Annotated in this window: 39 protein-coding genes, 2 tRNA genes and 1 pseudogene (2 of these 42 cut by a window edge); 16 read left to right on the top strand and 26 right to left on the bottom strand. The window is 61.3% G+C overall.

Annotation, left to right across the window (positions count from 1 at the left end; all coding sequences use genetic code 11):
* From LPC22_RS07975 to LPC22_RS07950, 6 genes are all read right to left on the bottom strand, one after another.
* Nucleotides 1-1,674, bottom strand: partial view of an ABC transporter ATP-binding protein/permease gene (locus tag LPC22_RS07975; RefSeq protein ID WP_229133426.1) — the 5' portion only. 1,152 nt of this gene lie to the left of the window's left edge; 1,674 of the gene's 2,826 nt are visible here — the first part of the coding sequence; the start codon lies at nucleotides 1,672-1,674; its stop codon lies beyond the left edge, outside the window.
* Nucleotides 1,675-1,778: 104 nt separating this feature from the next.
* Nucleotides 1,779-5,237, bottom strand: a complete 3,459-nt coding sequence (locus LPC22_RS07970) for an FtsX-like permease family protein (RefSeq protein WP_229133433.1) — start codon at nucleotides 5,235-5,237, stop codon at nucleotides 1,779-1,781.
* Nucleotides 5,238-5,239: 2 nt separating this feature from the next.
* The gene (locus LPC22_RS07965; RefSeq protein ID WP_229133425.1) at nucleotides 5,240-5,941 is read right to left on the bottom strand and encodes an ABC transporter ATP-binding protein; all 702 of its coding nucleotides are present in this window, start codon (nucleotides 5,939-5,941) and stop codon (nucleotides 5,240-5,242) included.
* A 163-nt stretch (nucleotides 5,942-6,104) separates the two neighbouring features.
* Nucleotides 6,105-7,556: an ABC transporter ATP-binding protein gene (locus LPC22_RS07960; protein ID WP_229133424.1), complete on the bottom strand. Its 1,452-nt coding sequence runs from the start codon at nucleotides 7,554-7,556 to the stop codon at nucleotides 6,105-6,107.
* Entirely contained in the window at nucleotides 7,534-8,232 is a 699-nt protein-coding gene (locus LPC22_RS07955) for an energy-coupling factor transporter transmembrane component T (RefSeq protein WP_229133423.1), read from the bottom strand. The genes LPC22_RS07960 and LPC22_RS07955 overlap by 23 nt, the downstream gene beginning before the upstream one ends.
* The gene (locus LPC22_RS07950) at nucleotides 8,229-8,837 is read right to left on the bottom strand and encodes an MptD family putative ECF transporter S component (protein WP_101431750.1); all 609 of its coding nucleotides are present in this window, start codon (nucleotides 8,835-8,837) and stop codon (nucleotides 8,229-8,231) included. The genes LPC22_RS07955 and LPC22_RS07950 overlap by 4 nt, the downstream gene beginning before the upstream one ends.
* 229 nt (nucleotides 8,838-9,066) lie before the next feature.
* Here LPC22_RS07950 and LPC22_RS07945 point away from each other — a divergent pair, with 229 nt between their 5' ends.
* Both LPC22_RS07945 and LPC22_RS07940 read left to right on the top strand, forming a co-directional pair.
* Nucleotides 9,067-11,082 carry an ATP-binding cassette domain-containing protein gene (locus LPC22_RS07945; RefSeq protein ID WP_229133422.1) on the top strand — a complete coding sequence of 672 codons (2,016 nt, stop codon included), beginning with the start codon at nucleotides 9,067-9,069 and terminating at the stop codon, nucleotides 11,080-11,082.
* Entirely contained in the window at nucleotides 11,066-12,829 is a 1,764-nt protein-coding gene (locus tag LPC22_RS07940) for an amino acid ABC transporter ATP-binding/permease protein (protein WP_229133421.1), read from the top strand. The genes LPC22_RS07945 and LPC22_RS07940 overlap by 17 nt, the downstream gene beginning before the upstream one ends.
* Before the next feature lie 888 nt (nucleotides 12,830-13,717).
* Here the strand turns inward: LPC22_RS07940 and LPC22_RS07930 are convergent.
* From LPC22_RS07930 to LPC22_RS07900, 7 genes are all read right to left on the bottom strand, one after another.
* Complete coding sequence (locus LPC22_RS07930; protein WP_229133419.1) at nucleotides 13,718-14,896, bottom strand: restriction endonuclease subunit S; 1,179 nt, start codon at nucleotides 14,894-14,896, stop codon at nucleotides 13,718-13,720.
* Between the two features lie 6 nt (nucleotides 14,897-14,902).
* Nucleotides 14,903-15,094, bottom strand: a complete 192-nt coding sequence (locus tag LPC22_RS07925) for a hypothetical protein (RefSeq protein ID WP_229133418.1) — start codon at nucleotides 15,092-15,094, stop codon at nucleotides 14,903-14,905.
* Nucleotides 15,095-15,573: 479 nt separating this feature from the next.
* Nucleotides 15,574-17,148, bottom strand: coding sequence for a type I restriction-modification system subunit M (locus LPC22_RS07920; RefSeq protein WP_229133417.1), 1,575 nt, complete (start codon nucleotides 17,146-17,148; stop codon nucleotides 15,574-15,576).
* Between the two features lie 5 nt (nucleotides 17,149-17,153).
* Complete coding sequence (locus LPC22_RS07915; protein WP_229133416.1) at nucleotides 17,154-20,066, bottom strand: type I restriction endonuclease subunit R; 2,913 nt, start codon at nucleotides 20,064-20,066, stop codon at nucleotides 17,154-17,156.
* A gap of 20 nt (nucleotides 20,067-20,086) precedes the next feature.
* A complete protein-coding gene (locus LPC22_RS07910) occupies nucleotides 20,087-20,335 on the bottom strand; it encodes a hypothetical protein (protein ID WP_229133415.1) in 249 nt (82 codons plus the stop codon).
* A gap of 404 nt (nucleotides 20,336-20,739) precedes the next feature.
* Nucleotides 20,740-20,812 (bottom strand) — tRNA-Ala (locus tag LPC22_RS07905).
* A 38-nt stretch (nucleotides 20,813-20,850) separates the two neighbouring features.
* Nucleotides 20,851-20,924 (bottom strand) — tRNA-Ile (locus LPC22_RS07900).
* A gap of 104 nt (nucleotides 20,925-21,028) precedes the next feature.
* Here LPC22_RS07900 and LPC22_RS07895 point away from each other — a divergent pair.
* Nucleotides 21,029-21,637, top strand: coding sequence for a M48 family metallopeptidase (locus LPC22_RS07895; protein WP_229133414.1), 609 nt, complete (start codon nucleotides 21,029-21,031; stop codon nucleotides 21,635-21,637).
* Between the two features lie 479 nt (nucleotides 21,638-22,116).
* Nucleotides 22,117-22,884, top strand: a complete 768-nt coding sequence (locus tag LPC22_RS07890; protein ID WP_229133413.1) for an SDR family oxidoreductase — start codon at nucleotides 22,117-22,119, stop codon at nucleotides 22,882-22,884.
* 2 nt (nucleotides 22,885-22,886) lie between these two features.
* Here LPC22_RS07890 and LPC22_RS07885 read toward each other — a convergent pair whose 3' ends face one another.
* From LPC22_RS07885 to LPC22_RS07875, 3 genes are all read right to left on the bottom strand, one after another.
* Complete coding sequence (locus LPC22_RS07885; RefSeq protein WP_229133412.1) at nucleotides 22,887-24,146, bottom strand: Na+/H+ antiporter NhaA; 1,260 nt, start codon at nucleotides 24,144-24,146, stop codon at nucleotides 22,887-22,889.
* A 423-nt stretch (nucleotides 24,147-24,569) separates the two neighbouring features.
* Nucleotides 24,570-25,049, bottom strand: coding sequence for a Dps family protein (locus tag LPC22_RS07880; protein WP_229133411.1), 480 nt, complete (start codon nucleotides 25,047-25,049; stop codon nucleotides 24,570-24,572).
* Between the two features lie 214 nt (nucleotides 25,050-25,263).
* Nucleotides 25,264-26,640 carry a hemolysin family protein gene (locus LPC22_RS07875; protein ID WP_229133410.1) on the bottom strand — a complete coding sequence of 459 codons (1,377 nt, stop codon included), beginning with the start codon at nucleotides 26,638-26,640 and terminating at the stop codon, nucleotides 25,264-25,266.
* Between the two features lie 156 nt (nucleotides 26,641-26,796).
* Here LPC22_RS07875 and LPC22_RS07870 point away from each other — a divergent pair, with 156 nt between their 5' ends.
* Both LPC22_RS07870 and LPC22_RS07865 read left to right on the top strand, forming a co-directional pair.
* Nucleotides 26,797-27,360 carry a redoxin domain-containing protein gene (locus tag LPC22_RS07870; protein ID WP_024627523.1) on the top strand — a complete coding sequence of 188 codons (564 nt, stop codon included), beginning with the start codon at nucleotides 26,797-26,799 and terminating at the stop codon, nucleotides 27,358-27,360.
* Between the two features lie 121 nt (nucleotides 27,361-27,481).
* Entirely contained in the window at nucleotides 27,482-29,233 is a 1,752-nt protein-coding gene (locus LPC22_RS07865; protein WP_229133409.1) for an FAD-dependent oxidoreductase, read from the top strand.
* A 156-nt stretch (nucleotides 29,234-29,389) separates the two neighbouring features.
* Here LPC22_RS07865 and LPC22_RS07860 read toward each other — a convergent pair whose 3' ends face one another.
* The gene (locus tag LPC22_RS07860) at nucleotides 29,390-30,403 is read right to left on the bottom strand and encodes a LacI family DNA-binding transcriptional regulator (RefSeq protein WP_229133408.1); all 1,014 of its coding nucleotides are present in this window, start codon (nucleotides 30,401-30,403) and stop codon (nucleotides 29,390-29,392) included.
* A gap of 326 nt (nucleotides 30,404-30,729) precedes the next feature.
* On the opposite strand from LPC22_RS07860, the gene LPC22_RS07855 reads away from it, so the two are divergent.
* The 5 genes from LPC22_RS07855 to LPC22_RS07835 all read left to right on the top strand — a co-directional run bounded on the left by LPC22_RS07855 (nucleotide 30,730) and on the right by LPC22_RS07835 (nucleotide 37,775).
* Entirely contained in the window at nucleotides 30,730-31,992 is a 1,263-nt protein-coding gene (locus LPC22_RS07855; protein WP_229133407.1) for an ABC transporter substrate-binding protein, read from the top strand.
* 25 nt (nucleotides 31,993-32,017) lie between these two features.
* The gene (locus LPC22_RS07850) at nucleotides 32,018-33,004 is read left to right on the top strand and encodes a carbohydrate ABC transporter permease (protein WP_229133406.1); all 987 of its coding nucleotides are present in this window, start codon (nucleotides 32,018-32,020) and stop codon (nucleotides 33,002-33,004) included.
* Between the two features lies 1 nt (nucleotide 33,005).
* Nucleotides 33,006-33,866: a carbohydrate ABC transporter permease gene (locus LPC22_RS07845; protein WP_229133405.1), complete on the top strand. Its 861-nt coding sequence runs from the start codon at nucleotides 33,006-33,008 to the stop codon at nucleotides 33,864-33,866.
* A 105-nt stretch (nucleotides 33,867-33,971) separates the two neighbouring features.
* The gene (locus tag LPC22_RS07840; RefSeq protein WP_229133404.1) at nucleotides 33,972-36,092 is read left to right on the top strand and encodes an alpha-galactosidase; all 2,121 of its coding nucleotides are present in this window, start codon (nucleotides 33,972-33,974) and stop codon (nucleotides 36,090-36,092) included.
* 45 nt (nucleotides 36,093-36,137) lie between these two features.
* Nucleotides 36,138-37,775, top strand: a complete 1,638-nt coding sequence (locus LPC22_RS07835; RefSeq protein ID WP_229133403.1) for a glycoside hydrolase family 36 protein — start codon at nucleotides 36,138-36,140, stop codon at nucleotides 37,773-37,775.
* A 515-nt stretch (nucleotides 37,776-38,290) separates the two neighbouring features.
* On the opposite strand, the pseudogene LPC22_RS07830 reads toward LPC22_RS07835, so the two are convergent.
* Both LPC22_RS07830 and LPC22_RS07820 read right to left on the bottom strand, forming a co-directional pair.
* A pseudogene (locus tag LPC22_RS07830) lies at nucleotides 38,291-41,906 on the bottom strand (RCC1 domain-containing protein).
* A gap of 262 nt (nucleotides 41,907-42,168) precedes the next feature.
* Nucleotides 42,169-44,928 carry a phosphoenolpyruvate carboxylase gene (locus LPC22_RS07820; protein ID WP_229133400.1) on the bottom strand — a complete coding sequence of 920 codons (2,760 nt, stop codon included), beginning with the start codon at nucleotides 44,926-44,928 and terminating at the stop codon, nucleotides 42,169-42,171.
* A 306-nt stretch (nucleotides 44,929-45,234) separates the two neighbouring features.
* Here LPC22_RS07820 and LPC22_RS07815 point away from each other — a divergent pair, with 306 nt between their 5' ends.
* On the top strand, nucleotides 45,235-46,971 hold the full coding sequence (locus tag LPC22_RS07815) for a threonine/serine exporter family protein (RefSeq protein ID WP_229133432.1): 1,737 nt from the start codon (nucleotides 45,235-45,237) through the stop codon (nucleotides 46,969-46,971).
* Here LPC22_RS07815 and trpS read toward each other — a convergent pair.
* Complete coding sequence (trpS, locus tag LPC22_RS07810; RefSeq protein ID WP_229133399.1) at nucleotides 46,968-48,053, bottom strand: tryptophan--tRNA ligase; 1,086 nt, start codon at nucleotides 48,051-48,053, stop codon at nucleotides 46,968-46,970. The two genes, LPC22_RS07815 and trpS, sit on opposite strands and share 4 nt — an antisense overlap.
* 153 nt (nucleotides 48,054-48,206) lie before the next feature.
* Here trpS and LPC22_RS07805 point away from each other — a divergent pair, with 153 nt between their 5' ends.
* Nucleotides 48,207-48,590 (top strand): DUF3073 domain-containing protein, encoded by a 384-nt coding sequence (locus tag LPC22_RS07805; RefSeq protein ID WP_229133398.1) that lies wholly within the window; start codon nucleotides 48,207-48,209, stop codon nucleotides 48,588-48,590.
* Between the two features lie 22 nt (nucleotides 48,591-48,612).
* Here LPC22_RS07805 and LPC22_RS07800 read toward each other — a convergent pair whose 3' ends face one another.
* Both LPC22_RS07800 and LPC22_RS07795 read right to left on the bottom strand, forming a co-directional pair.
* Nucleotides 48,613-49,032, bottom strand: a complete 420-nt coding sequence (locus tag LPC22_RS07800; RefSeq protein ID WP_229133397.1) for a sterol carrier family protein — start codon at nucleotides 49,030-49,032, stop codon at nucleotides 48,613-48,615.
* A 133-nt stretch (nucleotides 49,033-49,165) separates the two neighbouring features.
* Nucleotides 49,166-49,396: a hypothetical protein gene (locus LPC22_RS07795; RefSeq protein ID WP_015021110.1), complete on the bottom strand. Its 231-nt coding sequence runs from the start codon at nucleotides 49,394-49,396 to the stop codon at nucleotides 49,166-49,168.
* Nucleotides 49,397-49,549: 153 nt separating this feature from the next.
* Between LPC22_RS07795 and LPC22_RS07790 the strand changes: the two genes are divergently transcribed.
* Nucleotides 49,550-50,311 carry a rhomboid family intramembrane serine protease gene (locus LPC22_RS07790; RefSeq protein WP_229133396.1) on the top strand — a complete coding sequence of 254 codons (762 nt, stop codon included), beginning with the start codon at nucleotides 49,550-49,552 and terminating at the stop codon, nucleotides 50,309-50,311.
* A 420-nt stretch (nucleotides 50,312-50,731) separates the two neighbouring features.
* Here LPC22_RS07790 and crgA read toward each other — a convergent pair whose 3' ends face one another.
* A complete protein-coding gene (crgA, locus tag LPC22_RS07785) occupies nucleotides 50,732-51,151 on the bottom strand; it encodes a cell division protein CrgA (protein ID WP_229133395.1) in 420 nt (139 codons plus the stop codon).
* 90 nt (nucleotides 51,152-51,241) lie between these two features.
* On the opposite strand from crgA, the gene LPC22_RS07780 reads away from it, so the two are divergent.
* Both LPC22_RS07780 and LPC22_RS07775 read left to right on the top strand, forming a co-directional pair.
* Nucleotides 51,242-51,994, top strand: coding sequence for a DUF881 domain-containing protein (locus LPC22_RS07780; RefSeq protein WP_229133394.1), 753 nt, complete (start codon nucleotides 51,242-51,244; stop codon nucleotides 51,992-51,994).
* Nucleotides 51,995-53,122, top strand: coding sequence for a class E sortase (locus LPC22_RS07775; RefSeq protein ID WP_229133393.1), 1,128 nt, complete (start codon nucleotides 51,995-51,997; stop codon nucleotides 53,120-53,122).
* A gap of 217 nt (nucleotides 53,123-53,339) precedes the next feature.
* Here LPC22_RS07775 and pknB read toward each other — a convergent pair whose 3' ends face one another.
* The 3 genes in view from pknB to LPC22_RS07760 are tightly spaced (each overlapping or abutting the next) and all read right to left on the bottom strand, a layout consistent with a single transcriptional unit that may run on beyond the window.
* Complete coding sequence (pknB, locus tag LPC22_RS07770) at nucleotides 53,340-55,499, bottom strand: Stk1 family PASTA domain-containing Ser/Thr kinase (protein ID WP_229133392.1); 2,160 nt, start codon at nucleotides 55,497-55,499, stop codon at nucleotides 53,340-53,342.
* Nucleotides 55,496-56,488 carry a serine/threonine-protein kinase gene (locus tag LPC22_RS07765; protein WP_024627542.1) on the bottom strand — a complete coding sequence of 331 codons (993 nt, stop codon included), beginning with the start codon at nucleotides 56,486-56,488 and terminating at the stop codon, nucleotides 55,496-55,498. The genes pknB and LPC22_RS07765 overlap by 4 nt, the downstream gene beginning before the upstream one ends.
* Nucleotides 56,485-57,671 carry the 3' portion of a peptidoglycan D,D-transpeptidase FtsI family protein gene (locus LPC22_RS07760; RefSeq protein WP_229133391.1) on the bottom strand. The gene runs 277 nt beyond the window's last position, so the window shows 1,187 of its 1,464 coding nt (coding positions 278-1,464); the start codon falls outside the window, past its right edge — the gene reads right to left on this strand; the stop codon is at nucleotides 56,485-56,487. Before LPC22_RS07760 ends, LPC22_RS07765 begins: the two co-directional genes overlap by 4 nt.

Genomic DNA, 57,671 nt, shown 5'->3' with positions numbered 1-57,671 from the left:
CTTGGCATATTGGCTCGCGGCGGGCACCAGGGAGAGCTTCTGGTCCATGGCCTTGGCGTATTCGATGGGCTTGGTGTCGACCTTGACCTCCTGGCCGCTGTTGAGCTTGTTCATCATGTCGGTGTACTGGCTGGAGGGGAGGATGCCCAGCTTGTAGAGGCTGGTGACGGGCATCTGGTTGTTCTTGTCCAGCACCAGGACCACCTGATCCTTGGCCTTGGGCCAGGTGCCGTTCACCACCTGGTAGTTGTCGGTCACCACCTTACTGATGGTGGTCTTGGCATCGGCCCCGGGCATGATCTCGCCGAAGATTTCCGGGGCCTTGTTCTTCTCGGTCTTGCCGGTCAGGTAGGACATCTGCATGGATTGGATGTCGCCCATGTCGCTGTCGGTGTTGGCCGTAGCCATCTGGCTGGCGGTGGAGCTGGCGTCGTCCTGCCCATTCATGGTCACCTTGTCTGCAGAGACCAGCTTGCCGTCCGGATCGTGCCCAAAAACCGCGAACTTGGTGGCGTAGGAGTACTGGATGCCCACGGATCCCACATACTGATGAATTTCGCTCTTGGGATTGTCCAAGTATTTTTTGAAGTCTGTTAGGTTGTTCTGGGTAATGCTACTGGTCAGGCTGGAGGCCCCCTTGACGCTGGAGTCGTCCGGCTGGATGGCCTTGAGGTCCTTGTGGGCCTTGGCCTCCTTCTGGGTTTCCTGGGCGGAGTCCACTATCTTGTTTAGGTCGAAGGACTGCTCCTGAATGGTGATGGGGTAGGAGGTCATGGTCTCCCGCTGTATCCTGTCGATGTAGCGGTTGACCCCGGTGGACACCGACAGGATCAGGGCGATACCGATGATGCCGATGGATCCGGCGAATGCTGTGAGTGCAGTTCGCGCCTTCTTGGTTCGAAGATTGTTGAAGCTCAGTGACAGGGAGGTCAGCAGCCCCATGGAGGCCTTGCCGAAGGTGCGGTGGCGTGCCCGGCGGATGGGCACCTGGTCGTCGGGCAGGGGGTCGGAGTCGCTGATCACCGATCCGTCGTGTAGCTCCACAATCCTGGTGGCGTACTGGTGGGCCAGCTCGGGATTGTGGGTGACCATGACCACCAACCGGTCCTGGGCCACCTCCTTGAGCAGGTCCATGATTTGGATGGAGGTCTCGGAGTCCAGTGCTCCGGTGGGTTCGTCGGCCAGGAGGATGCGGGGGTTGTTGACCAAGGCCCTGGCGATGGCCACCCGCTGCATCTGCCCGCCCGAGAGCTGGTTGGGTCGCTTGTTCACATGCTGGCCCAACCCCACCTGCTCCAGGGCCTTCCTGGCCCGCTCCCGCCGCTCCTGCCGGTGCACGCCCGAGATGGTCAGGGCCAGCTCCACGTTGGACAGGATGCTCTGGTGGGGGATCAGGTTGTAGCTCTGGAAGACGAAGCCCACGGTGTGGTTGCGGTAGGAGTCCCAGTCCCTGTCCTTGTATTTCTTGGTGGAGGTGCCGTTGATGATCAGGTCGCCCTGGTCATAGCGGTCCAGCCCGCCGATGATGTTGAGCAGGGTGGTCTTGCCGGAGCCGGAGGGGCCTAGGATGGCCACGAACTCGTTGTCGCGCAGGTTGACGCTGACATCGTTCAAGGCCTGCTGGACGAAGTCCCCCGTTTTGTACTGTTTGGAGATATGTTCGATCTGCAGCACCGTCGCCCTCCGCTTTCTGGATTCTCAATGGCTTTAATGGCATGGACTTATGGACTCTTGGAGTGCCAGCTTACGCCATCAGTATGGGTAAATGTCGATATGGGCTAGTCCACCGACTTGAGGGCCTCCAGCATGTCCACATGCTTGAGCTTGTTGTTGACCATCCAGCCCAGCCCAGCGGTGATGACCGTAATCATGACCAGGGGCACAACGAAGGCCACCCAGCTGATGGAGGGGTCAAAGAGGACGTTGTCCGGCGGGACGGTGGTGATGATGTAGTGGTGCAGCCAGGCCCCGAACCCGTACCCGGCCAGGACGCCGATGGCCGAAAGGAGGATGGTCTCCCGGTAGATGTACATGGTCACCTCTCGGTCGTAGAAGCCCAGCACCTTGATGGTGCTCAGCTCGCGGATCCGCTCCTCCACATTCAGATTGGTCAGGTTGTAGAGAATGACCAGGGCCAGCAGGGTGGCCACGATAATCAGCACCTGCATGATCATGTTCAGGGACCTGACCACGGTGTCGATCTGGCTCATCAGGGTCGTATTCTGCACCACCCCCTGGATCCCGTCGATCCGCATGAAGGAGGCGGCCTGCCTTCTGGTGTTCTCCGCGCTGGAGTCCTTGAAGGTGACCAGATGGGCGTTGGGCGAGAAGTCCTGATGGAAGACGGTCCTGTAGGCCGTTGGGCTCATGAAGACGAAGTGCCCCAGGTACATCTCGCAGATGCCATCCACCCGCATGGTCCTGTCCCTGCCGCCTGAATCCTGCAGGGTGATCCTGTCGCCGGCCTTGGTCCCTGTCAGCTGGGCGATCCGTTCGGAGAGGATCACGCCGTCGCCCTTGAGGCTCAGGGGCTTGTGCCCGGACCGGGTGTCCATGCGGATGAAGTCGTCCAGGTGCTCGGCGCTGGCCGGCGCGATCATGGTGATGGACTGCTTGTCGGCGTTGTGGCCGGCTGTCTTGCTCATTTCCTCGTAGCGCACGTTCAGGGAACGGCTCACATCGGGCTTCTCCAGCCGTTTTTTGATGGATTGGCGCTGGTCGGATGTGGCCTGGCTGTTCTCGGCAGCGATCAGGTCGTAGCGGATCACTTGGCCGAACTGGTGCTCGTTGATGGCCGAGATGGAACCCTGCACGCCGAATCCTGCCATCAGGAGAGCCACCGATCCGCAGACTCCGAAGATGGTCATCAGCATTCGCTGCTTGTAGCGGAAGATGTTGCGGGCGGTGACCTTGTGGGTGAAGTTGAGCCGGTTCCAGATCAGGGGGATGCGCTCCAGGAAGATCTTCGAACCGGCGCTGGGCGGCTTGGGCAGGAGGAGGGCCGACGGCTTCTCGCGCAGCTCCCGCCAGGCGCTCAGGAAGGCTGGAACCACGGCGCTCAGGAAGGCCAGCAGACAGGCCAGAAGGGTGATGGGCAGGTGGAAGCCGTAGTGGATGGGCGGCATGTCGAAAGCATGGGCATAGGCCTGGTAGACGATCCAGGGCAGGAGGGTGTGGCCGGCGATGATGCCCAGGAGGGCGCCCAGGGCTGAGGCCGCCCCGCCGTAAACCAGGAACTTGGCCATGACATCCCGGTCCCTGTAGCCCAGGGCCTTGAGCGTTCCGGCGTTGATCCGCTCCTCGTCCACGAAGCGCGTCATGGTGGTGAAGGTGACCAGGGCGGCCACCAAGTACATGAAGTAGGGGAAGACCTTGGCCAGCGAGTCCACAATGAAGGAAACGGAGGCGTAGACCTTGTAGCCTTCTGAGCCGGGCGCTTCCCGGCGTGAGTCCAAGGCATAGACCGGCTTTTCCAGTCGGCTCAGCTGGTCCGCCGCCTTGTTCAGCTTTTTCTGGGAGTCGTCGATCTTCTTCTGGGCGTCCGGGCTTTCCTTATTGAACTTGTCCAGTTTGGTCTGGTATTCCGCGGTTTTCTGATCCAAGGTGGCCTGGGCCTGGTCGATCTGCCCCTGGGCAGAGGCACGACTGTTGGCCAGCTGCTGCCGAGCCTGGGCCAGCTTGGCCCTGCCCTGGGCCAGCTGTGCTGAGCCCTGATCAAGTTGGGCCTTGCCCTGGGCCAGTTGGCGCTCGCCTTCTTCCACCTTGGCTCTTGCCTGGGTCAGTTCCCGCCGCTTTGCGTCCAGGGTCTGCTGGTTGGCCGCAATCTGGGCCATGCCGGGGGTGAACTGGTTGGTCATGAAGGCATCGCGGCCGGCCTTGGCCTTGGTTGCAAGGGCATCGATTTGCGGTGACTGCCGGTTGAGCTCGGTCAGCTGTGCCTGCAGCCCGGCCTTCTTGCGGTTGAGCTCCTCCTGCTGCTGGGGGGTCAGCCCGGGTGTGGCCAGTTGGGCATCGATAGCCTGAATGAGGCCGGTGACCTGTGCAATGCCTTGTCTGCATTGCTTCTGCGCTTCCTGGGCCTGGGCTACAGCTTGGTCGGCCTGGGCCTTGCCGCCCTCCAGCTGCTGGCGGGAACCATCAAGCTTGGCCTGTCCCTGATCGATGGCCTGTTGCCCCTGGTCGGCCTGTTGCCTGCCCTGGGCCACCTGGTTGACGGAAGACTGGTACTGCTTCTGCTTTCGAGCCAGTACGGCCGAGCTCAGATCCACCTCCTGTTGCCCCTGGTCGATGGCTGCCTGGGCCTGCACCGTCTTGGCGGCTAGTTGGTTCTTGGCGGACTGGATGCTCTGGGCACCCTGGTCCAGATCCTTCCTGGCCTGTTCCAGCTGCTGCCGGTTCCCTTCGAGTTTTTCTTTAGACTGGTCTACCTGGTCTTGCCCCTGGTCCAGTTGCTTCTTCAGGGGGGCCTTGATGGCGTTCAGCCTGGCGGTGGGGCGTCCTGACAGAATCCTGTTCAGGTCGTCCTTGTGGGTCTGCAGGGCTTGGATGTACTGGTCGGAATAGTGATCCCGGATCCGGTCCAGATCCTTGAAGGTCAGGCGGGCGATCATGTACTCGTCCGAGTCGAAGGCCCCGGGCGTGGTCACAGCGTAGGAGTCCAGCGACCCGGATCCGGCTGTGGAGGGCCCCATGTTGACTTTGCTGAGGATCTCGGTTGACTTGACCGTACCCACCACGCGCAGCTTGTGGTGCCTCAAGACCCTCCTGCCCAGCTGGTCGGCCTTCTCATCTACCTGGATGCTGCTGCCGATGGGGTGGCTCCCGGCCAGGGCCGTGTCGACTGCTATCTGGTCCGGTCTGGTCGGCATGGATCCGTCGACCAGACCGTAGGTGGAGATTCGGTTGGGGGCAGAGTAGATGCGCAGGCTCTTGTCGGTCCCCTTGAGCACCACATCCTTCAAATACCCGTATTCGATGCCTGAATTACCAGGGGCGGTGTCGATAGCATCCCGATCCTCCTGGTCCAGCCCGTAGCTGCTGATGACCATCAGATCGGCCAGATGGTGGTTGGACAGGTAGGCGTTGCCGGCCTGCCGCATGTCCGGCCCCGTAACGCTCAGCCCGACCAGGGCGAAGGAACCCAGTGCCACCAGGCAAACGATGGAGATGAATCGTCCCAGGGACTTGCGCAGGGAGACCCGGATGTCGTGCCAGAGCACCCTCCTGACAGGCTGCATCCTCACCACTCCACGTTTTCGATGTCTTCGGGGCTGTCGTTGGTCTGCACGGCCTGGACCCGGGCGTCGTGCATGCGGATGACCCTGTCGGCGATGGGGGCGATGGCCGCGTTGTGGGTGACGATGACCACGGTGGCGCCCTTCTTGCGGCACTGATCCTGGAGGATGCGTAGCACTTGCTTGCCGGTCCGGTAGTCCAGGGCCCCGGTGGGCTCGTCACAGAGCAGGATCTTGGGGTTCTTGGCCACGGCCCGGGCGATGGCCACACGCTGCTGCTCCCCGCCGGAAAGCTGGGCGGGGAAGTTGTCGATCCGGTCGCCCAGGCCCACGTCGACTAGGGTCTGGACCGGGTCGGCAGCGTCGTCCACGATCTCCGAGGCCAGCTCCACGTTCTCCCTGGCGGTCAGATTGGCCACCAGGTTGTAGAACTGGAAGACGAATCCCACGTCGTAGCGGCGGTAGGTGGTCAGCTGCCGGGCGTCGTAGCCGGCGATGTCCTTCCCGTCCACGATCACCTGGCCCTCATTGCAGGTGTCCATGCCGCCCAGGATGTTCAGCACGGTCGACTTGCCGGCCCCTGAGGCACCCAAGATGACCACCAGTTCGCCCTTTTCGATGGAGAAGGTGACCTTATTGTTGGCCACGATGGTCGTTTCGCCGGTCACATACCGTTTCGTCTCTCCGATGACGTCGATATAGCCCATCATGCCCTCTCGTAACCCTGGCTGTGCGGCGGGGCCGTCCGACGCGAGGGACGCCCCCTGATGCTCTTTTCCCCACTACTGTATACGTTCGCGGGGCCCGGGGCACAGGAGAACCGCCTGCCGGGTGGCGACATGTTCACCGACCCTGCAAGGGTTCAGAGGCTCAGAGGGCTTGCAGGAGGTTGCCTAGTTTGCGGCTGTCCCTGACCGGTCTGCCCTGACGGAAGGTGATGAACCGCTGGCAGGTCTGAGCCAGGAATTCCTGGTCGTGCGAGATGACGATCACCATGACCCCTAGGGAGCGCATGTAGCGGATCATCCCGGTCACCTGGTTCATGTGGAGCAGGTCCAGGCCGCTGGTGGGCTCGTCCAGAACTACCAGGCGTTTACCTGACAGTATGGCGGCCGCGATGGCCACCCGCTGCTTCTCTCCGCCGGAGAGGGTGTTGGGATGTCGGCCCAGGAGCCTCTCCAGGTCCAGCTTTCGCGCCACCTCATCGAAGAGGTCGGTTCGCTTGGCCCCAAGGAGCATTTCGCCTTCGACGGTCTCGCTGAAGAGTTGGTAGTTGACATCCTGGAAGACCATGTAGGAATCCTCGACGCGTTCCCTGGCTGTCTGCTTGGCTCCGTTCAGGCTGATCTCCGACCTGTCACCAGGCTTAAGCAGTCCGGTCAGGACCGAGGCGAAGGTGCTTTTGCCGGCTCCGTTACGGCCGATGATGCCGGTGACGTCCTCGCTGGACAGGGTCAGATCGTCCACATTTAGGGCAGGAGCCTGGTCGTGGTGGTAGGCATAGGTCAGATTCCTGACCCGGAGCAGGTCGGGAGTCTTCTCGGTGGTTACCCTGGCAGGCGCACTCGCCTCCTCGTCCGCATCCAGGTTCAGGGCCCGCAGTCCCCTGGCCTGACGACTTGGGCCATCCAGTCCCCTCATGGCGGCCGGAGACAGATGCTCTGCCAGCCTGCCGTCCTTCATGATAAGGAAGTCGTCGGCCAGCCCGTCCAGGTAGTAGAGGCGGTGCTCGATCAGCACCATGGTCAAGCCTCGGTCCTTCAAGCGGCCCAAGATCTGCGCCAGGCTGGCCACCGCTTCAACATCCAGATTGCCGGAGGGCTCGTCCAGGACCAGGATCTGCGGGTCCATCATGCAGGAGGAGGCGATGGCGATCATCTGCTTTTCGCCCCCGGACAGGGAAAAGATGTCCCGATCCAAGAGCTGGGTGATGCCAAAGAGGTCGGCCACCTGGTCTATACGCTCCCGGATGGCCTCCGGCTGAACCCCTGTGTTCTCTAGGGGGAAGGCCAGTTCGCTGCGGACGTCGGTGGTGAAGAACTGGGTTTTGGGGTTCTGGAAGACCGATCCCACCTGCTCCGAAAGCCGGTAGATAGGCCGGGCCGTGGTGGGTTCGCCCCCGATCAGGCACTCTCCCTCAAGCTTGCCCTCGTAGAGTTCGGGAATCAGGCCGTTGATGACCCTGGACAGGGTGGTCTTGCCGCATCCGCTCGGTCCGGTGACCACGGTCAGCCTACCCTGTCCCATCCGGCAGGAGACCTCCTTGAGGGATGGCTGGCTGGCGTCCTCGTAGGTGAAGCTAAGCCTGGAACATTGCAACATAGGCTCCACATCCCATAAGGACCAGGCCCAGGGCGCACATGAGCGCATCCAGTCTGGTGAAGGCAATCCGTTGGATGGAGGTCTTGGGACCGGGGTCGCCAATCCCCCTGGTCAGGGCTGCTGAGGTCAGGTCGGAGGCCACGTTGGTGGCGTTGTTGAGCAGGGGAACGTAGATGTACTCCATGGTTCGCATCGGGTGCCGGACCATGTCGCCGGTGGTGACCGCGATCCCTCTGAATTTCATGGCCCGTCTGATTTGGGCATAGTCGTGCCTGACGGTCGGGAAGAATCGGAAGAGGACGCTGACGGGGATGACCAGCCACTGGGGTGCGTGGATCTTGCGCAGCAGATAGACCAGCTCCGAGACCTTGGTGGTGCCCATCATGAAGGCCGCCACCAGTACCAAGGGGAGGACCCTGCCCACGCCGACGAAGAGGAAGAGCAGGTAATGCCCCGGCAGATTCTCGGGAAAGACCATGGCCAGGGAGGCGCCCGCGGCGAAGACCAGACAGACCAGAAGCCAGGCCTGGCCCTTCCTGACCCTGCCCACGATGACCTGGAAGCTGCAGAAGTAGATGTTGATGGCCAGGACCAGGGGGGTGGGGAGGGTGACGAAAATCAGGGCGTTGGCGAAAATGACCAGCAGGAATCTGGTGTAGATGGAGATGGGCCTCATTGCTTGGCGGGTATCCGGTTGAAATGCCTGTCGACGATCCTAGCGCCTATCCATGCCCCGAGCAGGGCGCCGACCAGGGTGGCCAGAATGCAGACCAGGAAGGTGGCTCCGGTGATGGGCGCGAAGACCCCGTTGATGTACTCCTGGCTCTTGCCGCGGCGGACCAGGCTGGCCACGTAGGCATCCTTCATGAACCAGAGTGGAAGCACGGGGCCGGTGCAGCCGAAGGTGAGGATGACGTAGCTCAGGTAGCGGGCCAGGTTGGGACGGCTCTCCCTGAGCGAGGACTGGACGAGATCAGCCAGCAGGCCGCAGAAGGCGTATGGGATGAAGGAGAGGGCGAAGTGGCCGAAGACCAGCAGGAAGAGGCCCATGATGACGCCGACGATGGTGATGGCCCCGAACCTTGGCACGCGGCGGATCATCAGCATGTAGACCGGACCGGAGACCAGCCCTACCACAGCAGGGATGAAGAGGGAGGACAGGCCGGGCATGACCAGTCCCGCCAGGAAGACGGTGATGAAGTTGCCGACCGCCATGCTGACGAAGTAGAGGGCCGTGAAAATGCCGACGTTGACCAGGTCTTTTGTCTTCAGTGCTTTCATAAAGGATCGCTCCCATCCGGGTGGCGGTCGCTCGGCCCTAGGCCATATCCGCCGATTTCAGGTTGTGCCGTCAAGTTTAGGAGGGCCAGGAGGGAAAGTAAATGATATTTTTTTATATCTCTTGCCAGCTCTTGCCAGGGCTTCACAATAAGGGTATTGCCTGGCGAGAGAGGATTTTGTTAGTGTCCACTGAGAGGGGCGTATCAGAAAGGCGGCACGGAGGACAGGCATGATCAGCAAGCGACTACTTCATCTACCGGGAGCCAGGATGGGCGCCAGCCTCCTGCTGGCCCTCCTGCAGACGATCGGCGTGCTGGCGGAGGTGCTCCTCCTGCCGGTAGCCATCGCGGCCGTGGGCCGTTCCCTTGGTCTGGCTGTTCCTCATGCCCTTGCCTGGGTGCCGGGTCGGCCCGGACCCCTAGCGGTCTCGATAGGCGGGCTGATCCTGGTTCGGTTCCTGACCCAGGCGGTCGCCAGGTTCGTCAGCGCCCGGCTGGCTGATGGGATGGGCAAGGCGCTCTCCCAGGCCCTCTACCTATCCGTGTTCGACCCCAACAGGCAGGAGGACGACCTGGGCGTTCCGGCGCAGACCCTGGCCAGGCTTTCTACCGAGGGGGTCAAGTCGGTCGTCTCCTACTTCACGGCCTACATTCCGGCCCTGGTCCAGACCGCCCTGATGCTGGTCGTGACCCTGGCCGTCCTCCTGCCGTTCAGCCCGCTGGCTGCGGTGATCGTTGTGATCGGCATGGTGGCCCTACCCCTGGCTTCCAAGCCCACTATGGGCGAGAACATCAAGGTACAGCTGGGTCAACTACGCAAGTACGACAAGGTCGGCGTCCACTTCGAACATGCCCTGAGGGGGCTCAACACCTTGAGGATCTTCGGGGCAGACCAGCGGCAGGCCGACGATCTGGCCGAGGAGTCCGAGGGGTTCCGCCGGATAACCATGGGAGTCCTGGCCGGGCAGCTGCGCTCGCTGATTAAGGCCGACGTGGTCATTTACACCAGCCTCATCCTGGCGGTCGTTGCCACCGTCCTGATCGGGCAGGGCAGGCCCTCACGAGTACTGTCCTGCCTGGTCGTTGCTTTGGCTGGGGTCCGGCTCTTCGCCCCTGAGCGGCAGTTGGTCTACATGATGCATTCCGGCATGGTCGCCATCAAGCAGGGCAAGGCCATCGACGATATTTTCCAAGCGCGGCAGGAGAGCGACGGGGAGTCGTCGGCTGCAGGTGCGACTCCTGAATCAAGCAAGAAAGTGGCCTCGGAAAGTGCTCCGGCAACGATTCCGGAAGCCTCTGAGGAAGCGGCTCCGGAAGCGAGTCTTGAAGCATCTGAGAAAGCAGCTCGGGAGTCTGACCCGGAATCCGCATCTGAACCTGCTCTGAAACCTGCTTCGGATGTTGTCCGAATTCCTGCATCTGGTTCTGCCGATGCGATAAGACAGAATACTGCTTCGGCACAATCAGGCTCGGAGCAGGCAGATCAGGCGGATATGTCTAACGACGATTCGCCGGGCATCCGCGCTCGCAATCTGACCTACACCTATCCTGGCGGCTTCCAGGCCCTGACTGACCTGAACTTTGACCTGCCAGCCAAGGGGCATGTGGGCTTAGTCGGTGCCTCCGGCTCCGGCAAGAGCACCCTGGCGGGTCTGCTGTCCGGGCGCCTTCAGGGGTATACCGGAGAGCTGACCATTGGCGGGCGCCAGATCAGCGACCTGTCACGTAAGGACCTGGTCGGCCTGCAGACCGTGGTTCGGGGAACCGATCACCTCTTTACCGGGACCGTCAGGTCGAATCTCGATCCGGCTGGGCTGGGCTACTCGGATTGGGAGCTGCAGGATGCACTAGATCAGGTCGGCCTAACTGGTCTTGTCCAAAGCAAGGGCGGGCTGGACGCTCCTATCGACCCCGAGGGTGGCAACCTTTCCGGAGGACAGCGGCAGCGTCTGTCCATTGCCCGCGGGCTCCTGCGGCGTTCTCCTCTCTACATCTTCGACGAGGCAACCAGCGCCGTGGATCGCGAGCATGATGCTACCTTGGCTGCTCTGATGGATGCGCTGGGCAAGGAGTCCCTGGTCCTGACCATCACCCACCGCCTGGCCGGGGTCCGCAATGCCGATTTCATTCTCTTCCTGCAGGGAGGTCGTCTGGCGGAGAGCGGCGGCTTCCGCGAACTGATGGATGCCGGAGGCGGATTCGCGGCCCAGTGGAAGGAGCAGGCACAGTATGAGGACGGGGAGTGACGACATGCAGCAGCAGACGACGAGCAACCTGGCGATGATGCGCCGCATGGCCCGGCTGATGAAGCCTCTGGCTGGTACGGAAGGCAAGGCCATCCTCTGCGGCAGCCTAGGCCATCTTTTTGCTGTCTGGAGCATGATGGCTGCCGCTGCGGCCCTGATCGGTCTGGTCATGGACTGGCCGCCGCTGAATGGCCAGTGGGTCGTCTGGGCTCTGGTAGCGGTTCTGACCGCTCTCAGCCGGGGTGTTATGGCCTATGGGGAGCAGTATTACAACCACGAGATGGCCTTCAGCATGCTTCGTGACATCCGCACGACGGTCTTCGATAAGATGCGGTCCCTGGCCCCGGCTGGCCTGCGGGACCAGGCGCGCGGAGACATGGTGACGGTGATCACCAACGACATCGAGTTGCTGGAGATTTTCTACGCCCACACCCTTTCACCCATCGCCATCGCTCTAGTGACCTCCTTGGCCAACCTGGCCCTGCTCACCTGGCTCTCGCCCTGGATGGGCCTGGCCGCCGTGATCTCCTACCTGATCGTCGGTCTGCTCATCCCCATCCTGAGCGCAAGACCCACCTTCAAGGTAGCCATGCAGGAGCGGACGGCCCAAGCCAACCTGCATTCCCTTCTTCTGGAGACCCTGCAGGGCCGCACCGAACTGGCGGGGTTGGGCGCTTTGGGGAACACTCGCCGTCGGGTGGGAGCCGCTACGGACCAGATGCTGGATGCCCGTGGGCGTACTTCTGGGCGGACTATCGCCAACGATATGGTCACCAACGTGGTCACTCTGATCTGCGCTGGAGTCTTCACGTTGATGGCTTGCTACCTAGGCTCGACGGGGTTGGTGGATCCTGCCCGGGGAATGATCGGACTGGTCGGCTTCCTCTCTTCCTTCGCTCCCTTGATACCTGTGGCTCGGCTAGGCGCTGGCCTGCAGCCCACTCTGGCTGCTGCCCGACGGGTTTTCTCGCTTTTGGACAAGAAGCCGCCTGTACGTGAGGTGGAATCAGGTCATGGGAATCCCCTGACGGAGTTCACTGGAGAGGAGGCCAAGGCGGTTTCCTTCTCCTACGCCGGCAAGACTGACCCGGATAAGGACGACCCAGGTGAACATGGCGGCCGGACTTCGGTTTTGGACGGTCTGGATCTCTCCATCAAGTCTGGCGAGCTGGTCGGCATCCAAGGGGCCAACGGGGTTGGCAAGTCCACCTTGATCGACCTGCTGATGAGGTTCCAGGAGCGCAGTGGTGGGGATCTGACCGTTTCCGGCCTGCCGATCGAGACCATTCGCACTGCAGACCTGCGTGCCCAGCAGACTCTGGTGAGTCAAGATACCTATATATTTAGCCTTACTTTGGCGGACAATATCGCCTTGGCTCGGCCTGATGCCAGCAGAGAGGATATTGAGCAGGCAGCTCATGATGCCTGCCTGGATGATCTGATCGACCAGCTACCCGACGGCTTGGATCATCTGCTTGCTGACAACGGCTCGGACCTGTCCGAGGGGCAGCGGCAACGAGTGGCCCTGGCTCGCGCCTTTTTGAGCTCGGCGCCATTCATGCTTTTGGATGAGCCGACAAGCAACATGGATGCCCTCCTCGAAGGCCGGGTTCTGACTAGGCTGATCGAGCGGAAGGGCGACCGTACCTGTCTGATCGTCTCCCATCGTCCCTCGGTCCTTGCCAGGGTTGACCGTCTGCTGACGCTGCAGGATGGAAGGCTTGTTTCTGCCCGAGCTTCCGCATAAAGAATGAGATGCAATTTATTATGTCGGTTCGAATAGCTGCTCGCAGCTATGATGCTATCAACACAATTCAAACCGGCATTGGCACATTTAATGAAAGATTCTGGGCGTGGATTCTTTCTGCCGACTCCGCAAATGTAGATGCGGCTCTTGAGCAACTTATTCAGCGTTTTGACATCCCTCGTCGCACGCGGCCCTTCGGCGTTCAGCTCGTCAGCTATCGCGTGCATCGACCTTCTTGCTGCGTGTTTGTCGAACATCTGCCTTACGAAGAGTGACGTGTCAGTGTCCACGACGTACTTCTTTGTCGCCCTGTTTAACCCCGTGCCTGAGCAGCTTGTGCCTATTGTACAGTGCGTGCTTGGCGTTGTAGTTCATGTCCCTCTGGAAGTTCTACAACAGCTGCCAGCTGTAGTATCTCGCCATTGGTGTCTATCAGGTCCTCGATGAGCATGCTCTCGGGAAAACCTGTCGAGATGTTCTTCGCAGCAGGTGTATTTCGCTGTCCGCCTCGCATACGGTTTTCTTGGCCATCGCCAACACGTACTTGTCATAGCCCAGACCGTCTGCCTTCCACATGATTAGCATATGAGGCCGGATTTCGCAATCACCGACAGCGTCAGCTGAGACACTGGACAGGCGTCCGTGTTGCCAGATATGGCCGCATTCTCATACATTCCTCACGATGTTAACCCGCTGGTATCTGCCTACGCGTGGGCAGGCTACTTCTGTTGCTCGATGCCTACCTCGTTCTATGAGAGCGACGAGAACGGGTAGTGGGCGACGGCGAGACTGTTGTCTTTCAGCTCGGTTTTCTCCTAGCGTGCCATAATTATTCAATCTCCCCCTTGATAGAGCCCGCCGTTACGATGACGACGGGCTTGACTGAATCTATACAAACATCTGCTGAAGCAGGCCCTTTTTCAGCTCCTGCCACTTTGCCAGCTCGGCTTTCGCCTTAACGATAACGTCGTTAATTGACGACAGACAGTCGGCAATCTTGCGCTGTTCGGGCAGAGAAGGCAGGATCAGCGGCATGTGCATTATATGAGCCTTATCCCCACGTGGCATCTTTGAACCTTTGGCAGCACTCATGACATAAGCGACAAATGAATCAGAAGCAATCACGCAATGTAAGTAGTCGCTTTCAACATTCGTTGGATGAAAAACGAGCACGTCTGTACTGCAAACACCATTGCAGTTAGCCTTCCATGCTTTCTTGAGATACGGGCGAATATTCGACATCAACGTGTCGCCTTCAAAATACAACGAACCTGAAGCCTCTGCTTCGGGGTTGTCAATAGCAATTCCCTCAAAATCTTTAAGCATGTTCTCTGTACCAACGTAGTGAGCGCCGATACCTCGCTGCCGCCCGTATTCGCAAATTTCCCCTAGCTTCTTCTTCTCCCAATCAGGGAAATCAGACCCGTCATCAGCCTTGAACCTGACCTCCTGACTGAACAGCTTCTGCATAACGCCCTTCTTGCGCTGTTCCCATGCATTCACCTCGGCCTGCTGGGCAGCGATAACTCTGTCGACGGTCGAGAGCAAATCGGCAATCTTGTGCTGCTCGGGGAGAGAGGGAACAGCAAACGAATAGGATGCATATTCGGTTGCGTTAATTCCCGGTTGACCAGATCTCATCGAAGTCGTCTTAACCCATTTCCAATACTTATCAGTAAGCGTTTGGGAATACACAAAGTAGTCGTCCGAACTTGAAAGCACATGCGCTTTAATCAAAAAGCCCGCATAAAACAATTTGCCGTCTTTTGAATGATACAGATAAGACTTGCCTGTACTTGCACCAGTCCTTGCCAGTAAAATATCCCCGTTTCCAACAATATATTTATCGTCAAGTTTACCCTCTGGCGAAACAACATCGTCAGACAAATATGCATGCGTTTCGTCGTCAATATCAGTAATGCGGATATAACGATTTTCGCCATCAAACCTCGTTGCAGCCGCATTCATTCCGTATGTCAAAGGCGCACAAAGTTCTCCCAGTGTCTTCTCTTCCCAATCAGGAAAATCGGACCCATCATCAGCCTTAAAACGCAATACTGGTTCCATATCACTTCACCTCCTAATAAACTCAAACAATCGATGAATGGGATTCATCATACTTGGTGCTGCGCTTGCCACAGCAGGCACCGTGTCGATAGTCGTCGCCACATTCTCCGCCATGTATACCGCGTCGTCCTTCTTCTCTGATGCTGCAATCTGCGATTCCAGCGCAACCAGTGATTCATCAAGCTTCTTGCCATGCACCTACATCGCAGTTGTATTCTCGTGAACGGCTGCAACAAACTCGCGAATAATATCGTTTGCCGAGTCGTCGAGCGTCGCGAGGTCTTTGAGCTACTTTAGCCCTGAGAACGTAATCGCAGGGGCGTCAATAGTGCCTTCCAATAATCCACGTCCAGCAAAATCATGAACTCGGCTGCGCGTTCGCCGCATGATTACATCTTGCTCCGCCAACAAACACACCTTCAAACGTCTCCGTATATCCGCTCGTCATAAATAAAGAGGGCAGATTCACCTCAGCGATGCGCACCGTAACGCCATCATGCCCTTCGAAAGCCTGTGCATCGTGCTCAGAAACAGAGTCTTCTCCTGTTCTGGCGACGTCGAATACCAACTATCGGTCACGGCGGACGAAATACAGGCGTTGTTCTCGTCTTCCCTCAAGTGATAGTTGTAAATCGCACGCTTCCAAGGTCAGTCTTCTGCTTTCTTTTCCACCATAGTCATATTCCCAGCTGCCGCAGCATCGACTCCACCTTGTCGGCAGAGGCCTTCTTCTCGCCCTCGATACGCTTGATGTCATCTCGTACGGCCTCGAGGTCGACGGGCTCTTCCTCCTCGTACGTATCCACGTAACGCGGGATGTTGAGGTTCCAGTCGTTTGCCTCGATCTCTGCCATATCCGCCACATGGGCGAACTTCTCGATGTCCTCGCGCATCGTGTAGGCGTTCACGATCTTCTTGATGTGCTCGTCCTCAAGCGTGTTCTGGTTCTTGCCGGGCTTGAACTCCTTGCTCGCGTCGATGAACAGCACGTTGCTACTATTGCCGTTGCGCTTGGACTTCAGTACGAGCAGGCACACGGGGATGGACGTGCCGTGGAACAGGTTTGGTGCGAGGCCGATGACGGCATCGAGGCGGTTCAGGTCCTTGACGATGTACTTGCGGATGACCGCCTCGGCACCGCCGCGGAACAGCACGCCAAGAGGTAGCAGGACCGCCACACGTCCGTCGTCATCGTCCATGTGGTAAATCATGTGCTCGACGAAGACATAGTCGGCATAGGACTTCGGTGGTAGCTTTCCCGCGCCTGAATATCTCGGGTCATCAAGCAGGGCTGGGTTGCGGTCATATTGCAACGAGTATGGCGGGTTGCAGACCTGCACCGTCATCTTCACGTCGCCATACTTATCCTCGCGCAGCGTGTCACCCTTGTAGATGTCGAAGTTCTGGTAATCCACACCGTGCATCAGCATGTTCATACGCGCAAGGTTGTACGTGGTGGCATTTTTCTCCTGCCCGTAGAAATGACCGACACGTCCGGTCGTGAGGTGCTTCTGCACTTCGAGCAGCATGGACGCTGAGCCGCATGTGCAGTCGCCCACTGTCTTCGCCTCGTCCAAGCCGACGGTCGCCAACGTCGCCACCAGCTTCGACGGTCCCGTTGGCGTGAAGAACTCGCCGCTCTTCTTGCCGGCGTCCGAGGCGAACAGCCCGATGAGGATCATGTATGCCGTGCCCAGCACGTCGAACTGCGAATCGGACAGCTTGAAATCAATCTTGCTGATTTTCACGATGACCTTGGCGATGAGTGCCGTACGATCGGCCACGGTGTCGCCTAAGTCGGGGTCTTGCAACTTCATATCGTTAAACAATCCGGAGAACGCCGCCTCGGACTCCTGACCCATCGTGGAACCCATCAGCTCGTTCACCGCACGCTCGTAGTCTTCGATGCTGAACTTGTCGCTGTCATCCGTAGGATGGACAATCTTGCGAACCAGTTCGCTGAACAGATTCTTAGGCTTGATGATGTAGCCCAGATGCTCGATGGACCACTGCTCGACGATAGGGCGGTAATTCGCATCGGCGAACGCCTGCTCGTAGCTCAGGCCGTCCTCCTTCAGGATTTCCTGCATGTACTCCTCGGTGCGCTCCGACAGGTAGCTGTAGAAAATCGTCCCGAGGATGTAGTTACGGAACTTGGTGGAGTCCATGTTTCCGCGCAAATCGTTCGCGATGGCCCAGAGCTTCTGGGACAGCTCGTTCGCCTGCGCCTGATGCTTTGTGGAATCAATCATGCCGCTTACTCTCCTTCTGCCCGAAAGCGGTTGTAGGTGTCGATGACGAATCGCTTGATGATATTCGTCATCGACGTGATCTCCAGAAGTCCCTTACCATATGCGGTCAGCTTCTTGCGGACGGCCTCCTCAGAGAAGTTCCCGTTGAAGGTGTACTCCGAGAAGATGTCCTGTACGTCCGTCGCCTCAAGACCGTTTTCATGGGCGAACGTCTTGATCTCGGCCTTGAGGCTCTCGCACTCGAACTGCTCGTAAGCCTGCTGTACGTCGGCGTCTTCCGGCAAGTCGTAGAAGCGAGTTCGGATGAACGCCTCCATGATGTCCTTCTTTGCACGTAGGGCGTCGTTGTCCGAACGCTCGATCTCCCGCATCACAAGGTCGATGTCGCGATCGAGGTTCGCTTCGCTTTTGCGGGCTTTGTGCGCCGACTTCAGCAAGCTTAGGATGTACATCACGTTGATACGGTCGGTACGGACTAGCTCCACGTCGAAATCCACGTCGACGGGCACGGGGACCTTCGGGTTGCGTTTCTTCGACTCGTCGTAATAATACAAATACCAGCTTTTGAAGCCCTCGTATTCCTCCTCGCCGAGAGCCACGGCTAAATCCGCCCACTCGAACTTGCCGAACGTCTTCAGCGTCGCTAGTGTGCCCGAAAGCGAGCGGAACGCGAGGATGAACTGGCGGATGTCATCCTCGCTCTGAAGCTGCCCTGCGTCGTCCACGGTCTGTGCGATTTTGCGGAGGACGGGCACCTGATTCATCCACTTGTTCATGTAATACTCATAGCTTTCGAGCAGATACTCGTTCGGGTCACCATCGCCGGAGAACAGCCGCAGGGCATCGTCCTGCGCACGCTTGATATTGCGATAGGAAACAATCTGTCCGAACTGCTTCGTCACCTTGTCAACTCGGTTTGTACGACTGTACGCCTGTACCAGCGTGTGCCAGATGAGATTCTTGTCCAAATAAAGAGTGTTCAACGGCTTCGCGTCGAATCCCGTCAGCATCATATTGACCACCAGCAGGATGTCTACCTGCGGCAGATCCTTCTGCTTCATGCGGCGCGTGATGTCCTTGCGGTATGCATCGAAGGAATCCAGCCCGAATGCCGTGCCGAACATCGCGTTGTAGTCATTCATGCAGCGCTCCAGCAACTCCTGCGAGTGCTCGTCGCCGCCCTCGTCCATGTCGCCGTTGGGTTGATACGTGAAGATGGCGGCCACGCGATATCGCTTGTCGTCGTCTCTCATCTCATTCAGCGACTTGAAAGCGTCGTAGTACTTGCCCAGCGTCTTGATGGTGTCCACTGCGAACAGCGCCGTGTACACATCCTTGCCCTGCGGGTGGGCATGCTGCTCGTGATGCTCAAAGATGTCCTCGGCCACCAAGCGTATACGCTCGTCGTTGTGATACAGCGACTCTAAATTTAAGTTGTGGCGCCGGCAATAATCAGGGTCGCTCAGCTGCTCGGGATCGATGCCATTCGCAGCAACATGCTTGGCGAAAATCGTACGCTGGTACTCGACCGAGAAGCGCAACACGTTTCCGTCCGCAATCGCGTCTTTAATCATGTAGCGATGCAGACAGGCATCCAACTTGGGCCCAGCGTAGAACACATCGGCGGTCGTCTTGCCATCCCTGCCGCGATTTGCCTCGAAAATGGGCGTGCCCGTAAAGCCGATATAGTTCGCATTGTTGAAATGGCGCTTGATGTCTCCGTGCATCTTGCCAAACTGGCTGCGATGGCACTCGTCGATGATAAACACAACCTTCTTGTCACGGTACGAATCCATCAGCGACTCATATCGCTTGTTTTTGACGGCGTTCGCCATCTTCTGAATCGTCGTCACAATGAGCTTGTGGTCGTCCTGCTTCAGCTGCCTGACCAGTACGGCGGTGGAATCGGAGCCGTCCACGCAGTCTTTCTCAAACGAGTTGTACTCGTCCACGGTCTGGTCGTCGAGATCCTTACGGTCAATCAGGAAGATGACCTTGTCCACCCTCGGCTCGTCACGCAGAAGCTGAGCTAGCTTAAACGAAGTCAGCGTTTTGCCCGAGCCTGTGCATGCAAAGACATAGCCGTTCTTGTTGGAATCCAGCACGCGGCGCTTCGCGGCCTTCACCGCGTAAATCTGATACGGGCGCATGACCATCAGGATAGGTTCAGTGGTCTTGATGACCATGTATTTGTCGAGCATCTCCGTAAGCGTCGAGCGACGCAGGAACTCTGTCGTAAACTCGTCCAACTTGTTTATTCGCGTGTTCTTATCGTCCGTCCAGAAGAACACGAGGCTCTTCAGAATCGGGTTGTAGGAGCCGCCGTCCATCTCGTTCTCATTGCAGAAGTACTTTGTCTGCACGGAATTCGACACCACGAACAGCTGTAAATAATGAAACAGCCCCTTGAACGAGAACTTGCGATAGCGGTTAATCTGGTTAATAGCCTCGTTGATTTCGACGCCGGGGCGCTTCAGCTCGATTTGCACCGTCGGCAGGCCGTTGATGAGAATCGTCACGTCGTAGCGGTTCTTATAGACGACATCGCCCTTGTGCGCCTTGTCCATCGTTACCTGATGCGTCACCTGATAGATGTTCCGATCGATGTCGGAGCTGAAGAAATCCAGATACACGGTCTTCCCGTTATCCAGCGTCAGTACGTACTTGTCGCGAATGATTTTTGCGGACTCGTAGACGGTGTGGTTGTTGACATGAATCATCACGCGTCCGAACTCAGCATCTGAGAACGTTGCCTTGCCCTTCGCCTCGGTCAGCTTCTCAGCATTGAATGCTGCGAGTTGCTTGCGAAAATTCGCCACAACGTCGTCGTAGTTATGCATCTGGATAAACTCATAACCGATCTTCTCGAGCTTGTCGATGAACAGATTCTCGGCATCGTATTCGGAGACATGTACCATCTGTTTGTTCCCCTCCCTGCTTACCACTCGTGGTTCGCGATGTACTCGTCAGCCGCCAGACGGAAGAACGCGCTTAGGCTCAGTCCGTGGGTCTTCGCGACAGCTGTCAGGCGCTCCTTGTTGCTTTTCGTCATGGACACGAGCGATGTGACACGCGTTTCGCACGCCGTGGTTCCAGCGAACGCGCCGGCTTCTTTCAAGCTGTGCTTCTTGGCGGCATTAGTCTCGAATGCGTCGAGCATAACCGTTACATCCTGCTTCTTGGCCATATGCAGCCTCCTCTTTGCCGCCTCGCATTAGATACTCATTATCTAACAAGTAACTAATGAGTATCTCATCTCAGTCTTGTTCTACTTCAGCTTTACCCGCTCGAACAGCAGACCAGCGGGCGTTCTCGCCTTGGCGCACATCGTACGTACAGTCCTGGCTGCTTGGCCATGGCCGTCCACGGCAACGGCGGAGCGTTTGAACCCTGTGCCTGCGGTTGCCTCGGACTGCGGCAGCATGACGAGATGTTACGTGCCGAAGGGCTGAAAATAGCTTAAAACGGCAAATTTAGGCCTTCTAGGCCATCAGAACGGAAAAGGAGAGTCTACATTGCGCTCTTTAATCTATAAACAAGCTCGAACTTGTTTCTGAAGAAGATTAGTCCAACGCTTCCTATTTTGTTTTGTGGAGCTAGCCGGATTCGAACCGGCGACCCTCTGCTTGCAAAGCAGATGCGCTACCAGCTGCGCCATAGCCCCGTGAATGTGTAAAGAACTTCAACCGCGCGAGAAATGCGTGGGCCTGGGAGGACTTGAACCTCCGACCTCATCCTTATCAGGGATGCGCTCTAACCAGCTGAGCTACAGGCCCATGCCGTGTGACCGAAGAATCACACAAATGGATAGCTTACCATAGTGTCCCCTCAAGTCAATCTCGGCAGCGTCGCGTCGCGTCTTGGCGGAAGAATGGTGGTCATGAGGCGGAAACGGCGTATGGAACCAGTCCGGTCGGAGCAGCTAGAGGTCGGTGGTGAGACGGTTCTGGTCATCAGGAAGCGGATCGCCAACGTCTATCTGCGGGTTAAGCCGCCTGACGGCCATCTGGAAGTGACAGCGCCTCTAAAGTTGGGCGATGACCAGATTCGCGCCTTTATCGACGGCAAGCACCGCTGGATCGCAACCACTCGAGAACGTCTGGCCCGCTCACGCGATGTCTACGCCAAACCTGAAGCCGATGGTCAGCTGCAAGCAGGACGATCCGAGGCTGAAGCCAAGAGAATTCTCCACGAGAGGCTGCCGACTCTGCTTGATCGGTGGGTCCCCGTGGTGGGTCGCCGACCCGAGCGCATCAGTCTGCGGAAGATGAAAACCCGCTGGGGCTCCTGCACCCCCGCCACTGCCAGCATCCGGCTCAACACCGACCTGGCTTGGCTGGATCCGGATCTGTTGGAGTATGTGTTGGTTCATGAGCTTACCCACCTCTGCGAGCATGGCCACGGCCCCGCCTTCCGCGCGCGGATGGATCACTATATGCCTGACTGGACCGAGCGCCGTCGTCGACTCAACCGCTATCTGGCTCTGTGACCTCCGAAGCTTCGACATCTGAAGTCATGATCTCCAGAGTCATGATTTTGGGAGCTATGAACTCGGCGTGATTTCTGAACTTGCGCACTGCGAGCTAGTAAATTATGAACCCACCGCATCATTCGTACTGATGAGTTCCGAATCGGAACCCCTGCTAGGCCATCTCGTACGAAGCAGGATTGGTTTTTGACGCGTCCTTTCGATCCTGATCTAACCTGACTTGCGGCCTGATTCAGCCCGATCTGACTTTGATCTATTCTGACTCAACTAATCTGCCTTTAATTCGTTCCGACCCTACTCAAGGCTGGTTTAATGCGCCACATTTGTTATAGAAGACCGAAGAGAGTCTGCCACAGCCCATGCTGGTGCGCTAGCGTTAAAGAAGAAGGGCGATCCTGCAGCAGCTAGGCAGGCTCCCTGCGGCCCGGAGGCTAGTGTGGAGCCGATTCGGGGCAATTGATCATGAAGGAGCAGATAAAATGGCGGAATCCAAGAAGACAACCAAGCGTGCTGTGGTTACCGGTGCCTCCAGTGGCATCGGCCAGGCTAGTGTGCGGGCCTTGGTGGACAAGGGCTGGAAGGTGGTAGGCCTGGCCCGGCGCGAAGACAATCTCAAGGCCCTGGCTGATCAACTGGGTCAGAATTTCACCTATGAGGTCTGCGATGTGACCGACGAGGACTCCACCCAGGCGGCCGTCGATGCCGTGCTCAAGGGCGGTCCGGTCAAGGCTCTGGTCAACTGCGCCGGCGCGGCCTTCGGCAAGGACCCGGTGGCTACCTCCAGCCTGGACGACTGGCGCGGCATGTACGAGCTGAACGTCATCGGCACTCTGCGGGTCATCCAGAAGTTACTCCCGGCCCTGAAAGAGTCGGAGGGCACGGTCCTGGTCATCTCCTCCACGGCAGGCATCGAGCCCTACGAGGGCGGCGGCGGATACTGCGCCTCCAAGGCGGCGGAACGGGTCATGGCCCGCATTCTGCGGCTGGAGCTGATCGGCGAGCCAGTGCGCGTGGTCGATATCGCCCCGGGCCTGGTCCATACCGACGAGTTCTCCCTGAAGCGGTTTGGCGGCGATAGCGACCGGGCTGACGCGGTCTATGCCGGAGTGCCTGATCCGCTGACCGCCGACGACATCGCAGGATGTGTCACTTGGGCCCTGGAGCAGCCCGACACTGTGGACATCGACCAGATTGTGGTTCGTCCCCGTGCCGAGGGCTCATACACCAAGCTTTACCGTCGCAGCTGAGCCTATGCGCGCCTGGCGGAACGCAGTCGACCGGGGATAGTGCCCACGGCCACGACGAGCACAGACAGGACCGACCCCGCCAGCACGCCCAGCAGGGCTGACTCCAAGTGTGGGGATCCGGCGAAGGCCAGGTTGGCGATCAGGAAGGACATGGTGAAGCCGATCCCGCAGAGCTGGCAGAGGCCGATCATGTTCCAGGTCGTAGAGCCGGCAGGTCGTCGTAGCCCCAGATGACCTGCCAGGACCACCATGGTCAGGATTCCCAGGGGTTTGCCCAAGGCCAGTCCCAGCGTGGCGCCCCAAAAGACCCGGTCCATCAGCAGTCCGGGTCCCAGCTGATCCAGGGAGATGCGCAGCGAGAAGAAGGCGAAGACGGGTAGAACCACCAGGGCGCTCAAGGGTGTCAGCAGGCGATCCAACTGTTCGGCAGGCGATGATGCCTGGGAGTAACTCTGCTCAATCCCTATTGTCTCGATCCTGGCTGGATTGGCCCCGGTAGACTCTGTTCCGGATGGTTCAGCCTCGTGTGACCTGGCGACAGGGGTCAACAGGCCCATCGCAACTCCCGCCAGCACCGGGTGGATTCCAGCCTTGAAGAGGCCGTACCAGGCCAGCAGTCCGCCGGTAAGGGCGCCCAGCAGGAACAGCGGCATCAAGGGTCGCCAGAGCCGGGAGGAACGGCTCGCTGCTCGAACCAGCAGGGCCCAGACCACTAGGCCGGCCAGGCAGACAAGCAGCCAGCCCGGTTGTCCCAAACTGGAGTAGCCTAGGGCGATCAGCAGGACGCCAATCAAATCGTCGAAGATGGCCAGGGTCATCAAAAAGGCCTGCAGGGCGGGCCCAGTCTTGGGCAGGAGCAGTTGCAGAGCCGCCAGGGAGAAGGCTACATCGGTGGCCGTTGGGACAGCCCATCCACGCAAACCGGCGGGAGAGCCCAGGTTGAACAGGCAGTAGATCAGGATCGGAACGGCCACACCGCCTAGAGCGGCCAGCATGGGCAGTAGGACCTGCCTGTGGTCGCGCAGAGTGCCCGTGGCAGCTTCCTGGCGCAGGTCAAGACCCATGGTCAGGAAGAATATGGTCAGCAGCCCGTCCTGTATCCAGTCCTTCAAGGACAGGTTCAGTCCGCCCGGCAGATCCAGAGGTACCCAGGCGGCAAGCGCATTCAGGCATGGCCCGGCCTTCGGCAGATTGGCCAGGATCAGTCCGGCTACTGCGCAGACCATCATGAACAGGCCGGTGATCCTATCGTTTTCGGCCAAGGATGATAGGGCTGCGAGAAAACTTGAAGGATGAAGTCGGTTGTGCCGGCCTCTGTTAGATCCGCCCTGCCCACGCTGTGGATTTGATGGTCGGGCATTTGATGGCTTGGAATTCTGCTGCGAATTCGAAAGTCGGGGGTCTGATGGTTCGGGGTCTTGACGACGCGGATTAATTTGAGATTTCGGGAATGTAGGCGTGGGCGGCATGATGCTCCTGGTCGGGCGGGTAGGGTTCGGTCTTCCATGGCCGACCAGTCTTCCCGGCATGAGGCGGCGCCCGGCCGTCTCCCAAATGTCAATTCTATCTTGTTCAAAGAAGTTATGCCAGCGGCCCCGCACCTTTCACGATGCAGGGCCGCTGGCATACCGCTTATCGGAGCGGCGATGAGCTCTCAGAACTCAGAAACCGAGTAACTCAGTAACTCAGAACAGGTGGCTGCGCATGAACCACTGGAAGTGCTCCAGCTCCTGCACGTGGTCCTGCACGATGTTGGAGCTGATGACGTCCAGATCGTCCAGCTTCTCGATGGCCTCGCGGTCGCGCTTGATGAAGGTGGTGTAGTAGGTGTCCAGAGCCTTCAGGTAGTCCAGGGCATCCTGGCGGCCGGTCATGGTGATGCCATCCCAGTCGCGGTTCTTCATGATGTCGTCGGGCCGTCCGGCGGGGGAGCCGCCCAAGGTGGCGATACGCTCGGCGGTCTCGTCGGCCATGTTCAGCACCGAATCAACCTCGGGGTCCATCATCTCATGAATGCCGATGAATTCCTTGCCCTTCATGTTCCAATGGGCGTGCTTGAGGATAAGGGCAGTCTCCTGTTCCTGGCTCAGACGGCTCTGCAGGATGGCGATGACCTTCTCGCTGGTCGCTTCGTCGAGTCCCGGTACGGTAAAGTTCAATGCCATAATCGCTCCTTAAATGTGAAATTATGCCTGCGGTCGGGTCGGCCCGACCATGTACCTCCAGATTAGAGGAAAAGGCAAGGAAACGCTTGGATTTTACGGGAATCAACCAGTGAAATCATTCACGTACCATCGGCTACGCTGACAGTCACTTTTCCTTGACTGACGTGTGACCGGTCACCGGCTGACTGCCAACCGAGCACAGGCCAGAGGATAGCTAGGCTGCGGTCACGGCATCGCCTCGGCCCGCGTCAGATTGGCCGTCTCCGTCGTCGTCATCATCGTCGGCCTGGTCCTCGGCCTCCTGCCGCCGCCTGACCTCGATGGTCTCGATGCGCCGCCCGTCAACCTTGGTCACCACCATGTCATACCCGTCGTCGGAGTGAATCACATCTCCCACCTGCCCCATCCGCCCGGTCTGGGCCAGGAAGTAGCCGGCCAGGGTCTCGTATGGCCCGTCCTCCAGCTCGATCCCGGTCAGGTCGGCGAAGTCCTCGATGGTCATGCCGCCGTCGACCGTGGCAACCCCGTTGACGAAGGCGGTCGCCTGGGGATGGGCCGGGTTCTGCTCCTCGGGCAGGTCGTACTCGTCGCGGATGTCGCCCACCAGCTCCTCGGTCATGTCCTCCAGGGTGACGATGCCGTCGGTGCCCCCGTACTCGTCGATGACCACAGCCAGATGGATGCCCTTCTTGCGCAGCTTCTCCAGGCTGGGCAGGAGTTTGGAGGTGCCGGGCAGGGCGATGCCGGGCCTGGTCACGTCGGCCACGGTCTTGGCATGGGGATTGCGCACGTCCATCAGGTCGCGCACATGGACGAAGCCCAGCACGTCGTCGAAGTCGCGTCCGGTCACCGGGTAGCGCGAGTAGGGCTCGTCGTGCACGAATTCGACCGCCTCCTGCAGGGGCATATCCCCGGCGATGAAGACCACGTCGGCCCTGGGGCGCATGACCTCGGCCACGCTGGTCTCGGAGGCATCGAAGACGTCGCCCAGGATCATCCGCTCGTCCTTGCTCAGGTTGGTGTTGGAGGAGACCAGCATCCGCAGCTCGTCGTCGCTGACCTCGGTGTCGGTCTGCTGGGGATCGAAGCCCAGGATGCGCACGATGAGGTTGGTGTTCTTGCCGATCAGCCAGATGAGCGGCCTGCACAGGGTGGTGAAGACGTCGATGGCCGGAACGACGGCCCTGGCGATGGCCTCAGTGCGCTGCATGGCGATCCGCTTGGGCACCAGCTCGGAGATGACGATGGAGCAGTAGGAGATGATCAGAGTCAGAATCACCGTGGTCAGGGTGCTGGCCAGACCCTCATGCACGCCCCACCCGGTTAGGACGGGCACCACGTAGGGGGCTATGGATGATGCGCCGAAGGATGCCGAGAGGAAGCCCGTCAGCGTTACACCGATCTGCACGGCGGAAAGAAAGGTGTTGGGGTCGCGGGCAATGCGGGCCACCCGGGCTCCGCGCGCGTCCTGCTGCTCCATCTGCTCCAGCTGCGAGCCTCGCAGGGAGACCAGCGCCAGTTCAGTCCCCGAGAAGACGGAACCGAGCAGGAGGAAGAAGAGAATGAGCAGGATGTTCAGCCATAATGCCATGCCTTCAATGCTAGGGTATGGACGCCCCATGTGCCCTATGTCACACCCAAGCGGTGAACCTCCGTCTTCCCCATACAGCGCTACCTGACTAGCATGAAACACGGAAGCAGGTTCGGCTCCAAGCCGGCATTCCCAACGCTCCCGAAAGGATTTTTCATGTCACAGCTTCAGCACGAATTGACTGAGTTCACCACGCAGGCCTACCAGGATAACAAGACCTTCTCGGTCTCCAAGAAGGATCTGCTGGGCCACTGGTCCCTGCTCTTCTTCTACCCTGCGGACTTCAGCTTCGTCTGCCCCACCGAGCTGGAGGATCTGGCCAGCAAGTATGAGGACTTCAAGAAGATCGGCTGCGAGATCTACTCCGTCTCCTGCGACACCGAGTTCGTCCACAAGGCCTGGCACGAGGCCAACGAGAAGATCGCCAAGGTCCAGTACCCCATGCTGGCCGATCCGACCGCAACTCTGGCCAAGGACCTGCAGACTTACAACGAGGCCGAGGGCAAGGCCGAGCGTGGCGACTTCATTCTGACCCCTGAGGGCAAGGTCGTGGCCTACGAGGTCATCTCCTCCAACGTGGGCCGCAACGCCGACGAGCTGCTGCGCCGCGTCCAGGCCTCCCAGTTCGTCTACGAGCACGGCGATCAGGTCTGCCCTGCCAAGTGGGAGCCCGGCGAGGACACCATCGAGCCCAGCCTGGATCTGGTCGGCCAGCTCTGATCCGCAGCTGCCAACATCGGGAACTCGCCGATCGGAAGCGACCAGGGCGGGTTCCCTTTTCTGTATTCACGACCAGCATCCAACATCAGCACATCTGTGCATTCCTTCGGAAGAGGCATTCATGACGGAAGACAAGAATCTTTATGACGTGGTCGTCATCGGCGGCGGCCCTGCAGGCCTGAGCGCAGGCCTCTACCTGGCCCGGGCGCGGTATCGCACCCTGATCCTGGAGAAGGACGACTTCGGCGGCCAGATCACCATCACGGCCGACGTGGTCAACTACCCGGGTGTGGCCAGCACCGACGGCCGCAAGCTGACCGACACCATGCGCCAGCAGGCCCAGAACTTCGGAGCCGAGTTCATGAGCGCCGAGGCCACAGGCATTGAGGCCCAGGGCGACATCAAGGTGGTCCACACCTCCCGGGGTGACCTGCGCACCTTCGGCATCCTGATCGCCACCGGCGCCAGCCCCCGCAAGATCGGCTTCCAGGGCGAGCAGGAGTACGCGGGCCGTGGCGTGGCCTACTGTGCCACCTGCGACGGCGAGTTCTTTACCGGGCGCGAGGTCCTGGTGGTCGGCGGCGGGTTCGCGGCCGCTGAGGAGTCGGTCTTCCTGACCAAGTACGCCACCAAGGTGACCCTGCTGGTGCGTGAGGAGGACTTCACCTGCGATGCCGCTGTGGCTGACGAGGCCCGGAACAACGACAAGATCGAGATTCACTACTCCACCGAGCTCAAGGGAGTCTCCGCTGGCCCCGGCGGGCTGGTCGAGGCCACCATTCTGGACCGCAAGAGCGGGCAGACCACCACCTGGAAGCCCCAGGACGGCGGCACCTTCGGTGTCTTCGTCTTCGCTGGCTACGTGCCCCAGACCGGCATGCTCAAGGGCGTGGTGGATCTGGACGACCATGGCTACGTGCTGACCCACGACTACCTGGAGACCTCGGTGCCGGGCATCTACGCCGCCGGCGATCTGCGGGTCAAGAACCTGCGCCAGGTCATCACCGCCACCTCCGATGGGGCTGTGGCCGCCGTGGAGCTGGAGCGCTATGCCTCCAACATGTCGGACAAGACCGGTCTGGTGCCGCCGCGGCCCGAGGATTCCCCCTACGCCCGCTCCGAGCGGCAGGCCGAGAACTCCGCCCTGGCCTCGGGCACTTCGCCCGCGCCTGTGGCCCAGGAGCACGACCAGGCCCCGGCCAAGACCTCCGGCTTCTTCGGGCCGGACATCCGCAAGCAGCTGGACATGGTCTTCGGCAAGATGACCGGAAAGCTGGAGCTGGCCCTGGACCTGGACGGCAGCCAGGTCTCCAAGGAGCTGGAGGCCTTCGTGGACGAGCTGGTCGGGCTCTCCGACGGCAAGCTGACCTCCAGGGTGGACTCCCGCACGGATAAGGACGGCAAGGATTACGATCCCGCCGGCGACCTGCCCGATGCTCGGCCCAGCGTGCGCATCTGCCGGCTGGACGATCAGGGCGTCTCCCAGCCGACCGGGTTGGCCTTCCATGGCGTGCCCAGCGGCCACGAGTTCAACTCCTTCGTCCTGGCCCTCTACAATGCGGCGGGCCCCGGCCAGCAGGTGGATCAGCCCACCTCGGACCGGATCGACGCCATCAAGGACCAGGTGGACGTGATGATGCTGGTCTCTCTGACCTGCACCATGTGCCCGACCACGGTTCTGTCCGCCCAGCGGGTGGCTGCCCAGAACGGCAAGGTGCGCGCCGAGGCTTACGACCTGGCCCACTTCCCCGAGCTCAAGGATCAGTACCAGGTCATGAGCGTCCCCTGCATCGTGATCCGCAAAGATGGCAAGGAGACCGTGGAGTTCGGCAAGAAGTCCGTTCCTGAAATGCTGGATCTGATCGGGGCCTGACCCTGGGTCTGAGCCTGAACAGAGTCTGAGAAGGCGCTGACGTCAATGCCTTTGTGGCGATGATGCCAGCGTCTTTTCTGATGTAAGCCCCCGAATTATATTGATGAAAAACTATGGATATTATCCATGGTTCATATGCTTTAATTAGTTGTCGTATCAGCAGCCGCAGGAGTGACGGACGACCAGATCCGCCTTGATGATCTGCACGTCGGGAACCTTATCCGGCTCCAAGGCCGCATTGATGGCGCAGGAGGCAATTTTCGCAGTGTCCTGCTGCATAGTGGTCAGCTGAGGCCAGGTGTAGAGGGAGTCGATGGTGCCGTCGAAGGAGACGATGGCCACGTCCTCGGGAATGCGCAGCCCGCGCTCATGCAGGGCCCGAAGAGCCCCCATGGCCTCCAGGTCCGATCCGGCGAAGATGGCCTGGGGCGGCCTGCCGCTGTCGATCAGGTCCAAGGTGGCGCGATAGCCGCCCTCGCGGGTGAAGAAGGCCTGGCGGATCCTGCCGGCGGGAAGGTTGGCGTTCTGGTGGGCCGCGTACCAGCCCTGGATTCGCGCGTCGCCCCGGTCGTCGGGGGAGCCGCCAAAGAGCATGTCAACGCTGCAGTGCCGGTGCTCGATCAGGTGCTGGGTGGCGGTCAGGCCAGAGTGGAAGAAATCGGTCGACACGCTCTTGGCGTTGGTCACCCGGTGAGGCTGATCCATGAAGACGAAGTGGCTCTCCTCAAGATGGGCCATGCTCAGCTGTGTGTAGCTGCGTGACGAGGAGAGGAAAATGGCGTCAACATTGCGCTCCAGCAACTGCCTGATGGCCTGCTCCTCCAAATCGGGGTCGCTGCGCACGTTCATGAAGAGGACCGAGTACCCCCGCTGTATGGCCACCGTCTGCAGCTCGTCGTAGATGCCGGCGCTGAAGGGGTTGGACGAATCCGGCACGATTACCCCCAGCATCTTGGAATACCCGGTGCGCAGGGCTCGTGCAGTGGGGTTGGGGTGGTAGTTCAGCAGCTTCGCCGCCTCGCGCACCCGCTTGGATGTGTCCGGAGCCACAGCCCTGGGTCCGTTATTGAATACGTAACTGACCACCGCCGTGGAGACGTTGGCCAGTTTGGCCACATCCGTGCGCGTGGCCCTTCTGCGTTGTCGGTGATTTTTATCATTTGCAGCCATCAGAACTCGTTCCCATCTGCCTATTCACCAGTCTCAATTTATGCTACCCGGAATACGGAATCTACTCGAATTGATATCGCTGTCAAACCAAGTTCAAGGCCATCATTGACCTGTATGCGCAAGCCTTGCTATAGCTGAAAAATCAAGGAAAACAGTACCAATTACCCGGCGGTCACGAGTGTGTTTTTCCTCAAAAGCAATCGTTCAAGCAATCAGCATCAGATATTTGACAGATAAATCTACTCGTGTATATTTAGAGACGCGAAGTCAGTTCCGGGTTTCTTGGAACGTGTTCGGCAAAGAAGCAACCTACGAAGGAGTGGTTGATGAATAGGATCAAGACGGTGGCGGCGGTCGGCATCTGCTGCGCTATGGCAATAACCTCATTGGCTGCCTGCGGCTCTTCCTCCTCCGGGGGCAAGAAAACCGTGGAATTCATGACCATGCAGTCAACGGGGACCCCCCAGCTCAAGGCTCTTCAGGGCCTGGGCAAGAAGTTCGAAGAAAAGAATCCGGACATCACCATCAAGATGGTTCCGGGCACCAACAACAACGAGAACGACATCAAGGTTCGCCTGGCGGGCCATAACCCTCCGGACATCTGGAACACCCACGGATGGTCGCGCGACCGGTACGGCAACTTCCTGGAGCCGCTGCAGAACAGGCCCTGGGCCAAGCGGCTCAAGCCGATAGGCAACGATGTCTTCAAGACCAAGGACGGCAAGTTCTACGCCCTGCCCGCCGACATCCAGGTGTCGGGCATCATGTACAACCAAACGGTCCTGGATGCGGTCGGCATCGACCCCAAGTCCATCGACACCTGGGACGCCTTTGAGCAGGCCTGCACGAAGCTGAAGGCCGCCGGATACACTCCGCTCATCTCCTCCAACAAGGACGCGGGCCCCAACGGGGACCTTGCAGACTACATGCTTCCGGGCATGTACGACGAAAGCCAGCTCAAGGATCTTTCCAAGGGCAAGTTCGACACCGCAGTCTACGAGAAGTACACCTCCAGGGTGGCCAAGTGGGCCAAGGACGGCTGGTTCAATGTGGATTACACCTCCGCCTCCCAGGATGACATCTCCAGGCTGATGGCCCAGGACAAGGCCGGCTTCTCCTTCCGCTCCAACGGCAACTCCCAGCTGATCCAGTCCTACAACCCCAACGTCAAGCTGGGCATGATGCCGGTTCCTGCCGAAGTCGGCAAGCCCTACTTCTCCACGGGCGAGGACACCCTGACCTTCGGCGTCTCCAAGACCAGCAAAAACAAGGATGCGGCGCTGAAGTTCATCGACTTCATGGCCGAGCCTGAAAACCTGCAGAAGCTGGTCGACGTGAGCATGAACGATTCGGCCCTGACCGGCGTCAAGTCCGCACTGGGGCAGTTCGAGCCGACCTACAACTACTGGGTGAACGAGAAGAAGACCAAGCTGGTTCCCTTCTTCGACCGCAAGTACCTGCCCAACGGCATGTACAACACCTTGGCCAAGTCCACCGACGGTCTGCTGACCGGTCAGCTGACTGCACATGCCGCTGCGGATCAGGTCAAGACCTCCTTCAACAGCCTGTATGGCCAGAAGTCTTCCTGATTAGTCGACCAAGAGGAGTCGAGTCATGACAGATAGTCGCTCAGGGGCGATTCCTTCGCAGGACACCCAATCCGAATCACCGTTACATGGGGATGGCAGGAATGCATCCGTTGGCCACGGCAGGGGTCCCTCCCCGCGTCGTCGCCGCTTCAGGGGTGCCTCGATCAATCTCTTCTATCTTCCTGCCGTCATCCTCCTGGTGATCTTCATCATCTATCCGCTCCTGTCGGGGATCGGGCTTTCCCTGACCAACTGGGACGGGTACAACGACGCCAAGTCCTTCGTGGGGCTGGCCAACTACAAGCAGATGCTGACTGACACCAACTTCAAACAGGTGGTCATCAACACCTTCATCTACGGCATCGGCAGCACAGTGCTCCAGCAGATCCTGGGCTTGGCTCTGGCGCTGCTGCTGAACGCCAAGATCAAGGGGCGCACCCTGATCAGGGCCATCATCTACCTGCCCGCCCTGGTGGCCCCGGTCATCATGGGCATCATGTACTACTTCGTCTTCCAGTACCAGCAGGGCGCTCTGAACGCCGTCATGACGGCACTGGGTCTGCACAAGGTGGCCTGGTTCAACAATGCGGGGTTCTCGGTCTGCATCATCGTGCTGGTGAATTCCATCCAGTTCGTCGGCGTCTCCATGATCATCTACCTGGCCGGTCTGCAGACCATGGACCAGGAGGTGGTCGAGGCCGCCGAGGTCGATGGGGCATCCGGCTGGAAGAAGTTCTGGAACATCACCCTGCCGCTCCTGTCGCCCGCCTTCACGACCAGCGTGGTGCTGAACCTGATCGGAGGACTGAAGCTCTACGACATGGTCAAGGTGCTGACAGGCGGCGGCCCCGGGTATGCCACCAACTCCATCTCGACCTATATCGGCACGATCTACTTCGACAACCAGGCGGCCGGGTATGCCTCGGCCATCGGGGTCTTCCTCTTCGTCCTGATTGCCATCGTGACCTGGCTGGTCAACAAGGGACTGGCCAAGCTGGATTGGGAGGCCTGACATGGCTAGCAAGAACAAGAATGAGATGACCCCTGCCGAGCGGTCATACCAGCGTGGGCGTTGGGCCATCTACCTCTTCCTGGTCATCGTCTGCCTCTGCCAGCTCCTGCCCTTCTACCTGGCGATCACCACCTCGCTCAAGCCCTCGGATGATCTGAGCTCGGCTCTGAGCATGCGCACCCACGACATGGCATGGTCCAACTGGACCGAGGCCGTCAATGAGGGCGGCATCCTCAAATCCGTGCTCAACAGCGTGGTGGTGACCGTGGGGACGACGGCTCTGGTCTGCGTCCTGGGAGCGGCTGCGGCCTACCCCCTGGCTCGTCGCCTGACCCGGTTCAACAAGCTGGTCTCGGCCTTCATCCTCTCCATGATGATGATTCCGCCCCTGAGCATTCTGGTCCCCCTCTACTCCTTCCTGGTGAAGATCGGCGGGGTGAACAACTACTGGGGCATCATCGCGGTGCTGACGGCCACCAACCTGCCTCTGTCGGTCTTCCTCTACACGGCCTTCATCAAGGCCATACCTCCGGCGATTGACGAGGCCGGCGAGCTGGACGGAGCCAACAAGCTCCAGGTCTTCATGCGCCTGGTCCTGCCCATGCTCAAGCCGGTGACGGCGACCGTGGTCATCATGACTGGCTCGACAGTATGGAACGACTACGCCCTGTCCAGCTACATCCTGACCGACCCCTCGGCCCAGACCATCGCCCCTCGCGTGGCCTCCTTCTTCTCGGCCAATACCAACAATCTGGGCGTCGCTGCAGCGGCATCCCTGATTGCGGCAGCCCCCATGGTGGTCGCCTACATGTTCCTGCAAAAGTACTTCATTGCAGGGATGGTGGCCGGAGCAGTCAAGTAGTCTATCGATCAGGAGCCGCCCAACTGCAGTGGGCTGGGCGGCTCACTGGTTCATCAACCATCGTTGTTTTTGCACATTTGTGCCGTAGTTACTAAAGGATTTTTCATGCTCTTTCCACAGCCGGTCCATTCTGATCAGCCATTCACCTATATGGCCCTGGGGCCCATTACGCCGGGTGCCGATATTCCTGACATCAGGGGGCTCTATGCGGGTCCTGACCTGAATGGCTTGGAACAGACTCCCGCCTGGACCTCGACCCATTCGCCCCTGCTGCTGGAGCATGCACAGAACACCTACCTGCATCCGGGCCTGACCGGGCATCGGATCGCCCAAGGCCCCGAGGGCATCCAGGCCGGGCGCTCCTGGTCGCCTCGATTCCTGGTCGAGAGCCAGCCCGAGCAGACCGCCGACTCGCTGACCATCAAGGCCCGTGACGAGGATGCCCAGCTTGGGTTGGAGACCAGGGTGGAGGCCATGGCCGGCGGTTCCCTGAGGATTCGCCACACCCTGCGCAACCTGGGCGCCGACCCCTTCCTGCTGGAGGGTCTGGAGGTCCGCCTGCCCCTGGACGACCAGCAGACCCAGATTCTGGACTTCGCCGGCCGGCACGAGCGTGAGCGCAGCCCCCAGCGCCACGACCTGGCCGACGGGGCCTGGGTGCGCGAGTTCCGCTGGGGCCGCACCGGCTTCGAGGGGGCCGTGGTCATGGTGGGCACCCCCGGCTTCGACTTCCATCGCGGCAGGGTGCTCTGCGTCCAGCCGGCATGGAGCGGGAACACCGTGCTCCGGGTGGATCGGAACAGCGCCACCCCGGCCGGTGTCAGCGCTGGCGAGCTCCTGTTGCCCGGCGAGGTGGTCCTGGACCAGGGCCAGGAGTACAGCACGCCCTGGATCGTGGTCACGGCCTCCGACCATGGCATGGATCCGATCATGAACAGCCTGCACGCCTGGGAGCGCACCCTGCCCGAGCATCCGCGCGAGCAGCCGGTCATCCTGAACGTCTGGGAGGCCATCACCTTCAACCACGACTTCAATACCCTGCGCGACCTGGCCGACCGGGCCGCACGCATCGGGGTGGAGCGGCTCGTTCTGGATGACGGCTGGTTCCACCTGCGCCGGGACGACACGGCCGGTCTGGGCGACTGGTGGGTGGACCCGGCGGTCTGGCCCCAGGGTCTGGAGCCTTTAGTTGATTATGTCCACAAACTGGGGATGCAGTTCGGCCTCTGGTTCGAGCCGGAGATGATCAATCCGGATTCGGATGCCTTCCGCGACCATCCTGAGTGGGTCATGAGGGCATCCTCCAGAAACCCGGAGCTGCAGCGCAACCAGCTGGTCCTGGACCTGACCAACCCCCAGGCCTTCAACCATGTGCTGGAGGCCATGACCCGAGTCCTGGAGTCCTGCCAAATCGACTACGTCAAGTGGGACCACAACCGCGACCTTCTTGAGGCCGGCTCCCAGGCCCATGGTGGCGCGCCGGCCATCCACGAGCAGACCCTGGCCTACTACCGCCTGCTGGACACCCTCCGCGCTCGCTTCCCCAAGGTGGAATGGGAGTCCTGCGCCTCGGGCGGCGGCCGCATCGACCTGGGTGTGATCGAGAAGATCCGCCGTTTCTGGAACTCCGACATGACCGATGCCCTGAGCAGGCAGCTGATCCAGCGCTGGACCGAGCAGACCGTGGCCCCTGAGTACATCGGCGCCCACATTTCCCAGCCCTCATCCCAGCAGACCGGCAGAACCTACAGCCTGGATTTCCGGGCGGCCACGGCTGTCTTCGGGTCCATGGGCATCGAGTGGGACATCCGTCAGGCCAGCGAGGAGGATCTGGAGCGGCTTAAGGAGTGGATCACCTGGTACAAGGCCAACCGGGGCTTCCTCCACTCCGGCCGTGTGGTCCGCCTGGACCTGGCCGACCCTTCGGTCCTGGCTCATGGCGTAGTGGCCCCCGACCGCAGCCGTGCCATCCTGGCCCACGTCCAGTTGGACGAATCCCTGCATAACCGTGGTGTTTATCTACGTATTCCCGGCCTGGACCCCAAGGCCCGGTACCGGCTGGCCTGGACCGGCCCCGCCAAGCCCAGGGCTTCGCTGGAGCATTTGGATCCGACGGGTCCACTGGGCACCGCCGAGGTCACAGGCACCTATCTGGAGCGCGTGGGCATCCGCATACCCCGCTGCCAGCCCGAGACCATCCGCCTGATCGACCTGGTCCGGGTCTGACCCGCCGCCATCTGCCACACCACAGGGATGAAGGAGCACTGAATCATGAACCCAACCAGCCTTAGCCTGGGAGAGCCGGACTGGATTACGCTGACCACCGATGCCGACAGGGAGACCGCGCCCGCAGGCAGGTCCTTCCGTACAGCCCCCGATGCGAGGATCAGCCTCAAGGGCGAATCCGCTCTGACGGTCAGCCTGACCGCCGGCTCCACCCCCATCCGCTCCCTGGCCCTGCGCTGGACCAGGCCCATGCCTGCCGACGACCTCTACCTGGGCGATGCCTGGGAGCGTGGCTACGGGCGAATGGGTTTCCAGACCATGCGCGCCAACCGGTTCATGCCCTGGTACTTCCTGGCGGCTGGTCAGGAGCAGGCCGAGGGGTACGGGGTGGCCACCGGTGCCAACGCCTTCTGCTTCTGGCAGGTCGATACGGCCGGCATCACCCTCTTCATGGACCTGCGCAACGGCGGCAGTGGCCTGGTGCTGGACGGTCGGCAGCTTGAAGCCGCTACCATCATCTGCCTGCAATATCCGCTCCAGGAGCGGTCTGGCGGCCCGGTCTTTGCTGTGGCCAGCGACTTCTGCTCCCGGATCAGCCGCAAGGGCCTTATGCCCCCTGAGCCGGTCTACGGGAGCAACAACTGGTACTACGCCTACGGGGACTCCAGCCGTTACCGGATTCTTGCCGATGCCGAGTATCTGGCCGACCTGACCCAGGGCAACGCCCACCGCCCCACCATGGTCGTGGACGACGGCTGGCAGGACCACCACCGGCTTGAGGACTACAACGGCGGCCCCTGGCGGCGTGGCAACGAGAAGTTCGGCGACATGGGCGCCCTGGCCGACCAGATTAAGGCCATGGGCATCAAGCCTGGCATCTGGTACCGCCCGCTCCTCAACGAGGACGAGGCCATTACCGACCAGTTCAGGCTCCCGCACAACGGATGCCTGGACCCCTCGAACCCGCAGGCCCTGGACTACATCCGCCAGGACATCGCCCAGCTGGGGGAGTGGGGCTACCAGCTGGTCAAGCATGATTTCAGCACCTTCGACCTGCTGGGCAGGTGGGGATTCCAGATGAACCCCTGGCCCAGCCCGGACGGCTGGCACTTCTACGACCGGAGCCTGACCAGCGCCCAGGTGGTCAAGCAGCTCTACCGTGCCATATTCGAGCAGGCTACCAAGGCCGGGATGCTGGTCCAGGGGTGCAATGTGGTAGGCCACCTGGGCGTCGGCTTCATGCAGATCAACCGGACCGGCGACGACACCAGCGGCCTGCAGTGGGAGCGGACCAGACAGATCGGGGTCAACACCCTGGCCTTCCGCATGCCCCAGCACGGAAGCTTCTACGCCACCGACGCCGACTGCGTGGGCATATCCGACTCAATCGACTGGGAGCTCAACCGTCAGTGGATGGATCTCTTGGCACGGACCGGCACCCCGCTCTTCTTCTCGGCCCGCCCCGGCAGCCTGACCGCCGACCAGGAGGACCAGCTCAGGCAGGCCTTGGCCCTGGCCTCGACTGGCGGCGCGCATGCCATTCCCTCGGACTGGCTGGTCAACGACTGCCCTGAGATCTGGACTGACGACGGCGGCACCCGCCGATATTCCTGGTATCAGCCGGCTGGCCTGGAGTTTTCGGACAAGCCCGAGCGCTACGACGGGTACCTTTCCGCCGTTTAGAAGTAGATGGCGACCGTGCTCGGTTGGGATGGGCACAGCCGCCAGTTCGCCGGATTGCAGTGATGGGAACCCGGCCTTACTCGTGCGAAGTACAGTGGGGAATATTCGATAACGCCATTTACAGAGCCTCCCAAGAACTCTGCCGACTGTCTCCCCAACAGACGGTGCATGTCATCCGTTTCTGCGTCTTTGTACAGTTGATACAACCTTATCATCGCGCAATGACTATGACAGCCTGATCCAGTGTCGGCGGAACTTATGGTTGACGGAATGAGTAAACAGAGGCCAGGCTGGCTGGGGTTGTATACCCGTGGCCGGCTTGGCCGTGTTTCCTCCTCTCCCAGGCAGAGGCGGGGGCGTGCATGCCTGTCCTCGGCTTCCGCCTGCAGAAGTGTGGTGGGGGCGCGGGAGGGAAGTGTCGGGCTCTCTTGGGGTTGAGCCTTACGTGACACGTTTCCTCCCCGCTCCCCTTGATGGGCCGGGGGCGGGGGGATTGATACGCCGCCCGGCCGCTCTTACTCGTGCGAAGCGTGAACCAGTTGGCGTGTTTCCTGCCGGTGGCGGCGTGAGGCCAGGACCCCGCCCATGCCGGTCATGCCGGTGGCCAGGGCGAGCAGGATGCCTTCCCTGCCTGCCTTGGGGAGCACGCCTGCTGGCAGGTACGTGTACCTCAAGGATGTGTCCGGCGTTTGGGGTGCGCCGCCCAGCGTGTAGTCCACGCTGACCGTGACCGTGCCCGGCAAATGTGCGGGCGTGGTCACGGTGACGCTATTGCCGTCGCCGCGCGTCAGGCCTGATGCGGGGGTCTGGTCGAACCTGACGCCGGTGATCGCCAGAGCCAGGTTGAACGACACCGGCACAGGAGCCGACTTGGTGTCTGTGCTGCCGTCGCCGAGCTGGCCAAAGTTGTTTAATCCCCATGCCCAGGCGTTCCCGTCGCTGCCCACGGCCAGCGAATGAGAGCCTCCGCCGCTGACCTGTGCGGCTTGCAGTCCTTTGCTCGTGTCGGTGGGGCTGCTTGGGTCGCGCACGCGCACAGGAACAGACGAATTCGCATAGCTGCCGCTGCTTGTCCCGTCGCCGAGCTGGCCATACTGGTTGTTTCCCCATGCCCAGGCGTTGCCGTCGCTGCCCACGGCCAGCGAATGATAGTATCCGGCGCTGACCTGCTGGTAGGTGAAATCCGCTGGCAGGTCCGGGTACGTCTTGCGGTCGGGTGTCTTCACCCTGACCGGCGCATGCCGCTCGGTGATTGTCCCGTCGCCGAGCTGGCCATTGTAGTTCCATCCCCAGGCGTAAACGTTGCCGTCGCTGCCCAGGGCCAGGGAATGCCAGCTTCCGGCGCTGACCTGCTGGTAGGTGAAATCCGCTGGCAGGTCCGGGTACGTCTTGCGGTCGGGTGTCTTCACCCTGACCGGCGCATGCCGCTCGGTGATTGTCCCGTCGCCGAGCTGGCCATTGCTGTTGTATCCCCAGGCGTAAACGTTGCCGTCGCTGCCCAGGGCCAGGGAATGCCAGCTTCCGGCGCTGACCTGCAGGTAGGTGAAATCCGCTGGCAGGTCCGGGTACGTCTTGCGGTCGGGTGTCTTCACCCTGACCGGCGTAGTCTGGCTGCTGCTTGTCCCGTCGCCGAGCTGGCCATTGCTGTTGTATCCCCAGGCGTAAACGTTGCCGTCGCTGCCTATGGCCAGGGAATGAGCGTCTCCGGCGCTGACCTGCAGGTAGGTGAAATCCGCTGGCAGGTCCGGGTACGTCTTGCGGTCGGGTGTCTTCACCCTGACCGGCGCAGACTGGTAGCCGCCGGTTGTCCCGTCGCCGAGCTGGCCATTGCCGTTGTTTCCCCAGGCGTAAACGTTGCCGTCGCTGCCCAGGGCCAGGGAGTGATAGTATCCGGCGCTGACCTGCAGGTAGGTGAAATCCGCTGGCAGGTCCGGGTAGGTCTTCCGGTCGGGCGTCCTCACCATGACCGGCGCAGACTGGTAGCCGCCGGTTGTCCCGTCGCCGAGCCGGCCATTGCCGTTGTATCCCCAGGCGTAGGCGTTCCCGTCGCTGCCCACCGCCAAGGAAAAACCATAGCTGGTGTTTGTTGATCCGCTGACCTGGCTGAATCTGATGCCCCGGCTGGCATTGTCGGGCGGGGTGATGGTCGCGGGTTCCCTGCCCAGCTGGCTGCCCTTATTGGGGCTGATGCTCCACTTGGTGTTCCGGCTTGCCGGCGTCCAGTGGGCGGCCAGGGTCAGGTCCTTGTCGACGGGCCTGCTGAAATCGTAGGCGACCTCGCCGGTGAACCAGCCGTCGAACAGGAAGCCCTCCCGCGCAGGGTCGGGGGAGGGGCGCTTCACCCTCCCGTACGGGGAAAGGACAGTCTGGTCCGCTGGTTTCGGGCTTCCGCCGCCCGTGTCGAAGCGGACCGTGAACGCGGATTCTGGTTCCGCAGCTCGTGCCGGCGGCTGGTCGACCGTGTACGCAAGGCTTCTGGCGAAAGGCTGCCCGTCCTGCCTGCCCGTGATAAGGATGGCGGCTTGTCCCGGTTTATGGTCGGGCATGCCCGCCCGCCAGGCGCTGCCGATCTTGCTGAGGCTGAGCGGCTGGCCGTCCAGGCTGGCTGATTCCAAGGTGGGCGCAGCAGTGGTGTCGAGCCTGTCGGGTTTACCGGGGTTGCCTTGGGCATCCAGGCTCCACGCGCGCATGCCGCCCTGCCTGCTGATGGCGGCGATCCTGCCGCCGGCAGCGGCGGCCTGCATGTACTGCTGGCTCTCGTCGTCCGCGCGCTTGGGGGCTTCGCCGGGCTTCCAGACCCAGACGTGGCCGTGTTTGTCGATGATCGTGGCCTGATCGCCGCTGCTGTTGATTGTGCCGGTTTGCTCGCCGCCGGGCAGGCTGACGATTGTCGGGCTGCTCTTGCCGTCTGGCAGGTACCGGGCCTGCCCGTCCGCGTCCAGGAGGAGGAACCCCTGGTTGAGGGCCTGGGCTTGGACGGTGCGCATGCCCGGGTCCTGCTTGACGCGTGTGGGCTTGGCTTTCCCGAGGTTGCTCATCTCCCAGGTCCAGGCTTGCCCGTCCGCGTCCACGATGAGCGCCTGGCTGGCGGAGGCGACGGCGGTGACGGCCTGCGCTTTCTCGGGCAGGCTGGTTGCGGCCTGCTCCAAGAATTCCGGGTTCTGATTCTGGCTGTCGGCCTGGCTGGCCTGACAGGCGTGGACCCGGCCCTGCCGGTCCACCGCCAGCAGGAGGTCGTCGTTCAGGCTGATGCTGGTGAACCCGTCATCCTTGCCGGTGTCGAGGATGGCGGGCGTTGATTGTCCGCTGTCCCAGGTGTAGATGTGCTGATCGGATCCGAGCGCGGCCTGCGATCGGCTGCCGGCTGCGGCCTGCAGGTAGCGGAACCCGTCGGGGGCCTGGGCGGGGGAGGGAACTGGTTTGGGCGTGCTGTCCTGCGTCCAGGTGTAGATGCGGCCGTCGCCGGCCAGGCCGAGGATCTGGCCGCCTGCGGCTTGGATGCTGGCGAACTGAGGCTCCTGCCTGTCGGGCGGGCTGATGGTCAGCCGGGCGCCGGCGGCGGGCCCGTGCTCCGGGCTCAGCCGCCAGTCCGCGGTCTTCGACCACTGGGCTTTCAGGGTCGTGTCCTGGAGGATGGGGGTCTGCAAGTCGAAGGGCTGGCCGTCAAGCGTCCACCCGTCAAACAGGAAATCATCACGCGCAGGATTCTGTTGCGGGGGAGTGGCGAGAGTACCGGTCTTCACAGTTGATGGTGTTATCTTGCTGCCGTTGGCAGGGTCGAAGCGCACTATACGAGAAGCTTGATTATCTGTCTTTTCGGCTGATTTAGCCGGAGCGGAGTCTGTGCCGTCTGTATTGTTTGTCGTCGATGGTGGAGTGCTTGGACTCGGTGTTGCGGGGCTTAACGGTGTGGTGGCTTGTATTGGTGAGGGTGATGGTAGTGGTGTGTTGGTTGCGTTGCTGGGGAGGGTGCCGGGGGTTTGCTCAGCTACGCGAGGGGTCTGACGACCCCCCCCCCCCGGTGAGGATAGGAGCATCCGCCTGGGCGGATGCGACGCCCAGGCCCGCAAGCATTCCCAGCAGGATGACAGCCATCGCCAGGATGCGGCGCAGACGGGAAACCAGATGCATCAAACCAAAACCCCTTCACCAAACACCAAGCGGGATCAACACCGCCTGCCTATCAAAGTTCTGCCTGTCAACGCCAACCCTGCATCAAATTGCAAGAGCTAATGGCGTAAGCCAGCTGTCTCTCGACATCCCCCGCTTTTCACCCTACCACCCAGTCAGAAAACAACACACGATCACATCAGGGTCACTTGAATACGGCGAGGCCCCGCCTTCTGCTATCTGCAAGAGAACGGGGCCTCATCCTTAATCCGTCAAGCGGCGATCAGCCGGTGTTCTGCAGACCGGCGGCGACTCCCGAAACGGTGCAGAGGATCAGGTAGATGAAGTCGGCCTGTTGGCTCTTGCTGAGCTCCTCCTTGTCGTTGCGGCGACGCAGGGCCCGCAGGGCGCGCACCTGGGTCACCGACAGGGCGTCCACATAGGGAGAGCGGATCCGGATGGCCTGGCCCAGCACGTGGCGGTGCTGCAGGGGCCACTCGTCGCCCACGATCTGCAGAACCCACTTGCGGGTCAGCTCCATCTCCGAGAGGACCTTCTGGCTCAGGTCGTCCCGGTCGCCCAGGGAGAGGTACATCTTGGCGATGCGCTCGTCGGTCTTGGCCAGGCTCATCTCGATGTTGTCGATGAAGGTGCTGAAGAGCGGCCACTCCTCGTAGGCCTGACGCATGGTCTCCAGGTCGCCGAACTTCTCGCAGGCGGTGCCCAGGCCGTACCAGGCGGCCAGGTTGATTCGGGCCTGCGCCCAAGAGAAGACCCAGGGTATGGTCCGCAGATCGTCCAGGGACTTGGCGCCCAGACCGCGCTTGGCCGGTCGGGAGCCTATGGGCAGCAGGCCGATCTCGTTCAGGGGCGTCACGATGGAGAACCAGGGGGCGAAGTCCGGCGTGTGCAGCAGGTCCAGGAAGCGCTCGTGGGCGGCCTGATCCAGCTTGCCGGCCATGTCCGCGTACTTCTCGGTCATGGTGGTGTTGCGCTCCTCCACGCTGGGCGCGGACTGGAGCAGGGTGGCCGCGGCCACGGACTCGATGTGGCGGATGGCCAGGACCGGGTTGCCGTAGCGGGCGAAGATGACCTCGCCCTGTTCGGTCAGCTTGAACCGGCAGTTGACCGAGCCCACAGGCTGGGCCAGCACGGCACGGTTGGCAGGGCCGCCTCCACGGCCTACAGCGCCGCCGCGTCCATGGAAGAGGGTCAGATCAATGTCATGGCTCTCGGCCCACTTGGCGATGCGCTCCTGGGCGGAGTGCAGGGCCAGGGTCGCCGAGACGGGTCCGGCATCCTTGGAGGAGTCGGAGTAGCCCAGCATGACCTCCATCTTGTTGCCGGTCTCCTTGAGCCGGGCCTGGACCTCGGGGATCTTGATGATCTCCTCCAGCACGTCCACCGAGTTCTGCAGGTCCTCCAGCTGCTCGAACAGGGGGATCACGTCGATGACCGGCACGTCCTCGGCATGCTCGAAGGCCAGCCGGTTGAGCTCGTAGACGTCCTTGACGTTCTGGGCCGACTTGGTGAAGGAGATGATGTAGCGGCGGGCGGCCTTCTGGCCGTTGCGCTTCTGGATGGCTCCCAGGGCCCGGAAGGTGTCGAGCACCTCGTGGGTCATGGGCTGCAGCTCGCCGCGTTCGCCGTGCAGGCCGTGCTCGCGGATGTCCTCCAAGGCGCGGGCGTGGACCAGGGAGTGCTGGCGGAACTCCATCTCCACCATGTGGAAGCCGAAGGTCTGGGCCTGCCAGATCAGATCCTGCAGGGGGCCGTAGGCCTGACGGGCCGCGCCCGCCTTGGCCAGGGAGTCCTGGACCACGCGCAGGTCGGCGATGAAGTCGTCGCAGTCGGCATACATAAGATCGGCGTCACGCTGGATGGTGGCCTGCAGGCGGTCGGCGATGACCAGGACCACGGCCCGGTGCAGCTCGTTGTGCGAGATGGTGGTGGCCCGGTCGGTCAGGCGCTCGCTCATCTCCTTCTGGTGGCTCCACAGGCTCCTCAGCTCGGGGCTGGGCGGCGTGGTGGTCACCTCCATGGTCATGTTGCGGCCCACGGTGGTGGTGGCCTTGACCAGGGCCTTGAGCATGTGGTCGGAGAACTTGCGGGCCACCTTGCGCGAGACCTTGGCGGTCACATTGGGATTGCCGTCGCGGTCGGAGCCGATCCAGCTGCCCGGGTGGAAGAAGGCGGGGCAGACGGGCTTGACCATGCCGGCCTTCTTGCCCAGCATCCAGTCGTCGAAGCGGCGGTAGACCTTGGGAATGGTCTCGAAGAGCGTGGCGTCGAAGATGTCCAGAATGGTGTTGGCTTCCTCGACGGGCGTCGGCTTCTTGGCTGCGATGGGCGAGGTGCGGAAGAGGGCGTCGATCTCGTTGTGCAGCAGACGCTCGTTCTCCTCCAGCTCGGAACCGCCCAGACCACGGCGAACGGCCAGCAGGTTGGCGATGCGCCGGATCTTGCCCTCCACGGCCTTGCGCCTCGCCTCGGTGGGGTGGGCGGTGAAGACGGGGTGGAACTCCAGCTTCTCCAGCAGCTCCGAGGCCTTGGCCGGGCCCATCTCCTGAAGGAGCTGGCTGTAGGCGCTGGTCATCTCGTTGATGGGGTCGGTGCCCTTGACTTTGAGGTCTACCTTGCCCTCGCGCTCATGCAGGACCTTCACCCGGTAGTTCTCCTCGCAGAGGTTGGCCAGGTGGAAGTAGGTGGTCAGGGCGCGGGCCAGCAGCTGGGAATCCTTGACGGATGTGTCGTCGATCAGGGCCACGGCCTTGGACAGGCCGTCCTCGTCAGGTACAGGGTCCGAGGGGTGGCGGTTGAAGTGCTCGGCGCTGGCCGTCATCACGTCCTCGCGCAGGGAGTCGAAGCGCTTGAGCAGCTGTTGATCGAATTCCCCCAACACATCCCTGAGCAGCCGCAGGCACAAGGCCATGTCCTCATCCAACGATTGAGGCAGCTTGCGTTCCTCCGGCCCCTTGGTCCCGGTGCCGGATGTGACCAGGGTCGCATCGGCAGCCGTGATTTGCTGATTACTATCTGTCATCAGTCCTCCTTGTCGAATCGCAGGTTGCCTGGTCTTCGACCATTCCACGGCTCCTCCGCGGTTATTGGTGGTCGGCGTTGCAGGCCCACAGCCTTCGGTTCGATGGCTCGCGGCCCATTCTAGGACGCTTTAGGGTCGAATACGTTTCATGGTCCCGTGCGGCGGTGCAAGGGCACGTGACCCGGGTGGAGTATGAATGTGGGTGTGAAATTCAAGAGCAGGAGTTCCAAGGACGGCTATCGCGGCAGGACCGCAGCCGAGGTCAGACGGGTCAGCAAGTACCACACCCACTCCATTCCGCTGGACATGGAGGACATTGAACGCGATTACGACAAGCCCATCGTCGAGGCCTGTATCGCGGCCAAGACCAGCCTGATCGTGCGGGTGGGCATGCTGGAGCTGGGGGCCGGCACGGGAAGCTTCCGCGTGCGCGAGATGATGCACAGGATCGCCTACCCCATGGGCGTGCATGTACGGGCTGACGTGAACCTGACCGACATCGAGGCCACCTGCACGGATGGCGTTTCTCGGATTACCGAGGTGGTGGACCTGCCCACCACCGGGGTCAACACCGAGCGGATCTGGCTGCTGGAGCACTTCGCGGACTGGCTCAGCGTCAAGTGCGGGCAGGCGGGGACCTACCACACCATGACGGTGGTCTCCCGGGAGCTGGTGGACAACCTGGACGAGCCGAACGTCTATGCGGCGGCCCGCAAGGCGGTCAAGGAGGTGTTGGCCCAGGACCAGGATGCGGCCAAGGCGCTCAAGGATGCGGTGGCCACCGCCGTACACAACGAGGACGAGATCAGCCAGAGCCGGATCGATGCGGCGGCCATAGACACCAGGACCGCCGCCGGTCTGGGCACTGTAGGCTCCACGCCTCGCTCGGAGGGTTCCAAAGATTCCAAGGCTGCTCCCGCTCCTGCTGACGTCGTGGCCAAGGATTCGGATTCGAGTGCCGCTGATTCTCAAGCCAGCCAAGACCGCGACTCTGAGGCTGGGCGGCCTGCCTCCTCTGACAAGTCCACGTCCCCGGAGCCGCAGGCAACGGGTGGCATCACAGTCCGGCAGGCGCATGAGCGTCTGGACCTGATCGAGCGACGCAAACCCCTCTATTCGCCCCTCTTCTCGGGCTTCGCCTCGGCCGTGGCCTGCGCAGCCTTCGTCTTCCTGCTGGGAGGCGGCCCCTACGACATGGCTGGAGCCTTCGTCGGCGCTGGCATAGGCCAGTGGGTGCGTCGTCAGATGCTGGGCAGGCGGATCAACCAGTTCTTCGCCACGGGGGTGGCGGTCATCATCGCCGCCCTGGCCTGCGTCGGCACACTGAGACTGGTGGGCATCTTCGACCCGGTGGCCCTCAAGCACGACACGGCTTATATCGGCGCCATCCTCTTCGTCATTCCGGGCTTCCCCCTGGTCACCGGCGGCCTGGACATCGCCAAGCTGGACTTCCCATCGGGGGTGCAGCGCATCACCTACGCCTTCTCGATCATCCTGGTGGCCACGCTGGGCGGCTGGGCCGTGGCGCGGATGGTCATGCTCAACCCGCAAGGCTTTGAACCGATGAATCTGAGTCCCTGGCTGATGGCTGGCCTGCGCTTGATCGCAGCCTTCTGCGGAGTCTGGGGCTTCTCGGTCCTCTTCAACTCACCACAGCGCATGGCCCTGGTGGCCGCCGTCATCGGTGCCCTGACCGACACCATGCGCCTGGAGATGCAGGACATATTCCATGTCCCTCCGGAGATGGCCGCCTTCCTGGGCGCCTTCCTGGCCGGTATGCTGGCCACGGTCTGGCGCTCCTCGGTCCGTCACGGTCTGCTGCCGCCCCACCTGGGTTACCCAAGAATCAGCCTGACTGTGCCCTCCATCGTCATCATGGTGCCTGGCCTATATATGTACCGGGCCATGTTCTACCTGGGGCAGTTCAATACGCTCAACGCCCTGGACTGGGCCTTCCGGGCCTTCATGGTCATCATCTGCCTGCCCATCGGTCTGGTCACGGCCCGGGTGCTGACCGACCGCTCCTGGCGGTACGACGTCTAGTAGCGCATGCCCATGGCCGAGCGGACCTGATCGAGGGTCTCCTCGGCTATCTGGTTGGCGCGCTTGTTGCCCTCGACCAGGATGTCGCGCACGGTGTCCATGTCCTTGGCCAGCTCGGCCCGGCGCTCGCGGTGGGGCGCCAGGAATTCGTTGACCGACTTGGTCACGTAGGCCTTGAGGGCGCCCGAGCCGGCATTGCCGATCTCCTCGGCGATGTCCTCGGGCTTCCGGTCGGTCACCAGGCCGGCTGTGGTCAGCAGGGCCGAGACCTGGGGGCGGTTCACAGGGTCGAAGGTGATCTTGCGCTCGGAGTCGGTGGGCGACTTGCGAATCAGCTTGGCCGTCTCCTCGGCGGTGGTGCCCAGCATGATGGAATTGCCGTAGGACTTGCTCATCTTGCGTCCGTCCAGACCCGGAATCTCAGGGGTGTCAGACAGGATGGCATCAGGCTCGGGGAAGACCGGGGCCTGGCCGGGGTAGCGCTCGTCAAAGCGGCGGGCGATGGTCCGGGTCAGCTCCACGTGCGGTAGGTTGTCCTTGCCGATGGGCACCACGTTGGCCTTGCAGAAGAGTATGTCGCAGGCCTGGTGAACCGGGTAGGTCAGCAGCAGACCGGTCAGGGCGTGGCCGCTGGCCTCCATCTCGGCCTTGACGGTGGGGTTGCGGTGAAGCTCGGCCTCGGTCACCAGGGAGAGGAAGGGCAGCAGCAGCTGGTTCTCTGCGGGTGTGGACGAATGGGTGAAGATCATGGTCTTCTTGGGGTCGATGCCCGCAGCCAGATAGTCCAGCACCAGGTTGAGCACGTTGTCGCGGATGTGCTCGGTGGTGTCCCGGTCGGTGATGACCTGGTAGTCGGCGATGACGATGTTGGTGTGTACGCCGCGATTCTGCATCTGGACGCGCTCGCGGATGGAACCGAAGTAATGACCCAGGTGGAGCCTGCCGGTCGGGCGGTCGCCGGTCAGCATGGTGTAGCGGCTGGGATTCTTGTCCAGCTCGGCCAGCACCTGGTCGGACCGATGCTTGGCGGCTCTGAAGCTATCGCTGATCTCGTTGCCTGCCGCTGTGACTTCTTCCTGCATGGTCCCACCCTCGTCGTCGTGCCGAATGTCCTTCTGGGAATTGCTTTTATGGTAAAAGTCCGAGCCGACAAGATGCGTAGGTGGTACTCTCATAAATGATGCAAATTCACATTCAAGTTGCCTAAGTGCACGTTACCTGGCGAAGGGGGTCGGATGGGCCGCGGACGTCAGAAGGCTAAGCAGACGAAAATAGCCCGGAAGCTCAAATATCTGACAACGGACACGGATTACGACGAGCTGGCCAAAGAGCTCAGCAGCAAGGAACCCGGAACCAGGGGCAAAGATCCCTTCAAAATGGTTGAAGAGGAATACTCCAAGTCGGATTCACGCAAATCGGGGGGCCAGGACCCCGAGGATTCCATGGACGATGATCTGGACGATTACGCCCGGTGGGCCGCTGAGGCCGCCGCCAAGGCCACCTCTGGAGAGATACCGGCCACGCCCAAGCCCCACAAGCGCATACCCATACCCGTGCCCAGCGCGCTCAAACACCACAAGGATCAGAAGAGCGCAACCAAGGGGTCCGCGAGCAAGTAGCCGGCCGCAGAGGCAGTCGGCCTCATACCAGCGGCAGCAGCTCGTGCAGGTCGTCGCGCTCGCCCACGGCGCTGATATGCCCGGCGGCGGCTTCTTCACTCCAACTGGTGATGCCGGCGGCCAGCCGCAGCCAGACATCCGGATCCAGTTCGATGACGTCGGGCGGGGTCAGGTTATGCGGGTCGGATGCCGGCCCATCCAGAATCTTGACTGCTCCCCAAGGTGCCACCCTGACCTCTACGCCGGGGCCTGGGGCCTTGATCTCCAGCATGTGCAGGGAATAGCGGACGGCCATGGCCTTGCTGCGCCTATCGGTTTGGGGGGCCACTGTCAGCCGGTCGCCCTCCGGGCCCAATTTATTCGCGGCCTCCTTGGCCGCATCGCGCCAGGCCAGAAAATCCCGGCGGCCTTCTTCCATGTCTGCTTCCCGTATGGCACTCATGGCTCCATTGTGACGCGCCGCCCCAACAGGCGTGTCCGGCAGGCTGCGGTCAAGCCGCAATCAGGCATGAAAAAAGGAATCCGTTGCCCTCACGTCCTTGACGCTGGGTCGGATTCCCTCCCGACCGGAACGGTCAGGCCTGTGCGCCCGCTTGCAGAGGGGTCTCAGGATCCTCAGATCCTTTGTCCTCCTCATCCTTGGCCAGGCCCAGGTCGACTGGCGATGAGCTGTTCTCCCAGGGCTCCTCCCAGGGATCGTAATCCGGGTTCTGCTGCTTGTATACGAACAGAGCGACAACGCCGGCCAGCAGCGTGCCGAAGAGCAGTGCAAAGAACTTCCAGCCGTTTGAAGATGAATTCTCCATGTTTGGCTCCTTTCGACGACTTTCGTCGGTCCTGCCCACTTCGACCGACCTAGTCATCATCCTAGTAGAAAGCGGCGAACTGTGGGGCGCATCGGTGCCATTGCGGCACGGAAACCGCACACCCCGGCCGGATGGTCAGGTAAGGTAAGGTTCATGGTCAATGGCATGGGCACCAGTTTCACAGGCGGAGGGAATGGTCGGGGGCCGCTGGGATGGATCCGGCGGCACTGGGGTGACCATGCTCCGGTGGTGACCATAGCCATCACCCTGATCTGCATAGTGGCCTGGGTCATCCAGATGGCCCTGTACCTGCTGGCTCCGCTTCGCTATCAACGGCTTTTGCTGGGCTACTGGGCCTTCGTGCCGATTACGGCCATTCATGAGCCTTGGATGTTTGTGACCAACATTTTTCTGCACGCCACCAATGTCTCGCATATCCTCTTCAACATGATCACCCTTTGGGTTGTGGGGCCGGTGCTGGAAAATCTGATAGGGCATGGGCGTTTTCTGGCCCTCTACCTGATCAGCGGGCTGGGCGGAGACCTGGGGCTGATGGTCTATGCGGTTCTGGCGCCCAATGGATGGGGCACGTCGGCCATCGGGGCCTCGGGTGCGCTCTTCGGGCTCTTCGCCGCCATCCTGGTGGTCTACCGCCGTCTGGGGATTGACATCGTTTCCATGGTGGTCTGGATGGCCATCAACTTCTGCATGCCTCTGTTTGTGCCCGGCATCGCCTGGCAGGACCATGTAGGCGGATTCATAGTCGGCGGCCTCTTCATGCTGGCCCTGCTGTACATGGGCCGGCCCGGCTCGCGGGTGCATGGCCTGCTCTCCTGGCTGCTGCCCACGCTGATCTTCCTGGCGGCCCTGGTCCTGCTGGCGCTGGGCTGCAACATGGCCAACCCCATGCGATGAGAATCAGCTTCTGCCTGTTGTTGACCGCCCTGCTGTCGACGGCCAACTTTTTCTTCCCCGCCTTGGGTCTCGTTTTCAACAAATGACATGGGTGTCATCTATCCACATTTGTTGACAATCGTGTGGATAACCTGGGAATAAGTATCCAGAACTGGTGCACATATAGCAGCAAAAAGTGGATAAGTGAAGGCAGAACCCAATCAGCAGTAGGGTTGTGGACGAGTGTCCTAGCGTGTCCACGAGAAATTCGGGCGATTGTGGATAACTTTGGCTTGAGTCTGGAACTGGTGGATGAAATCGGTGGAGCTGAGTAGCCGAATCCACACATGCCTGACGCTCAGGTGTGGATGGGTATATCAAGAACCCCACAGCCGTGCCTGAGCGGTTGTGGGGTCCCTAAAAAACAATGTGGCAGATGGATCAGTGCCACCACATGGTCATGAGGAAGCCGACCAGCAGAATGCCAAAGCCCACGGCCAGGTTCCAATTGCCGATGCCGGGGATGGGGAAGACATTGCCCCGGGTGGAGGCGATGTAGTAAACCACGATCCAGATCAGGCCCACCACCATCAGCGTGACGAAGAGAGGCACGAACCAGCGTGGATTAGCCTTGGTGCTCTTGATGGTGTCCTCCACGCGGCGGGTGTTCTCCTCCTGCCGCTGCACGATGCGGCGCATCTGCGGGGTCATATGCTTTTTGTCAACGCTCTGGTTGAGCACGGCTTCCACCTTGTCCATGGACAGGCCGTACTCCTCGTCCTCGGCGTCCTCGCCAGTGTCAGCGGTCTTGGCCTCGTCCACCGCCTGGTCCTCGTCATCATGGAGTTGATGCTCTGCCATGAGGTTATTCTCCTTCAGTAGATCTACTAAGCCATAGTAGCGGTTAGACTCGAACGTAATACTATCGCAGACGAGGATGAGGGTATGCCTATGACCAGACGGACGGGACGGCACGGTGCGCACAGGTCCCTGGTCGGCACAGTGTCCGTGGCTGTGGTGCTGGCCCTGGTCGGGTACATGCTGACCACCAATATCCGTGTCAACAGGACGGTCACGGTCACCTCGGATACGGCCGGGCTGGTGGAGGAGCGCCAGAACAAGGCTGCCGAGCTGCGCAAGGACATCAATGACATGAGCTCGCAGATCAATGCGCTGAAGACCCTGACCGACGACAAGGGCAGTTCGGACCAGTCCCGCGAGGACCCTGGCTCGGGCACGGTGCTCAAGGCCGTCCAGGGGCCGGGGCTGACGGTGACCCTCAACGATTCCCCGCTCTGGCAGCAGAAGGTGGGGTCCGACGGGTCGACGGCCAACATCAACGATTACGTTATCCACCAGCAGGATGTGGAGAGCGTGGTCAACGCGCTCTGGGCCGGGGGAGCCGAGTCCATGCGGATCCAGGATCAGCGGGTGCTGCCCACCACGGCCGTTCGATGCGTGGGCAATGTGCTGCTGTTGCACGGCCGAAAGTACTCGCCGCCATATAAGATTTCAGCCATAGGACCAGTCGATCGGATGACCAAGTCCCTGAATGCTTCGCCATCCATCCGCGTTTACAAGGAGTACGTGAATACGGTGGGTCTGGGTTGGAATGTCGAGTCTTCGGACAATCTGAGATTCCCTGAGACGACGGCTGTCCTGCAGCCACTCCAGTACGCATCGCTAGATGAGAAGGCACGGTAAATGACGACAGAAGACTCGGAGAACGACAAAACGCCGGCCGATAAGCCGGCCGATAAGCCGGCGGATAAAGGGCGAACTTGGCTGGTGGGCATTGCAGAAATCATAGGGGAGCTGCTGATTACCCTGGCCGTCATCTGCGCACTCTACGTGGTCTGGCAGCTCTGGTGGACCGGCGTGCAGTCCGAGCATCAGCAGTTGCAGGCCCGGGCCTCGACCTCCTGGAGCAACCCGGGATCGGGCGACACCCGTAAGGTGGCCAAGCCTCAGAAGGGGGCGCCGCCGGTGCAGCCCAAGCAGGCCTCCGAGGGTGAACTGATGGCTCAGGCCTATATTCCTCGTTTCGGACAGCATTGGGAGCGCAACGTGGTTCAGGGCACGTCGCCCCGAGAGCTGGCCTACGCGGGACTGGGGCATTACCCCAATACGCAGATGCCGGGCGAGATGGGCAACGTGGCCATAGCCGGACACCGTGCCGGCTATGGTGAGCCGCTGGGCCATGTAGACGAGCTGCGAGTGGGCGATGCCATCGTTCTGCGCACCAAGGATTACTGGTACGTCTACCACTACACCCGCTACAAGATCGTCTCGCCCGAAGAGGTGAGCGTCATCGCCCCCAACCCTTATTCGCCCAACGACGCTCCTGATCGGCGCATGATCACACTGACCACCTGCGAGCCCAAGTACACCACGGCCACCCATCGGTGGATCAGCTGGGGCGAATTCGGCTACTGGGCCAAGGTGTCCGACGGTGTGCCCAAGGAGCTGCTGGGCGACCGAGGCAGCAACGTGGCCTTTGCCGACGACAAGGGCTCGATCATGGCCAGGCTGGGTTCGTTGCAGCCGGTCTTCCTGGTTTTGGCAGCGGCCTATCTGATCATCTACCTGGCGGCACTGGCTGCCTGGCGGTACCCCTTGCTGAAGCAGATTCGTAAGGGCGAGAAGCCCCAGCCCATGATCAGCCTCTACGGCTGGCTGCTGCGGCACCAGTCCGGCATAGCCCCGATTCGATGGCTTCTACTGATTCTGCTTCTGTTGACTCTGGTTTGTGCCCTGATGGAATGGGGCTTCCCATGGTTGGCCAGCAACGTGCCCATGCTCAGACAGATGTCCAACTACTCCACCTTCTGACCTAGACGGCATAGGAAGAGCGGCGGGGCCGCAGGATCCAATGTGATCCTGCGGCCCCGCCGCTTATTGATGTCATATCTTGCCGACTGCCGGAAGTGATTGCCCTAGTTTATCTAAGACACCACGGTGGTATTCACCCCTACTCATGCTGCCCGGCCTTATATGACCCAACATATGGCCCCGGCGGCAGGACTGTGCCCGCCGGGGCCATATCAGGTCAGTTGGTGGAGCTGATGGTGGTCACCGTGATGGGTGTATTGTCGTCCACCCTGCTTCCTGCCGCCGGGTTTACAGCGGTCACCTTGTCCGTGTCCTTGCCGATGGAGGTGATCCTGTCGGCGCTGACACCGCTGTTGGTCAGCTTCTGCCGGTAGCTGCCCAAGGTCTCGCCCTGGGAGAAGGGCGGGATACGGATGGCTGTGGTCAGGGTGATGGTGTCCTTGGACTTGTCGAAGGAGGCGCCAGCGGCAGGATCCTGGCCGGTGACCTCGGCGTTGTCGTTGTTGGGGCCATTGACCTTGATATTGACCCCCTGGCCCAGGGTGCGCTTGGCCTCGCCCAAAGTCATACCGATATAGTTGCCCAACTGCATGCCGTTGCTGACGGTGACCGTGATCATGGCTCCCTGCTGGACGGAGGACCCGGCAGCCGGATCGGTGCTGATGACCATATCCTTCGCCACGCTATTGGAGGCCTGCTCGCGGATGGTGATGTTGAAGTGCAGACTCTGCAGGGTCTTGGTCGCGTCGTCCTTGCTCTTGCCAGACAGATCAGGCACCTTGGTCATGCCCGAGGAAATGTAGATCAGGATGCTGGTTCCCTTGGCCACGCTCTGGCCCGCGGCGGGATCCGTGCGGGTCACGTGGTCCTTGGGCACGTCCTGGCTGTCCTCCACCGAGGCGGCTGGGGAGACCTTGAATCCGGCTTTCTCCAGGGTTCTGCGGGCCTCCTGCTGGTTCATACCCTTGACGTCGGGAATGGCTGTGTCCTTAGGCCCGGAGGAGAACCAGACGGTCACTGTGGAGCCTCTGGGAGCCATGCTTCCGCCCTTGGGGCTTTGCTTGGTGAAGGTCCCCTTGGGCTCGGCAGAGTCGTGGTCCTCCTTCTCCTGATAGTGGAAGCCTGCGGCGGTCACCTTCTCGCGGGCGAGGATCCGTGACATCTGCGCGTTGATGGTAGGCACCTCGGCCATCTGATGATGGTTCCGGTTCACGACCGTCCAGAGACCCAGTCCGGCGGCTACCAGAAGCAGGGCTCCCAGGACGGCGCCGATGATGATCTTCTTGCGCTTTTTGGCCTTCTGCTGGGCCGTCTTGGCGGCTGTGCGCTCAGCTGTGGCTACGCCGGTGGCAGCAGGGTTGAGCGAATCCTGGACGGGGTTGAAGGCCTGGGTGGCGGCCGTCTCCTCTTCGGTCAGCGGCATGGTGGCCGTTTCGGTCCCCTGCTCGGCATCCTTGCGGGCCTTGACGTTGGCCAGGTCGGTCAGCGGGTTGAAGGCGGCAGCCACCGGGGTTCCGCCGTTCATGAAGGCCAGGATGTCGCTCTTGAAGGCGGAGGCCGTGGCATACCGGTTCTGCCGGTCCTTGGCCATGGCCTTGGCGCAGATGGAATCCCACATCTTCGGCAGGCCGGGCACGATGCTGCTGGGCGGGGTGGCCACCTCGGTGACGTGCTGGTAGGCGATGGCCACGGCCGAATCCCCGTTGAAGGGCGGCCGTCCGGTCAGCATCTCGTAGAGGACGCAGCCGGCCGAGTAAAGGTCGGAGCGCATGTCCACGCTCTCGCCGCGGGCCTGCTCGGGACTCAGGTACTGGGCCGTGCCCACCACGCCCTGGGACTGGGTCATGGTGGCGGCAGAGTCGTCCATGGCCCGGGCGATGCCGAAGTCCATGACCTTGACGATGCCCTGCTCCGAGATCATGATGTTGCCGGGCTTGATGTCCCGGTGGATGACGCCCATATGGTGGGAGTAGTCCAGGGCGCTGAGCATGCCCAGCATGACCTGCTCGCTGTCGCGCTGGCTCAGGGCGCCGTTCTCCTTGAGGATGGACCGCAGGGTCTGGCCCTTGACGTATTCCATGACCAGGTAGGGCACCCGCTCATGGTTGCCCTGGTCGTCGGTCAGTATCTCCTCGCCTGAGTCGTAGATGGAGACGATGTTGGGGTTGTTGAGCAGGGCGACCGAGTGGGCTTCCCGCCGGAACCGCGATAGGAAGACCTCGTCGTTGGCCAGATCGGATCGCATGATCTTGACCGCGACGGTCCTTCCCAAACGTGTGTCCACAGCCTTGTGGACCTCGGCCATGCCACCGCGTCCGATCAGCTGTCCCAGACGGTATCGTCCGTCCGCTAGGGACGGCGGCAGTGTGATGCTCATAGGGTATCCCCTCCGTTCGTCGCTTCAAGGCCGCGCTGTGCGCTTCCTTCTCCATAGTGCCCCCAGAAGGGCCTGAAGATGTCTTTTACCGCGTGCGGCCTGCTCATAATGCGTCGAGGCATGGGTGCGCGTGGATTGATGACCTCCGTCTCGCCCACTTGCTGATCCAGCAGCCGCTGCTCGATCCTGGCCAGTGTGTGCGAGACCACCAGTGCATTCGCCGGGCGGTCCCGCGGGTCCTTGGCCAGCATGGACATGACGAAGTTCATGAGTTGGTTGTCCACCGAGTCGGGCAGCGGCGGCACAGGGTCGTTGACGTGTGCCGCGGCGATGTCCACCGGGGTGGCGCCGGTGAAGGGCCGGTGCCCGCAGAGTCCCTCGTAGGCCACTACGCCCAGGGAGTAGATGTCTGACTGGGGGGTGGCCTGGAGGCCCTGGGCCTGCTCGGGCGAGATGTACTGGGCCGTGCCCACCACCATGCCATCCTGGGTGATCTGCCCCTGGTTGGTTGAGTAGGAGACCCCAAAGTCGGTGATCTTGACCTCGCCGGTGTCGGAGACCATGATGTTGGCCGGCTTGACGTCCCGATGGATGACCCCGTGGGAGTGGGCCACGTAGAGCCCCCGAGCCGTCTGGATCAGGATGGGCAGCAGCTCAATGGGGTCCAAGGCGCCCCGGTCCCGATAGATGTCGGCCAGGGATTGGCTGGGCACGTATTCCATGATCAGGAATCCGATGCCGTCGTGCTCGTAGTACTCGAAGAGGGCGGCGATGTTGGGGTGGGCCAGGTTGGCGGAATTGTGCGCCTCGGCCCGCAGCCGCAGCAGCTTGGATTCCTCGTTGGTCAGGTCCTCGCGCAGGGCCTTGATGGCCACCACACGGCCGAGTTCGATGTCGTAGCCCTTCCAGACCTCGCCCATGCCCCCTTGGGCCAGACGGCGGTCCAGACGGTACCGTCGATGGATGAGCTGTCCCTGTACCAGTTTCACTTGGCAGCCTCCTGCATGACGCGTTTCATGATCGGCCCGGCGATCTCCATGCCATAGGAGGAGATGCCATGCACCACGACGGCAACAGCCACCTTGGGGTTATCGGCCGGAGCGAATCCTACCATCCACCCGTCATTTGCTGTATTGCCTGCACCGATCTGAGCCGTGCCCGACTTGGCCGCCACCTGCATGCCGGGGATGGCCAGCTCCGGGTAGCTCTTGGTAGTCACCGCATCCATCATGGTGGTCAGGGCCTTGGCGGTGTCCGAGGAGAAGGCCTGCGAGTAGACCGAGGGCGTGGTTTCGCTGATGACGCTCAGATCGCTGGAGCGCACCCGGTCAACCAAGGTCGGCTGCATGAGCTTGCCCCCGTTGGCCACGGCAGCGACCGTCATAGCCGCCTGCATGGGGGTGGACAGGGTGTCCCCCTGGCCGATGGAGGCCAGCGCGAGCCGGTCCTGGGACTGGTCCTCGGGGAACTTGGAGGCCACAGCCTTCATGGGTCGGCCTGTGGAGTTGGTCCCGTCCAAGGTGATGGTGGAGCCGTAGCCGAACTTGCGGGCCTGCTCGGCCAAGGCCTTGCCGCCCAGGCTGACACCCAGCTGAGCGAAGGCGGTGTTGGAGGAGTAGGCCAGGGCGTTCTCCATGCTGATCCTGCCGTTGACCCCGTTGCCCGTGGCTGTGGCGTTGGTCAGGTTGTAGTTGGTGCCGGGCAGGGTGTACGAGGCTCCTGCCGGCAGCTGGCTGTCGGGGTGGTACTGACCGGACTCCAGGGCGGCGGCGGCCACGACCACCTTGAAGGTGGACCCGGGTGGATACAGCTGCGAGGTGGCCCGGTTGAGCATGGGGTTATCTGAGCGGGAGGCCAGCTTCTGATAGGCCTGGGAGGCATCGCCGCTGTCGTGGGCGGTCAGGTCGCCGGGGTTGTAGCTCGGCGTGCTGACCATGGTCAGGATACGGCCGGTGGAGGGCTCGATGGCCACCACCGATCCGGACAGGTTGCCCAGCATGTTATAGGCCGCCTCCTGCATGCTGGGATTGATGGAGGTCTCGATGGAGGCGCCCTTGTTCTGGGTGCCGGTGAAGAGGGACTTGAGCCGGTCCATCCACAGGCTGTCGGACTGACCGCTCAGCAAGCGGTCGCGCGAGGCTTCGATTCCCCGGTCGGCCGGGCTGGTGATGG

Source organism: Bifidobacterium mizhiense, assembly GCF_020884755.1.
Classification (GTDB): domain Bacteria; phylum Actinomycetota; class Actinomycetes; order Actinomycetales; family Bifidobacteriaceae; genus Bombiscardovia; species Bombiscardovia mizhiensis.
The sequence above is the reverse complement of the archived record's forward strand: the minus strand, read 5'-3'. Positions and strand labels throughout refer to the sequence as shown.

Excerpts from the sequence above, each read along its gene's own strand:
- LPC22_RS07855 (WP_229133407.1), top strand. The coding sequence starts at position 30,730 with ATGAATAGGATCAAGACGGTGGCGGCGGTCGGCATCTGCTGCGCTATG.
- LPC22_RS07875 (WP_229133410.1), bottom strand. The coding sequence starts at position 26,640 with ATGGCATTATGGCTGAACATCCTGCTCATTCTCTTCTTCCTCCTGCTC.
- LPC22_RS07840 (WP_229133404.1), top strand. The coding sequence starts at position 33,972 with ATGCTCTTTCCACAGCCGGTCCATTCTGATCAGCCATTCACCTATATG.
- LPC22_RS07960 (WP_229133424.1), bottom strand. The coding sequence starts at position 7,556 with ATGTTGCAATGTTCCAGGCTTAGCTTCACCTACGAGGACGCCAGCCAG.
- LPC22_RS07780 (WP_229133394.1), top strand. The coding sequence starts at position 51,242 with ATGACCAGACGGACGGGACGGCACGGTGCGCACAGGTCCCTGGTCGGC.
- LPC22_RS07955 (WP_229133423.1), bottom strand. The coding sequence starts at position 8,232 with ATGAGGCCCATCTCCATCTACACCAGATTCCTGCTGGTCATTTTCGCC.
- LPC22_RS07915 (WP_229133416.1), bottom strand. The coding sequence starts at position 20,066 with ATGGTACATGTCTCCGAATACGATGCCGAGAATCTGTTCATCGACAAG.
- LPC22_RS07940 (WP_229133421.1), top strand. The coding sequence starts at position 11,066 with ATGAGGACGGGGAGTGACGACATGCAGCAGCAGACGACGAGCAACCTG.
- LPC22_RS07815 (WP_229133432.1), top strand. The coding sequence starts at position 45,235 with ATGGAGGACATTGAACGCGATTACGACAAGCCCATCGTCGAGGCCTGT.
- LPC22_RS07860 (WP_229133408.1), bottom strand. The coding sequence starts at position 30,403 with ATGGCTGCAAATGATAAAAATCACCGACAACGCAGAAGGGCCACGCGC.
- LPC22_RS07850 (WP_229133406.1), top strand. The coding sequence starts at position 32,018 with ATGACAGATAGTCGCTCAGGGGCGATTCCTTCGCAGGACACCCAATCC.
- LPC22_RS07795 (WP_015021110.1), bottom strand. The coding sequence starts at position 49,396 with ATGGAGAATTCATCTTCAAACGGCTGGAAGTTCTTTGCACTGCTCTTC.
- LPC22_RS07845 (WP_229133405.1), top strand. The coding sequence starts at position 33,006 with ATGGCTAGCAAGAACAAGAATGAGATGACCCCTGCCGAGCGGTCATAC.
- LPC22_RS07870 (WP_024627523.1), top strand. The coding sequence starts at position 26,797 with ATGTCACAGCTTCAGCACGAATTGACTGAGTTCACCACGCAGGCCTAC.
- LPC22_RS07920 (WP_229133417.1), bottom strand. The coding sequence starts at position 17,148 with ATGATTGATTCCACAAAGCATCAGGCGCAGGCGAACGAGCTGTCCCAG.
- LPC22_RS07890 (WP_229133413.1), top strand. The coding sequence starts at position 22,117 with ATGGCGGAATCCAAGAAGACAACCAAGCGTGCTGTGGTTACCGGTGCC.
- LPC22_RS07970 (WP_229133433.1), bottom strand. The coding sequence starts at position 5,237 with ATGCAGCCTGTCAGGAGGGTGCTCTGGCACGACATCCGGGTCTCCCTG.
- LPC22_RS07950 (WP_101431750.1), bottom strand. The coding sequence starts at position 8,837 with ATGAAAGCACTGAAGACAAAAGACCTGGTCAACGTCGGCATTTTCACG.
- trpS (WP_229133399.1), bottom strand. The coding sequence starts at position 48,053 with ATGCAGGAAGAAGTCACAGCGGCAGGCAACGAGATCAGCGATAGCTTC.
- LPC22_RS07930 (WP_229133419.1), bottom strand. The coding sequence starts at position 14,896 with ATGGAACCAGTATTGCGTTTTAAGGCTGATGATGGGTCCGATTTTCCT.
- LPC22_RS07835 (WP_229133403.1), top strand. The coding sequence starts at position 36,138 with ATGAACCCAACCAGCCTTAGCCTGGGAGAGCCGGACTGGATTACGCTG.
- LPC22_RS07965 (WP_229133425.1), bottom strand. The coding sequence starts at position 5,941 with ATGGGCTATATCGACGTCATCGGAGAGACGAAACGGTATGTGACCGGC.
- LPC22_RS07880 (WP_229133411.1), bottom strand. The coding sequence starts at position 25,049 with ATGGCATTGAACTTTACCGTACCGGGACTCGACGAAGCGACCAGCGAG.
- LPC22_RS07895 (WP_229133414.1), top strand. The coding sequence starts at position 21,029 with ATGAGGCGGAAACGGCGTATGGAACCAGTCCGGTCGGAGCAGCTAGAG.
- LPC22_RS07805 (WP_229133398.1), top strand. The coding sequence starts at position 48,207 with ATGGGCCGCGGACGTCAGAAGGCTAAGCAGACGAAAATAGCCCGGAAG.
- LPC22_RS07820 (WP_229133400.1), bottom strand. The coding sequence starts at position 44,928 with ATGACAGATAGTAATCAGCAAATCACGGCTGCCGATGCGACCCTGGTC.
- LPC22_RS07790 (WP_229133396.1), top strand. The coding sequence starts at position 49,550 with ATGGTCAATGGCATGGGCACCAGTTTCACAGGCGGAGGGAATGGTCGG.
- LPC22_RS07945 (WP_229133422.1), top strand. The coding sequence starts at position 9,067 with ATGATCAGCAAGCGACTACTTCATCTACCGGGAGCCAGGATGGGCGCC.
- LPC22_RS07800 (WP_229133397.1), bottom strand. The coding sequence starts at position 49,032 with ATGAGTGCCATACGGGAAGCAGACATGGAAGAAGGCCGCCGGGATTTT.
- LPC22_RS07865 (WP_229133409.1), top strand. The coding sequence starts at position 27,482 with ATGACGGAAGACAAGAATCTTTATGACGTGGTCGTCATCGGCGGCGGC.
- LPC22_RS07910 (WP_229133415.1), bottom strand. The coding sequence starts at position 20,335 with ATGGCCAAGAAGCAGGATGTAACGGTTATGCTCGACGCATTCGAGACT.
- pknB (WP_229133392.1), bottom strand. The coding sequence starts at position 55,499 with ATGAGCATCACACTGCCGCCGTCCCTAGCGGACGGACGATACCGTCTG.
- LPC22_RS07775 (WP_229133393.1), top strand. The coding sequence starts at position 51,995 with ATGACGACAGAAGACTCGGAGAACGACAAAACGCCGGCCGATAAGCCG.
- crgA (WP_229133395.1), bottom strand. The coding sequence starts at position 51,151 with ATGGCAGAGCATCAACTCCATGATGACGAGGACCAGGCGGTGGACGAG.